Below are 57,671 nucleotides of genomic sequence, written 5' to 3' on the forward strand. Positions count from 1 at the left end.
GCCGCTGTTCTTATTAAGATGAAGATTAAGAAAGAAGAAGAGCGTAAGATTAGATTAGAAGAAGAAATCGTAACATATAAGAATAGTCTTGTTGAAGAGATGAAGAAAGCAGCTGAATATATTGAAAATAACCAGTTCAATACTATTCCGCTTGTTGACACAGGAGATAATTCTAAGGCACTTAACTTATTAGGTGATAAAGGTAACTTCCAGAAACATATTGAACATATGAGAAATATTCGTGTTGAGATAATGGCTATCGACAAGTTCTTAAGAGAGAATCAGATTTAATTAACAGAATTAAAAAATTAAATAAGAATTTACATACATATGGCAGGTTGCATAAGCACCTGCCATAGTGTGTTTTTATATAGTTTAGAAAATATATGTAAATGCTAACTGGCTTAAATATACAGCAAGCATTGAGAATACTGCAACGACAACAAGACTTTTCTCTTTATAAGCTAAGAATAATGCCACAACAGTACCACAGATAGAGCTTGCAACGGAATTAGTAGATGTGAAGATATCAGGAAATGTAAGTGCTGCTAATACTGCATATGGTACATAATATAAAAATGATTTTAAATATGTTGATTTAATCTCTTTTCTAAAAACAGCCATTGGAAGAACCCTTGGTAAATATGTTACTAAAGCCATTAATCCGACGGCAATCAGTGTTCTCGTCATTTTATCACCCTAAGTATATTACTAAATATGTGTAATATATATATCCTTTCGTTAGAAATAAAAATAATCTGTTATAATTTATACTTGTTATATATTTGATTTGCGTTAATTTATATTTGCGTTAATTTATATTTGTATTAATTCAATGATTGTATCAATTTTATATATGCATTACCTTGTATTTTCTTCGGAAACCGGAAATAAAAATGCTCCGATAGCAGAAGATATGACTGTTGCAATAATAATGCTGAAACCATAGGAAATAAAGCTGAATATAGGAATGTATCTTATAATACATACAATTGCAATTGACATTATGACAATTGTTAATACCGGTTTTGATTTCTTAGATGGTGGAATTATTATAGCGATGAACATAGCATATAATGCAATTCCCATAGCACCCTTAAGACTTGGAGGAAGAAGACTTGATGCACATGCACCTAAGAGTGTTCCTAATGTCCAGCCCCAAAATGGCCCTGTAATAAGTCCATACATATATGAAGCTGATAATGCCTTGGGCTCAGTGGCAGCAAGGGCAAAAGTCTCATCAGTTATACCAAAACTAAAAATAAGCCTATGTAATATTGAAGTTTTTTTCTCGACTTTCTGTGAAAGAGAGAGTGACATCAGGAAATATCGCAGATTAATAATAAATGTATTAAGTGTGATTTCTAATAAGGTTCCACCATGAATAATCAGGTTAGTTCCAGCAAGCTGACCTGAACTTGTGAGGTTTGTTACCGAAATCAAGACTGCTAACCAGATAGGGAGCCCTCCATTTACAGCCATAAAACCAAATGAAAAAGACACCGGTATATATCCCATGGCAATAGGAATACCTTTTTTAAAACCATATTTAAAATCTGATAGTTTATTATTGTTCATAATAATCCTCATTTCTGAGCGACTTGTTGCGAAGGGGCGGTGAGAAATTCGCGTAGGCGATTTCTCATCTGCCCCAAAAAGCTATTTGCTTTCGCTCTGAAACAAATAGCCGTGTAAAAAAATAATCGCATCAGCATTATTTTTTTACACTATCCTCATTTCTTTTGTAATATTAAACAAAACATAGAGATTATAACATTGCATTATTTAAAAATCAAATAATATTGAAAAAATATATCGAATGAAGTATTATTTAATATATTAAGTTCAAACAAAGAATAATAAAAATAATTGGAGAAAAATGTGAACGAAAAAGATATCAGATTTAAAAATATAATTATGGCATTTTGTCCACCGATAATATATTTATTTATAACAATGTTTGTTGAAGTGGTAGCAGATATAATAATATTTGTCAGACAGGCGAAAAGCACATCTAACAGTAACAGTTTTATATCATCATATAAATTTATGGATAATATAACGAATAATCTTGATAAATATTCATATCTGATTACATTTATTTCAGCAGCAATAGCAATATTTGTTTTTGGATATTATTATTTCAGACATAAAAATACTTATGAAGCTTATAAGTTATCTAAAGTATTTACAAGTCTTAAAGTAAACGATTATTTCAATCTTGTAATAATCGGAGCAATTGGAAGCGTAGGCCTTTCGAGATTCGTATCAATGCTTCCGCTTGATAATATAATAGGCAATTATGAGAATACCAGTAATGCATTATTATCAGGAAATATTATATTACAGATTGTGTCACTTGGAATTGTGGTTCCGATAGCAGAAGAATTAATCTATAGAGGACTTTTGTTTAACGGATTAACAAAGGTTATCGATGCAAAATATGCAATATTTGTAGCATCACTTGTATTTGGAGTATTCCATTATAATCTGTTGCAGGGAACATATACATTTCTATTATCGCTTATACTTATATGTGTATATATGAGATATAAATGTATTCTGGCACCGATAATTATTCATGCGTGTGCAAATATAGTTGCGGTAATATCAAGTTACTTTGGCATCTCAAGCTTTTTAAATAGAAATATATGGATATATCTGCTTATAATGGTAGTAGAATTGGTCATTGGAGTTATTAGTTTTGAAGTGATTATGAAAGAAGATTTGAAGTAAAAACAGAAAAATACAAAAAAAATAAAAAATTTAAAAAAGTTATTGACAAATATCTCTAAAATGGTTATACTATCCTAGCAAGTTCGATACAGGATAAGGCAACGGGATCTTAGCTCAGCTGGGAGAGCATCTGCCTTACAAGCAGAGGGTCACAGGTTCGAGCCCTGTAGGTCCCATCACTTTTAGAATGTATCTGACATATATGGCGGAATAGCTCAGTTGGCTAGAGCACACGGTTCATACCCGTGGTGTCATGGGTTCAAATCCCTTTTCCGCTACTGAATTTAAACCGGAACTTATTGTTCCGGTTTTTTTGTATAATATTATGTAAAAATATAAAGTAGCTTTCTTATTTATAAATTATATGATATATTATTCGATAGAAAATTACTTAAATGAAATATATAATTACATATTAAAGAAGTATAAAAGTTGCTTCAGAACGGAGGATATATGCGAGTTGGTTTAGGATATGATGTTCATAGATTAGTTGAAGATAGAAAACTTATACTTGGTGGAGTAGAGATACCTTATGAAAAAGGTCTGCTCGGACATTCAGATGCAGATGTGCTATTACATGCCATAATGGATGCGTTATTAGGTGCAGCTGCACTTGGAGACATTGGTAAGCATTTCCCTGATTCAGATGAAAAATATAAGGGAATATCAAGTATTAAATTATTAGAAGAGGTTGGAAAATTATTAGATGAGCATCTCTACGTGATAAATAATATTGATGCAACAGTTATAGCACAAAGACCAAAGGTAGGTCCTTACAGAGAACAGATGATTAAAAATATTGCAAATGCACTTAAAATTGATGAAAATCTTATAAATGTTAAGGCAACAACAGAAGAGGGACTTGGTTTTACCGGAAATGGCGAGGGAATATCATCACAGGCAATTGCATCAATAAGCCTTGCAACAGAGCAGTCTTATGGAGCACTTAACTGTGGTGGCTGTGGAAGTTGTACAGCCAGATAGACAATATAATATTGGACAATAAATTTAATAGAAAATAAATCCGGTATATGATTGATATACAAATATAAATAAAAATTGAATAAAAATTCATAAAATACAATCTGAAATTAAAAAATGCAATACACAATTAATATGAATAAGTGTGTTGCAAGGAAATAATTAATGTGATAATCTATACATTATTGTGAAATAGAGGCGAAAGGAGTTCTAATCAGAATGAAAATTTATAATACATTGACAAGACGAAAAGAAGAATTTGTACCGATAGAAGAGGGAAAAGTCAGAATGTATGTATGTGGTCCGACAGTATATAACCTTATTCATATTGGTAATGCAAGACCTATGATTGTATTTGATACAGTCAGAAGATATATGGAATATGCAGGATATCAGGTAAATTATGTAACAAACTTCACAGACGTAGATGATAAGATAATTAAAACGGCAATTGAAGAAAATGTTACTGCTGATGAGATATCTAAGAGATATATTGCTGAATGCAAAAAAGATATGAAAGCATTAAATGTTAAAGAGGCAACAAAGCATCCGCTTGCAACAGAAGAAATTCAGGGAATGATTGAGATGATAAGCAAACTTATTGAAAAAGGATATGCTTATGACTCAAACGGAACAGTCTATTACAGAACAAGAAAGTTCAAAGATTATGGTAAGCTTTCTAAGAAAAATATAGATGACCTGGAGGCAGGCCACAGAGAGATAAAAGTTGCAGGTGAAGAGAATAAGGAAGATCCGCTTGATTTTGTATTATGGAAACCTAAGAAAGATGGAGAACCATATTGGGAATCACCATGGAGCGAGGGCAGACCAGGCTGGCATATAGAGTGCTCAGTTATGTCTAAAAAATATCTTGGAGACCAGATAGATATCCATGCAGGTGGAGAAGATTTAATCTTCCCTCATCATGAAAATGAAATTGCGCAGAGTGAGGCAGCTAATGGTGTTGAATTTTCAAGATATTGGATGCATAATGGTTTCTTAAATATTGATAATAAGAAAATGTCAAAATCACTTGGTAATTTCTTCACAGTAAGAGATATAAGCAAGAAATATGATTTACAGGTATTAAGATTCTTTATGTTAAGTGCTCACTACAGAAGTCCTATTAACTTCAGTGCAGAACTTATGGAAGCTGCTAAGAACGGATTAGAAAGAATTCTTACAGCAGTAAGTAACTTAAAGCATATGGAAGAAAATCTTTCACTTGAAAGCATTACTCCTAAGGAAGAGGAAAATATCACTAAGGCAGATGAATTTACAGAGAAATTCAAAAAAGCCATGGAAGATGATTTCAATACAGCAGATGCAATTTCAGCAATATTTGAGCTTGTTAAATTTGCAAATACTACAATTAACGAGAATTCATCTAAAGAGTATGCAAAGAAATTAAAAGAATTAATTGTTACATTATCAGACGTACTGGGTATAATTGCCGAAAAAGAAGAAAGCATTGATGATGAAATAGAAAAACTTATTGAAGAACGTCAGACTGCACGTAAAGAGAAGAATTTCGCAAGAGCAGATGAGATAAGAGCATTACTTCTTGATAAAGGTATTGTGTTAGAGGATACAAGAGAAGGCGTAAAATGGAAGAGAGTTTAGAATTATTCGGTATAATTAAAAAAGGAATGGGCATAAGAGATATTGATTTAGTCGATTATTCACCTTTAGTATTAGCATATATCGGTGATTCTATCTATGAGATTATTGTAAGAACCTGTGTAGTAACTAAGGGTAATACCCAGGTTAACAAGCTTCATAAGAAGAGCAGCAGTTATGTTAATGCACATTCCCAGGCAGTGATAATTATGTCGTTAATGGATAAATTAACCGATGAAGAAATAAGGATATATAAGCGTGGAAGAAATGCAAAGTCAGTAACGATGGCTAAAAATGCAACCATATCCGATTATAAGAAAGCGACCGGTTTTGAGGCTCTTATGGGTTATCTGTATCTTAATAATGAAACAGACAGAATGTTAGAGCTTATGAAAAGCGGACTTGATTATTTAGAGAAGAATGAAAAATAGCAGGAATGGAGAAGAATGTGCCTGCAGAATGGAGAAAGTGTGAGATACGAAGAACTTACAATAGAGGGCAGAAATGCTGTAATTGAGGCTTTCAGAGCAGGAAAAACTATTGATAAAGTGTTTATACTTGACGGATGTCATGATGGCCCGATTAATACAATTACAAGAGAAGCGAGAAAACATAATACAATTATCAGTTATGTAGTAAAAGAAAGATTAGATCAGATGTCGCATACTGGCAAACATCAGGGTGTAATTGCGATAGCGGCCGCTTATGAATATGCGACAGTAGAAGATATCCTTGATAATGCCAAAGAGAAGGGCGAAGCACCATTTATATTTATTCTAGACAATATAGAAGATCCACATAATCTTGGAGCTATTATAAGAACAGCTAATTTAGCAGGAGCTCATGGCATAATTATACCTAAGAGAAGAGCAGTAGGACTTACAGCAACAGTTGCAAGAACTTCGGCAGGAGCAATTAACTACACACCTGTAGCTAAAGTTACCAACATTTCTAATACTATCGAGGAACTTAAGAAAGAAGGAATGTGGTTCGTATGTGCAGATATGGACGGAGAATTAATGTATAATCTTGACCTTAAAGGGCCGATAGGCTTAGTGATTGGCAATGAAGGTGAGGGTGTAAGTCGTCTTGTAAAGGAAAAATGTGATTTTACTGCAACAATTCCTATGAAAGGTGATATAGATTCATTAAATGCATCAGTAGCAGCAGGCGTACTTGCATATGAAATTGTAAGACAGAGAATGTTATAATTTTAATAAGTGGCAGAATGGAGACGGAAATGGATTATTCGGTTATGACGGACGAGAAACTCATAGAGTTATCAAGAGATGGTAAGGATGAGGTTATAGATTATCTTCTTGATAAATATAAAGGTCTGGTAAGACGTAAAGCCAGAACAATGTTCTTAGTCGGCGGCGATACAGATGACCTGATTCAGGAGGGAATGATAGGTCTGTATAAAGCTGTAAGAGATTATGATGTCAGAAAAGAAGCGTCATTTCTGACATTTGCCAATCTCTGCATTGACAGACAGATTTATTCAGCCATAAATGCTTCAAACCGTAAAAAGCACAGTCCGTTAAATAGTTATATTTCATTTCCGCTGTTAAATTTTTTAAATGACAATGTTACGAACGAATTATATATGGATAAACAGAATGTTAATCACAGGAATCCGGAAGATTTATATATTGACAGGGAAAATGTTCTTCATATTGAGCATATGTTAGAGAAAGAATTAAGTGCATTTGAATACGAAGTATTAAAAATGTATATAGACGGAGCAGATTATATAGAGATAGCTGAAAGAATGGATAAGAAACCGAAATCAATCGATAATGCCATACAGAGAATAAAGAAAAAGGTTAAATTTATAAAGTCGTTTTAAATATTGCTTGTTAAATAATTAATCATCTGATATAATATCAATGTTTGTAATATATATGCTGCCTTGGCTCAGTCGGTAGAGCGTCGCCTTGGTAAGGCGGAGGTCGGCGGTTCAAGTCCGCTAGGCAGCTTTTTATAATTGTGAGAATAGGGTAAGCAGAAGTTATCTGCTTACCCTAAAATTTATTTTACAGATAAATATTTATTAAAAAAGAATCTATTATGTAGATGGATATTCGTTATATAAGGAAAATTCATTATATAGATGTAAAGATTATATGCTATCCGTAATTTATGATTATGATTGCAATGTATAATTAAAAATGGTATCATAACTATATTATTTTAATGGTTTTATGGAATGATGGGCAGTAGAAAGGGTGAAATCAGATGGATAGAGATAAATCGTTAAAGAATAAAGAGTATAAACTGCTAGAAGTCGGCAGATGCGAGAATTGTGGCGGGATACTTAAAGATGCCGGAGTTGGAATATATGTGTGTTCACAATGCGGACATGAGACATTATCTCCGTTTGGCAAAGTTAAAAAATATATACAGGAAAATGGTCCTGATAATGCATATAATATTTCACAGGGAACAGGAGTACCTGTCAGCAGAATAGATAAATTCCTAAGAGAAGGCAGAATTGAGATACCTGATGGCTCTGATTGTTACATAACCTGCGAGATGTGTGGAACAGATATAAGATACGGAAGATATTGTCCAACATGTGCAACAAAGCTTAAAAAGGAGTTATCTAGTGCATTAATTGCCACAGAGATAGGAGAAGTTCCTAAGAAGAGCGGTAAAATGCGTTATATGAGTTTGGATGAAAGAAAATTATCGAATAAAGATACAAGAAAAAGATAAAGGCGAGATAGTATAGAAAGTTATGAATAAAAAACAGGAAACAAAAAGGAAAAGTGAAAATGAGTAACAAAGAAGATTATAATGATGGCAATGAGTATAAATTTGACAATATAGAGGTTGACAAAGATACTCATAAAAAGGTAAAGAAAAAAGGCGGAGCAGGTGTGAAAATATATTCTGTTCTGATAACATTACTTGCCGGTGCATTGGCAGGAACGACATTTTTTTATTACAGAAGAAGTAATAATGAGAAAAAGGAAGTTGATACATATGCAAGAATAGAAGAAAGTGGAAACAATGAAGTTAAATCAATAGTAAAAGATTATATGGAGAATGGAAAAGGAACAATGGCAATGCTTAGAGAACTTTTTCCAGAAAATATAGTTGTATATGCTTCTAATAAATATTCATTTTTACCGGTTGCCGATAACGTACCTAAAAATGATATTGACAACAAGAATATTAACAATCTTGAGAATGGTGAAATTGAGTATTTAAAGAATGATAAAGTTGTATCACATAAAGGCATAGATGTATCAAAATATCAGGGAGAAATCGACTGGGAGAAAGTTGCAGCAGATGGTGTGGAATTTGCGATGATTAGAATAGGATACCGTGGATATGGTTCAGGAGCACTTGTTTTAGATGAGACTGCACTTAATAATCTGGAAGGTGCAACTAAAGCAGGAATAAAAGTTGGTGTATATTTCTTCTCACAGGCAATATCTGTTAAGGAAGCTAAAGAAGAAGCTGAATTTGTAATGGAGAACATAAAGAAATACAAGATTACATATCCTGTAGTATTTGATACAGAAGATGTATTAAATGAAGATGTCAGAACAGAGGGACTTACATCAGAAGAACTCACACAGATAGCGATAGCGTTTTGCAATGAAATAAGTAATGGTGGCTACATTCCGGCGATTTATGCGAATTTAAGATGGTATGCACTTTCTTTAGATATGTCACAGTTAGGAGAATATGATAAGTGGTATGCTTATTATGATAAAGAATTTTATTTTCCATACAAAATTAATATATGGCAGTATACGGAGAATGGTTCTGTAGACGGAATAACAGGAAATGTTGATATGAATATCAGTTTCAAAGATTATGAGTAAAGAGGAAAGGTACGGTATGCAAATGCGCAGGGATAGAGCTCAGGCAATGGTAATAAGAAAAGACAGTATATTGATGGTAAAACATAGACTTGGAGGCAGAACTTTTTATTGCCTGCCGGGTGGAGGAGTTGAAAAAGACGAAACATATGAGCAGGCGGCTCTTAGGGAGTTAGAAGAAGAAAGTTGTGTAAAAGGTAAAATAGTCAGAAAATTGTCTGTGCAGTTTAAACCTGATAACAAAGGTGAGGTGCATACATATCTAATTGAAATTTCCGATGAGGAGGTGCCGAAGCCGGGAACTGATCCAGAATTAAGTAAAGAGGAGCAGACTATAATTGGTGTGGAATGGCTTACACTCGATAAAATAGGCGAAGTAGACAGAGCATATCTCTGGGCTTCAGGACTTAACAGGATTGATTCATTCCATAAAGAACTTCTTAAAATGGAAAATAAGATATACAAATAAAGCAAGACAAACTAATAAGCTTGTGAATTGTATAGAACAAAATAATTAATTAAATAAGATTCAGATAATTTGATATCTGAATTAAAATAAAAATGAAAGGACACTTCGGTGTAAAAGGTTAGAAAAATGCCAGAAATAATAAATTTGGTAATAACAGTTGTTATGATAGTAGTTTGTTATAACTTAGCGAAGAAGAATAATATGTCGGCAGCATTTGCATTCTTAGGACTCTTTGGAATTGTAGGTGCAGTTGCTCTTATCTTGATTATTAAATTCTCAGGAAACAATTCAAACCTTAAAGATGGTAATAATTACAATAATCCAAATGGCGGCTATAACGGAAATAATTATAACAATGTAAATAATGGATATAACAACAATAACTACAACAATACAAATGGTGGTTATAATTCAAACAATTATAACAATGGAAACAACGGTTATAATGCAAATAATTATAACAATGCGAATAATGGTTATAACAGAAATAACTACAATGCAAATAATTCATATAATGATGGTGGTTATGCAAGTCAGAATGGTGGATATTCATCTTCTGATGAGGATAAGTTTAAGAAATGTCCTAAATGTGGTGCAAAAATAGAAAAATACGCCTCATTTTGTACATACTGTGGCAAAGAACTTTAGGATATTTATAAAAATATAAGATAATAATTAAAAATTTATAGAAAATAATTTGTGGAAAATTAGAAAAAATTGTAGACTAATTTGAAGATTTGTGAGAAAATAAAAATATAGTGCGATGTGATATTACATATGATATGAATTGCACCAATGAAGATTACTTACTTGAAAGGAGTTCTATAATGATTTACACACAGGAAGTTCAAAACATGTGTCCGGTTGCCAAAGGCGCAAAACATGAACCGGCTCCAATTCCAGAAGAAGGAAAATGGGTACATTCTAAAAAAATCGAAGATATCTCAGGTTTTACACATGGTGTAGGCTGGTGTGCACCACAGCAGGGTGCTTGCAAGCTTTCATTAAATGTTAAGAAAGGTATTATCGAGGAAGCATTAATAGAGACAATTGGTTGTTCAGGAATGACACATTCAGCTGCTATGGCTGCTGAAGTTTTACAGGGTAAAACAATTCTTGAGGCATTAAATACAGACCTTGTTTGTGATGCTATTAATACAGCTATGAGAGAATTATTCTTACAGATTGTTTACGGACGTACACAGAGTGCATTCTCTGATGATGGTCTTGCAATCGGTGCCGGTCTTGAAGATTTAGGAAAAGGTCTTCGTTCACAGGTTGGTACAATGTATGCAACAAAAGAAAAAGGTGTTCGTTACCTTGAAATGGCTGAAGGTTATGTAACAGGTATTGCCCTTGATGCAGATAACGAAGTTATCGGATATCAGTTCGTTTCACTTGGAAAAATGACAGACTTTATCAAAAAAGGCGATGATCCTAACACAGCTTGGGAGAAAGCTAAAGGTCAGTATGGCCGTGTAGCTGATGCAGTTAAGATTATTGATCCAAGAAAAGAATAGGAAAGGAGACGGACAAAATGGCATTATTTGAATCATATGAAAGAAGAATTGATCAGATTAATTCTGTATTAAATAGTTATGGAATCAGCTCAATTGAAGAAGCTGAGAAAATTACAAAAGATGCTGGCTTAGATGTATATGAACAGGTTAAGAAAATTCAGCCAATCTGTTTTGAAAATGCATGTTGGGCATATACAGTAGGCGCAGCTATTGCAATTAAAAAAGGTTGCAGAAAAGCAGCAGATGCAGCAGCAGCAATCGGAGAAGGTCTTCAGGCTTTCTGTATTCCAGGTTCAGTTGCAGACCACAGAAAAGTAGGTCTTGGACATGGTAACTTAGGAAAAATGTTACTTGAAGAAGAAACAGAATGTTTCTGCTTCTTAGCAGGTCACGAATCATTTGCAGCAGCAGAGGGTGCTATCGGTATCGCTGAGAAAGCTAATAAGGTTCGTAAGCAGCCTTTAAGAGTTATCTTAAATGGTCTTGGTAAAGATGCTGCACAGATTATTTCACGTATCAACGGATTCACATATGTTGAAACAAAATATGATTATAAAGCAGCTAAATTAAATATAGTATATGAAAAAGCATACTCAGACGGACTTCGTGCTACAGTAAAATGTTATGGTGCAGATGACGTTCAGGAAGGTGTTGCAATTATGCATTACGAAAATGTTGGTGTATCTATTACAGGTAACTCAACAAACCCAACACGTTTCCAGCATCCAGTAGCAGGTACTTACAAGAAAGAATGTATCGAACAGGGTAAGAAGTACTTCTCAGTAGCATCAGGTGGTGGTACAGGTAGAACACTTCACCCAGATAATATGGCAGCAGGTCCTGCTTCATATGGTATGACAGATACATTAGGACGTATGCATTCAGATGCTCAGTTCGCTGGTTCTTCATCAGTTCCTGCTCACGTAGAAATGATGGGACTTATCGGAATGGGTAATAACCCAATGGTTGGTGCTACAGTAGCAGTTGCCGTAAGTGTTGAGGAAGCCGCAACAGCAGGAAAGTTCTAAGAAAAGATATAAAAAAGTTATTTTATCCAATATTATTTTGGGTAAAAAAGTTAATAACAAATATATATATTGTAGTATCTTGAAAATTTTATAAACCTTCAAGCGTATGTAATATAATTACAACGCTAGAAGGTTTATTTGTATAATAAGAGAAATTTAAGGTAAAACAAGATATATGTTAATAATTTAAGGAGGAAATGATATTGAAGATTATTAAGTGGGCGTATATTGTTTGTTATATAGTAATAGCCATATTAATTATCTATATGCAGCATAATGTCTGGAAACTATCAGCAAGAAAATATCTTTTTGTAATAATTGGTTATTTGTTATTTGCATTAATTGTGAGACTTTTGATCAAAAAAATAAATGGTCATCATTGATAAAATGGATATAAATATTTTAATAAATTTACATAAGTAGAATGCAAAAAAATTGTTAATAGGGCATCTAAGGTATCTACTGTTGCTGAGTATACAAGTTATGTAATTGGGATAAAGTATGTTCCGGCAGGAATATTGACAGGAATGTATGCTGGTAATATATCAGCTCAAAAAGCTTTTTTTTAACAAGCAGTAACTTTAAAGCGTGGTATTAAGATTTCATATGAGTGGGTAATCACAAATATAACATCTTGCAGTTATGCACGAAAAGGTTCGTATGTTTTTAAATAAATGTTGAAAATATACTAAGTTAAAAATAAAAATAGGTTTTATCGTTAATTTGTCTATTGAAATAATTCTTTGATGGACTAATAAGGATAGAACCTATTTTATTTATTAAAATAAGTAAGAGATATAACAGAAATGATACTTTTAAATAAAAGGATTAAGAGAAGAAATATAATATATTTTAGTATTGAAGTTAGTAATAAGTTGATATATTCATAATACCGCCTATTCCCAATATAAATACTATACAGGCAACTATAAATAAATGCTTATGATTTTTTAGATTATGTAAGTTCATTTTTATTCCTCATAAATTTGATTTTCAGTTATATATGTCGAAACTTGTTTAATGTCATTTATATTTATTTCACAGTAAATGCTATGAATATATTAACACGAAATTAGTTATACAACAATTAATATGTGCAAAATTATTAACAAACCATAAATATTATAGAGAATATTTAGATAGATATGTAAACAGATGAGAGAAATAGTTGATTTATTAACACATATTACTAATAATTATATTAATTATGTCTATAATATAAAAATATAAAATCAGACATATATATTTACAATAATAATATAAATATGGTACAGTTTTAGTAGGAGGTGAAAATATGCTAAAATCATATTTAATGGAGAATTATGGATATAATGAGCCTATTTTTTTAAATGATTTATCAGTTAAGGGAATGTCTGAAAATGCAATACGTCAAGCTGTAAAGAGACTCACGACAAATGGTTTTTTATGCCGATATGACAATGGAATTTATTATATTCCACAAAATAGTGGTGTATTAGGCAAGAGCTATCTTGATCCCTTATTGGTTATAATGCGTAAATATGTGAAAAATAATTCGGAAACTTATGGATATACTACAGGAATATTCTTTGCTAATCAGTTGGGTTTAACAACTCAGATGCCTGCTGTTATAGAGATAGTGACAAATAAGGAATCTACAAATGGACGTGTGGTTACTGTAGGAAAGCAAAAGGTAAGAATTAAGAAACCTGCAATAACTATTTCTGATTCAAATGCTGATATTCTACAATTTTTAGATGGTATTAATCAATCGGAAATATATACAGAGTTGCCTAGAAAAGAGATGATAAAAATAATGCTTGCATATGTAAGAAAAATGAATTTTACAAAGGAACAGTTAGCAGGAGTATCATCTGCTATGACAGGTACAACAGCAAAAAGATTAATTGAATGGGGTATGATATATGAATTTGCATTATAGTAAAGAAATATTTGAAGAGTTGATTGTGGCAGCATCAAATGAACTTGGAATTCCAACCAATATAATAGAAAAGGATTATTATGTGACAATTATACTTAAGGCATTGTCAGAAAAAATAAGTGATATGGTATTTAAAGGTGGAACATCACTTACAAAATGCTATCATATATTAGATTGTTTTTCAGAGGATATTGATTTGTCATATACGGCTGAATCAGGTATTCCTGGGGATAGTAGGAAAAGAAAGTTAAAGAAAGCAGTTGTGTCAACAATGAATGAATTTGATTTTAAAATTGTAAATCTTGATATGACAAGAAGTCGAAGAGATTATAATTGTTATAGGGCAATATACCCATCTATATATGGACAATCAAATATATTAAAGACTGAAGTAGTGGTTGAAACCTATGTAGCATTACTTACTTTTCCAACAATAAAATGTAAGGTGGATAATTATATTTATCGCTTTTTAGATAAAATTAATCGTATTGATTTGGCTGAAAGATATGATTTAATGCCTTTTGATATTACTATCCAGACAATCGAAAGAACATTGGTTGATAAGGTGTTTGCAATATGTGATTATTATTTACAAGTAAAAATAGAGAATCATTCAAGACATTTATATGATATTTATAAAATTTTTAATGTGTTAAATGATACAGAAATACAAGGGATAAAACAGATTGTGGAAAATGGTATATGGAATTGAGCAGATATGATAGTAGGAATTACAGAAGTACCTGAAAAGAAGAAAAAGACTAAATAATGAAGTAAATGGAATGCAGATGTTATCATCTGAATTTTTAAATTTGTTAACACAATTATTATATCTAATGTATAATAAGAGTTATTAAGTACAGTTGAATAATGAATGTATATAAAAATAAGAATTAACGGAGGCATAATCAATGAGAAGAAGTGACAGAGAAATAAAGGAATTTGATAAAATTGTTGAAGTAATGAGAAAATGTGATGTTTGCAGAGTAGCAATTAATGATGAGAAGTATCCATACATTTTACCACTTAATTTCGGTATGGATGTCATAGATGGAAAGATTACATTATATTTTCATGGAGCAAATGAAGGTAAGAAATACGAGTTACTTGAGAAGAATAATTATGTAAGTTTCGAAATGGATTGTGAGCATCAATTGATAACAGATGATGACAATCATAGCTGCACAATGGAGTATGAAAGTGTAATAGGCTATGGCAGGATTAAGATAATGAAAGAGGAAGAAAAGTACGATGCTTTAGTTAAGATAATGAGACAGTATCATAAAGAAGATTTTCCTTTTGGTAAAGAAGTTATACCTATGACTACACTTATGAAGTTAGAAGTTGATGAAGTGACAGGTAAAAGAAGAAAGAAAAATCCTCATAAATAATAATGGAGATAGGAATAGATATAACAATGAAAAACAATATTAGAAAAGACATAAAAACATATCATAGAAATATTAAAATGACTGTATCTTATGATGGAGCTAAATACAATGGCTGGCAGAAACAGGGAAATACTCATAATACTATTCAGGAGAAATTCGAAGAACTGTTAAGCAGAATATTAGAAGAGGATATCGAAGTAAACGCATCGGGCAGAACAGATGCCAGTGTTAATGCATTTGGACAGGTTATCAATTTTCATACACATAATCTGATAGAGATAAACGAACTTGTTAAAAAGATGAATCAATATCTGCCAAAGGATATAAGAGTTCTTACAGGCGAGCAGGTTAAAGAAAGATTTCACGCAAGACTTAATGCTACGGGAAAACATTATGTATACAGAATAGATAATGGTGAAGTTGCTAATATATTTGAAAGAAAATATATGTATCGGATAGACGAAAAGCTTAATGTTGATATGATGAAAAAGGCATGCAGAATATTAGAGGGAGAACACGATTTTGCAAGCTTCTGTGCTAATAAGAAGATGAAGAAATCTACAGTCAGAAATGTGTATAAGATAGTTCTTGAAGAGAAAAATGGCACAATAAATATGCATTTTTATGGAAATGGTTTTTTATATAATATGGTCAGAATTATGAGTGGGACAATAATTGAAGTGGGTCTTGGTAAGAGAGATGCTGAAAGTATCAGGGAATTATTCGAAGTGAAAGACAGAAGTAGGGCAGGTTTTTTAGCACCTGCAAATGCTTTGTTCTTAGCAGAAGTATTTTATGAACAGCAGATTTAATAGTGGTAAAGCAATATAATGATATAGATAATTGCAAATACACAGTAATAGTATTTAGTGGTGGCTGTTTTACAATTAATTAAGGGGAAATTTATCCAAAATGAATATCCTTTTTGGTTGACAAAATTTATAAATAAAGTTAAGATACAAGTGTGTTTTTATGCAAAATAGCACAAAATATTTATAAAAGGAGATACGAAAATGGACGGAGGAACCGGCAGCGGAAGTAAGCCCCGAGGGAATTATCCGTCGGTATAGATTCAATATCCAAAGAGCAGAGCTTGGATATTAAATGTGTACCGACGGCAGAAATCCGGGAATTACTTCCATGTAGCACATTAATAATGTGAAAATGTGAGAACAGATTCAAGTTGAGAGAGCAGGATAATATTATATGCCTACTCTGCCTTTTTGTGACTGTGTTTATCTTTAAATTGGTGAAAGGTAAGGTATAAGACACATGGAAGAGATGAGACTAGAGAAGAAGATAGAAGAATTGCTTGCTGAGAAGAAGTATTCTGAAATAAAAGAAGTATTCGCACAGATGAATGGTGCGGATATATCAGCATTATTTGAGGAAGTTCCGGAGAATAAGATACCCTTATTATTCAGACTTCTGCCTAAAGTATTAGCGGCAGAAACCTTTGTAGAAATGGAAGCCGATGCACAAAAGATGCTTATACAGGGCTTTAGTGATAATGAGTTAAAAGATGTATTTAATGAATTATATCTAGATGATGCAGTTGACATTGTTGAAGAGATGCCTGCGAATGTAGTAAAGAGAATTCTTGCCAATACTGATCCGGATACAAGAAAGATGATTAATGAAGTTCTTAAGTATCCAGATGACAGTGCAGGAAGTATTATGACTATCGAGTATGTCAGCTTAAGACTTAATATGACAGTTGAAGAGGCGATTAAGAGAATAAGACGTACAGGGGTAGATAAAGAGACAATATATACATGTTATGTTACGGATGAAAATAGAGTATTATTAGGAAACATTTCCATAAAGACACTTTTATTAGCAGATGAAAATGATGTTATTAAAGATATAATGGATACGAATTTCATTTCGGCACATACATTAGAGGATCAGGAAACAGTAGCAAATAAATTCAATAAATACGATTTACTTGCAATTCCTGTAGTTGATGATGAGAACAGACTTGTTGGTATCATAACATTCGATGATGCTATTGATGTAATGCAGGACGAGGCAACAGAGGACATTAAGAAGATGGCAGCTATTATTCCATCGGATAAGACATATTTTAAGACAACAGTATTTGAAACCTGGAAGGCAAGAATACCGTGGTTACTTTTATTAATGGTTTCTGCTACATTTACGGGAATGATTATTACATCATTTGAAGATGCGCTTGCAGCATATACAGTGCTGACAGCATATATTCCAATGCTTATGGATACCGGCGGTAATTCAGGTGGTCAGGCATCTGTTACTATAATTCGTGCATTATCACTTGAAGAGATTGAATTCTCAGACATTTTCAGGGTAATATGGAAAGAATCACGGGTTGCTATATTGTGTGGGCTTACACTTAGTATATGTAATTTTGTGAAATTATTATTATTTGACAGAGTTACGGTTCAGGTAGCACTTGTTGTATGTATTACACTTGCGGTAACCGTATTAATGGCTAAGATTATAGGTTGCACATTACCTATTCTCGCAAAGAAGATTGGATTTGATCCGGCAGTAATGGCAAGCCCGTTTATAACAACTATAGTAGATGCAATTTCATTAATTGTATATTTCAGGGTTGCATCTATATTTCTGGGGATATAATGCCTATAATAAAATATAATGATTGGAGCGGCTTTTATGGGTAAAGGTGAATTAATGGGAAAAATAATGGATACAAAGGAATTACAGAATTATCAGGATATTTTCTGTGAAGCCCAGAGGGTGTTTTTAGCATATTATGATAAATCAGGACAAAAGGTTACTATGTTGTCTGGCCGAAATGAAGAGATAAGAAATCTCTATGCATTTATTGGTAAAGAAGAATTATCAGAAATAATTGATAAAGCAGTAAGTGAAGCTGGAGACAGTACAGAGCCTGTCTGGAAAGATACTATATATGAGAATGTTAAAGTTGTAGGAATTGGTAATAACCTATACGGAAATAATGAGGGTACCTGGGCATTGGTTATTGTATATCGAGAAGATTTATATAATGATGAGAAGAATATACTTCCTACTAAGGGTCTTTATGATAAAGTTACATTTAATGGTGCTAATAGAACGATAAGACTGTTGCAGATATTTACGAAGTTATTTATTACGGCAGCTTATGATAATAACAGAACCATTATGAAATTAAATGAAATTACTGAAAAGGATTCCAGAATAACAGAAGAGTTAAAACATAAAGAAACTGTTACGAAGATTCTTGGAATTCTTGATAAAGATTTAGATATCGAGGGAATAATACAGGCGATAATTGATGCGATTGCGGATTATTTAGATATAAGTATGATAACTGTTTCTAAAGTTAGTGAAAATAGTTTGATTGAAGTAATAGGTAAATGGCATAGTGATGATTTCGGAGATTATGAGGATGTGGAAAAACGCATTCTGCCTGATATAATTCCTTATTATAATGGTGAAAGTATATTGATTATTGAGCCTGATACGGAAGATGAAGAACTTAAACAGATTTTACAGAATAATGGACTTAGAAGTCTTATATCAGTTCCTATAATAGTTGGAAAAGAGCCTGCTATATATGCAGTATTTGCTGAGAGCAGATATGATAGATTCTGGGATTCTAATACTGTAAGATTTCTGTTTGATGTATGCAAGATGATACAGAGTTTCTTATATAAACGTATTGCGAAAAATTCATTAATAAGTTCATATGCAGCATTAAAAGAAATACTTAATAATCTTGGAAGTGGAATATTTGTAATAAATAAGCCTGATAACCGGATACTTTTCTGTAATGATACAATGATGAAGATGGCAGGCAGAGACCTGGTTGGCGAACATTGTTACGATTATTATTATGGCTGTAAGGGTGATTGTTGTAAAGAATGTATTCCTCTTAAGAATAATACATATTATATAGAAAAATATGATGAGAAGCGCCAGCGCTGGTATGACATAAAATATAATGACATTATATGGGTGGATGGAAGTGAAGTTTCACTTTGTAATATAACTGATGTCACAGATAAGAAAACCTATCAGCAAAGGATTGAGTTTCAGGCAAATAATGATTTCTTAACAGGTCTATATAACAGAATGAGATGTGAAGAAGACCTGATCTTGCTTATAAGAGAAACGGAAAAGTCGCATAAACAAGGAATAATTCTATTCATTGATTTAGATGATTTTAAGCATATTAACGATGGCTTAGGACATCAATATGGTGATGAACTTCTAAAAATGATATCAATGTCGTTCAAACAGATAAAGGAAATATCCAACAGGTGTTATCGTGTGGGCGGTGATGAATTTATCATTATTATAGAACCAGAATTTTATGACAAACGTGATAGAATCATAAGTGAGATACAAAAGATATTTGCAAGTCCATGGTACCTGGAAAATACTGAATATTATTGCACTATGAGTATGGGAATTGTCGAATTTCCAAGTTGTGGCAAGAATGTAAATGACTTGATTAAAAAAGCGGATATTGCCATGTATGATGCTAAGAAAAATGGTAAGAACAGATACAGATATTATAGCGATGGTGAAGACGAGAATTCTTATATTAAGTTAGATATTGAGAAAAATATGCGCTCATCAGTAGCTGCAGGCTGCAAAGAATTCGAGGTCTATATTCAGCCTATTATGGATACGGCAACGGAAAAGTGTGTTGGTGGTGAGGCACTTGTACGGTGGAATAGCAATAAATTAGGTTTTATGATGCCAGGTGAATTTATTCCGCTTGCAGAACATATGGGACTAATTACACCGATTGGTGAGTATGTATTGAAAAATTCATGTATGCTTAGTAAGAAGTGGAGTGACATGGGAATTAACCTAAGGATAAATGTCAATCTGTCAGTAGTACAGTTACTTGCCAATAACATAGTTGAAGTTATTAGTGAGGTAATTGAAGAAACACAGATTAATCCTGAAAATCTGGTTCTCGAAGTAACTGAGAGTCTGGCAATTAATGATATGGAACGTATGGAGAGAATAATCAGTGAGATTAAGAAATTAGGTGTAAAGATTGCACTTGATGATTTTGGAACAGGTTATTCTTCACTTAATTATATTAAGCAAATGGACCTAGATATTATCAAAGTTGACAGAACATTTATAAAAGATATAAGTCATGATGATTATGCACAGGCATTTGTCAAGCTGATTGCAGAATTGTCGCAGAAATTAGAAGTTCAGGTCTGTGTCGAAGGCGTAGAGGAAAAGAGCCAGTTAGATACTTTGAAGAGTATGAATATCAGTATGGTTCAGGGATATTATTATGGAAAACCTATGAAGATTGAAGAATTTGAGAAGAGATTTCTGAATATATAATATATAATTAAAGTGTTAAAAGGCAATGCATTGTACGAAACAATTCGCTTAATAGCTATTATCCTTTTTAACACTTTTCTGAAATTTGCTACAGATTGGAGAAAATATGAATTTTTTTATAGCGTTATTTACGATTATGGCGTTTTTGTGCCTTGGTTATTATATTTTTGCCGCATCTTATGCAGGTGTGTCATCGGCTTTTTTGACATTTTGGCTGATAGCGGCTATCGGCTTTGTAATTCTTACAATAATATGTGTTCTTCATAAGAAGAAATCAATTCTTCTTATGATTCCAAAGTGGCTTAGAATAGCAATATGTATAATAATTATTGTGGGAATAGCCATTTTTACCACGATGGAATGTATGATTATCAGTAAGATGAACAGCAAAGCTGCTGACGATGCAGATTATATTGTAGTTCTTGGTGCCCAGGTAAGAGGCGAAAGAATAACTAAATCATTAGCTAAAAGATTAGATGCAGCCTATGACTATCTCATAGAAAATGAGGATACTAAGGTTATATGTACAGGTGGTCAGGGAACAGGCGAGGATATATCAGAAGCTTTTGCTGAAAAACGGTATCTTATGGAAAAGGGAATTGCCGAAGACAGGATTATTATGGAAGATAAATCTACTTCTACATATGAGAACCTTAAATTTACATTAGAAATAATTGGTGATAAAGATGCTAAAATTGCTATAGTTACGAATAATTTCCACGTTTATAGGGCAGTATTACTTGGTAAATATGTTGGCTTTAAGAATGTAGATGGAATTGCAGGTGATTCAGATAACAGGCTTTTACTTAATTATATGGTAAGAGAGGGACTTGCATTATTTAAAGAATTTATTGTACGCTAAAAATTGTTGACAAAATAAATTAAGGTGTTATACTAAAACTAACTTAATAAAGTAAACACATTGAAGAGACGAGTAGGTATTACAGATGGTTCAGAGAGAGACGAGAAATGCTGTGAGCGTCTTACCGGAGTAATATTGAAGACTACCTCTGAGTGACTCCAATCCAGTCCGTTGATTACGTTATAATCATAATGAGAGATATATAAAGATATTGATTAAATTTGTTATATAATGCTGAAGTTTAATTATTGAAGCATATTAGTATATAATATAATTTAGTCATATGCTTAATTTATATATAATCAGGGTGGAACCGCGATAGTATCGTCCCTTATGATTTTGAATCATAAGGGACGTTTTTGTATTACAGATTATTTTAAAACACCCTAAGATTAAAATAAATATGTAGTGCTAAGTACACATACACTTTAATCTTACTAATCTCAAAAGTACTAAAAGAATCATAAATATCAGAATGGAGGATTATCATGAAGATAACATTAAAAGATGGCTCTGTAAAAGAGTATGAAAAAGCTATGTCAGTAATTGATATAGCAAGTGACATTAGTGAGGGGCTTGCAAGAGCAGCCTGTGCAGGTGAAGTAAATGGCGAAGTTGTAGATTTAAGAACAGTTATTGATAATGATTGTGAATTGAACATTCTTACATTTAATGATGAAAAAGGTAAGGCAGCATACAGACATACAACATCACATGTACTTGCTGAAGCAGTAAAAAGAGTGTTCCCGGAAGCAAAACTTGCAATTGGTCCATCAATTGATACAGGTTTCTATTATGATTTCGAACATGAACCATTCTCAAGAGAAGACCTTGATAAAATCGAAGCAGAGATGAAGAAGGTAATTAAGGAAAATGCTGCATTAGAGAGATTCGAACTTCCAAGAGAAGAAGCTATTAAGTTAATGGAAGAAAGAAATGAACCATACAAGGTAGAACTTATTAATGATTTACCGGAAGATGCAGTTATCTCATTCTATAAACAGGGTGATTTCGTTGACTTGTGTGCAGGACCTCATCTTATGAAGACAGGTGTTATTAAAGCATTTAAGTTAATATCATCATCAGGTGCTTACTGGAGAGGTAATTCAGACAACAAGATGCTTACAAGAATTTATGGTACAGCATTTACTAAAAAGGCAGACCTTGAAGAATATCTTGCACATCTTGAAGATATTAAGAAGAGAGACCATAATAAGCTTGGCAGAGAGATGGAATTATTTACAACTGTAGATGTTATTGGTCAGGGACTTCCGCTTATTATGCCAAAAGGCGAGATAATGATCCGTACGATGCAGAGATGGATTGAGGATGAGGAAGAAAAACGTGGTTATGTAAGAACAAAGACACCTCTTATGGCAAAATCTGATTTATATAAGATTTCAGGACACTGGGATCATTATAAAGATGGAATGTTCATATTAGGTGATGAAGAAAAGGATAAGGAAGTATTTGCACTTCGTCCAATGACTTGTCCTTTCCAGTATTATGTATATAAAGCAAGTCAGAAGAGTTACAGAGATTTACCATTGAGATATGGTGAGACATCAACATTATTCAGAAATGAAGATTCTGGTGAGATGCATGGACTTACAAGAGTACGTCAGTTTACTATTTCAGAAGGACATTTAATTGTAAGACCTGACCAGATGGTTGAAGAATTTAAAGGTTGTCTTGAACTTGCCAAATATTGTCTTGAGACATTAGGTGTTGAAGAAGATGTAACATATCATTTATCAAAATGGGATCCTAATGACAGAAAGAAATATATCGGTGAGCCTGAAGTATGGGAAGAAACAGAGGGACATATAAGAAATATCTTAAATGAAATCGGTGTTGAATTTACAGAGGACGTTGGAGAGGCAGCTTTCTATGGCCCTAAAGTGGATATAAATGCTAAAAATGTATATGGTAAAGAAGATACAATGATAACAATCCAGTGGGATGCTTTACTTGCTGAACAGTTTGATATGTACTATGTTGACCAGAATGGTGAAAAAATAAGACCATATATTATTCATAGAACATCAATCGGCTGCTATGAAAGAACGCTTGCATGGTTAATCGAGAAATACGCAGGTTTATTCCCAACATGGCTTTGTCCTGAACAGGTAAGAGTATTACCTATTTCTGAAAAATATGCTGATTATGCAGCTAAAATTGAGAAAAAATTAAAAGATAATGGAATAAGATGCTCAGTTGATAACCGTTCAGAAAAGATTGGTTTCAAGATTAGAGAATCAAGACTTAACAGAGTTCCATATATGCTTGTAGTTGGACAGAAAGAAGAGGAAGAGAATAAGGTATCTGTAAGAAGCCGTTATCTTGGAGATGAGGGACAGAAAGATTTGAGTGATTTCATAGATGCAATTTCTAAGGAAATCAGAACAAAAGAGATAAGAAAGATTGAAGTAGAACAGTAAATTATAATATAATAAGTCTGCAAACCTGCGTATATGGGTTTGTAGGCTTACTTTATTAAATGTCAGAAAGAGTAGTAAAGTTTTGAAGAAAAGTGTAAGAATATTACTGATTGTCAGTTGTGTGATATTATTAGTCTGTAATGTTTCAATGCTAAAGAAATTAAAAGATGAGAAAAATAATACCAAAGCAGTAGACAACATTATTAATGATAAAAATAGTAACAGTAATAAAGGCAGTAATGGTAATAAAGACAGTAATGATAACCAGAATAATAATGACAATCAAGGCAATTCAGGAGAGATATCGAAGATGAGAATTACATTAGCCGATGGCTTTTATTATGAGCCAATATCTGATGAAATAAAACAGAGAATAACAGGTAAATCATATAAAGAAAATGATAAACTTGATTATAGTGATTTAAGATACATAAGAGTTAAATATATTGATTTCAATGGAAATGAACAGAGTGGCGAGCTGATAATGAATGTGCGTGTGGCTGATGAAATTTTAGAGATATTCAAGGAACTATATGATAACAGATATCAGATAGAGAAGATGCATCTTATAGATGATTATAATGCAGATGATGAAGCTTCAATGGCAGATAACAATACATCAGCATTTAATTACAGAACCATAGATGGCACAGATACGATTTCGGACCATGGTTACGGAATTGCCATAGATATTAATCCGCTTTACAATCCTTATGTAAGAAATGGTTTTGGTGGCAGGAATATATTGCCGGTAAATGGCGGTACATATGCTGACAGAAATAAAGATTTTGCACATAAAATAGTAAGTGGTGATATCTGCTACAATGCATTTATAAGCAGAGGCTTTAAATGGGGTGGCGAATGGGATACGACTAAGGACTATCAGCACTTTTATAAAGAGATAGAATAGTAATAAGTATTTTATAAAAAGATTTATTCTATTTCACAGAGACGATGGATAAGCGAAATGGAGACAGGCTATGAAGTTAACAACTTTATGTTATATAGAAAAAGATAATAAATATCTTATGCTACACCGGAACAAGAAAGAAAATGATTTGAGCCATAATATGTGGATAGGTGTTGGAGGACATTTCGAAGATGAGGAAACACCTGACGAGTGTCTGCTAAGGGAAGTTAAGGAAGAGACAAATCTTACGCTTACTAATTATAAATTAAGAGGAATTATTACGTTCTTAAGTAATGAGGCAGAGGGCGAGTATATGTTTCTATATACTGCTAATGAATTTAATGGCGAGTTAAAAGAATGTGATGAGGGCGAATTAGAATGGATAGATAAGAAAGATTTGTTTAAACTTAATTTCTGGACAGGTGATGAGATATTTTTAAAACTTATAAGAGACGATTATCCATTATTCTCATTGAAACTAAGATATGATGGAAAGACTCTTGTAAGTGCAAATCTGGATGGAAATGAATTAGAATTATTTGATATACTTGACGATTCAGGTAATAAGACAGGTCTTGTCAGGGAAAGAAGCATAGTCCATGAATTAGGCTATATGCACAAGACAGTCCATATATGGGCAATCCGTAAGAAGAAAGATGGTTTTGACGTATTACTCCAGAAGAGAAGCGCGAATAAGGATTCATTTCCGGGATATTATGATATATCAAGTGCAGGTCATATCCATGCAGGTGACAGTTCAATCGATTCTGCAATACGTGAATTAGAAGAAGAGTTAGGAATAACTGCCACTAAGGAAGAATTGCATTTTATAGGAATTCATAAAGGTATAGAAGATACTGAATTCTATGGTAAACCATTTCGTAATCATGAATTCAGTAAAATGTATGTATATATGGAAGATATTGACACAGATAAGCTGACACTTCAGAAAGAAGAAGTGGAATCAGTAATGTGGATTGATTACGAAGAAGGAACTAAGTTAATTAAAGAGCAGAAGATTAAGAATTGTATCTTTATGGACGAATGGATTAAATTAAAAGATATGTTTACTGTGATATGAGAAAGGAGTTGTATAGAGATTATGAAAGATAATATTGGTTTAATATTAGAAGGCGGAGGAATGCGAGGTGTATATACAGCTGGTGTGTTAGATTTCTTTCTGGATAAAGAAATTGAATTTAAGAGCTGTTATGGTGTCTCAGCAGGTTCGGTTAATGCCTGCAGTTACCTGTCTAAGCAGCGTGGCAGGGCATTTAGTATAGATGTTGATTATCTTGACGATAAGAATTATGCAAGTGCATACAATCTTATTACGACAGGTAATTTCTTTGGTACGGAAATGTGTTATCATATGATTCCTGAAAAGCTTAATCCATATGATTATGAAGCATATGAGAAATTCGATGGAAAATTCTATGCAGTAGTAACGAATTGTGAAACTGGACAGCCTGAATATTTAGAAATTAAGGATATGAAAGGTCAGATAGATTTCATAAGGGCATCATGCTCATTGCCATTGATGGCGCAGATGGTTAATATCGGTGGTAAATTATATTTAGATGGTGGAATTTCTGATTCTATTCCTGTTAGAAAATCAGTTAAAGATGGTAATACTAAGAATGTAATTATTCTTACAAGAGATATTAGTTATAGAAAGAAAGCTAACGAACTTATGCCTGTCATAAAGATTAAATATTCTAAATATCCTAAACTGGTAGATGCAATCAGAAAACGTCATAAATATTACAATATGACACTTGATTATATAGAGAAACAGGAGGAAAAAGGAAATGTATTTGTAATACGTCCATCTAAACCTGTCAAAATCGGCAGAATTGAGAAGAATAGGAAAAAACTGACCGAGTTATATCATCAGGGATACAATGATGCGAAGAATAGATACGAGAAATTAAAAAAATTTTTGGAAGATTAATATAAAATTGGACATACTAAAATACAGCAGAATAAAAAAGACACTGAAATGTGAAGTTACATCAGGAGTCCTGGAAATGGAGGAATATTATGGCAATATTACATGTAACAAGCGAGAACTTTGAAAGCGAAGTATTAAAGGCAGATGGAAAAGTGTTAGTAGATTTTTGGGCTACATGGTGTGGACCATGCCAGATGCTTACACCTATAATCGAAGAATTGGCTGAGGAATTAACAGATGTCAAAGTATGCAAAATCGATGTAGACGAGGAAAGAAGCCTTGCTCTTAAATACAAAATTATGAGTATACCTACACTTGTAGTATTTGACAGAGGTGAGATTGTAAGAAAATCAGTAGGCTTCAGTTCTAAAGAGGAAATCTTAGAATTGTTAAAATAATCTTTATTAATATAAAATGCAGTTAAATGAATGTTATGCAGTAATGTAAGTATGAAAAATGAGGTGTATATGGATAAAAAAGTATATGACATAATAATTATCGGTGCAGGTACGGCAGGGTTGTCATCTGCTATATATGGAAGAAGAGCCGGAAAAAATGTACTTGTATTAGAGGGAAAATCTTATGGTGGACAGATAATTGTATCGCCGGAGGTCGAAAATTATCCGGGAATAAAGCATACTTCCGGATTTGAATTTGCAACTAGATTATTTGAGCAGGCTAAGTCGTTAGATACAGAGATATTGATGGATGAAGCAGTCAATATAGAAGTAGATGGTAGTTATAAAAAAGTTATTACTAAAGGCAGTGAATTTATCTCGAAAGCAGTCATAATAGCTTCAGGAGTAGGAAGAAGAAAATTGCATGTTGAGAATGAGGACAGATTTACAGGAGCTGGTGTATCGTATTGTGCAACGTGTGATGGAATGTTCTATAAAGGCATGGACATTATAGTTGCAGGAGGTGGAAATACGGCATTGGAAGATGCTAAATATCTGTCAGAAATCTGTAAAACAGTGTATCTTGTTCACAGAAGAGATACATTCAGGGCAGAAGCAAGTCTTATAAAAGAGGTGGAAGCAAAAGACAATATAAAGATATTATTAAAACATAATGTTATATCATTATCAGGAGGTGATGTGTTAGAAAGTGTAAAGATAGCAGATACAGTTAATGGCAAAGTGTCAGATATTGAAGTTCAGGGACTATTTGTAGCAGTCGGACAGGAACCACAGAGAGATGTATACGAAAATGTTGTTAAAACAGATGAAAACGGCTACATTGTTGCAGGGGAAGACTGCAGAACAAATGTAGAAGGAATATATGCTGCTGGTGACTGCAGAACGAAAGAAGTCCGCCAACTTATAACTGCGGCAGCAGATGGTGCGGTTGCAGCAGTAATGGCATGTAAGAAAATGTAAATGGAGGTATGCATATGTTTAGTAAATATGATAATAAAAGATTTGCATCATTTAGAAAATTATTAGGCAAAGGTGATAATAAAAATACAATTTCTGTAAATCTTACGGAAGACATGATAGATAGATTAGATAAACTGGCTAAAAAGGCATCGGTAATTTCTGGTAATAGTATTACGAGAAATGACATTATTGAAGAGGGCGTGACTATCTATGTTGAAGAATTTGAAGATTATATAAACAGTCTGTATGAGAACTATACAGATTCTAATAAGTATATTGAAGATGGAATGAAACTGCCGAATAAAACAACTGATCCTAAACTAATTGAGTCAAAAAAAACAAAATAATATAATTTAATGTATTGTAAAAAAGGTAAAAATATTGACAAATAAAAAAAGTGATAGTAAACTAAGGTCTATGTTTAAAATATATTATATATTTGGAATGGAGGAAAAAAATATGAAGAAAAAATTTTTAGCTCTTTCCATGGCCACAGTTTTAGCAATGTCAATGTTTACAGGTTGTGGTTCAAGTGCAGAGAACAAAGGAAGTAAAGACACATTAGTTCTTGGTGGTATCGGACCTATAACTGGTGAAGCAGCTATATATGGTCAGGCAGTAAAGAACGGTGCACAATTAGCTGTTGATGAGATTAATGCTAATGGTGGTGTAAATGGCATGAAATTAAAATTTACATTCCAGGATGATGAGTGTGATAGTGAGAAAACTGTCAATGCTTATAATAAAGTTAAAGATTCAGGAGCAAAGGTTATAATCGGTGCAACTACAAGTGGCTGTTCAATAGCTGTTTCTGAAAAAACACATGAAGATAAAATGTTCCAGTTAACACCATCAGGTTCTGCTGTTGATTGTGTTAAATATGATAATGTATTCAGAGTATGTTTCAACAATCCTAACCAGGGTGTTGCTTCAGCACAGTACATATCAAAGAATAAAATTGGTCAGAAGATAGCAATTATCTATGACAGTTCAGATGTTTATTCAACAGGTATCTATGAGAAATTTATTTCAGAAGCAAAGGGCCAGAACTTAGAAGTAGTTACAGAACAGGCATTTACTAAGGACACAAACACAGATTTCTCTGTACAGATTCAGAAGATTCAGGAAAGTGGAGCTGATTTGGTATTCTTACCAATCTATTATCAGCAGGCAGCTAAGATTTTATCACAGGCTGATAAAGCAGGATTAAAAGTTAAATACTTTGGTTGTGATGGTCTTGACGGACTTATTAATCAGTTAGATACAGATGTTGCATTAGCAAACGGAGTTATGTTATTAACACCATTTGCACCTAATGCTAAAGATGATAAGACACAGTCATTTGTTAGTGCATATAAAGAAAAATATAATAATGAGACTCCTGTTCAGTTTGCAGCAGATGCATATGATGCAGTATATGCAGTAAAAGCAGCACTTGAGGAAGCAGGTGTTGATGATGGAACAATCAGTATTTCAGATCTCTGTGATAAGCTTACATCAGCAATGACTAAGATTGAAGTTGAAGGTGTTACAGGTAATATTACATGGTCAGCAGATGGTGAACCAACAAAAGAGCCTAAAGGTATGGTTATTGAAGATGGTTCATACAAAGCATTAGATTAATTTTAATAAGTATGAATTAAATATAAGCTGTTGTTGTAAGAAAGGACTTACTTATGGCAACAGCTTTTAATCTATTTATACGTTGATGCAGAAGGGAATGATTTAAAATGAATAGTTTTATATCCTATTTGATTAGTGGTATCGGGCTAGGCAGTATTTATGCTCTGATAGCTCTTGGATATACAATGGTATATGGTATAGCAAAAATGCTTAATTTCGCACATGGTGATGTTATTATGGTTGGCGGATATGCAGTATTTTTATCAATATCTTCTTTGAATTGTCCGGTATGGTTATCAATTATTATCGGAATAGTAGTTTGTACAGTATTAGGTGTGGTAATTGAAAGAGTGGCATACAAACCTTTAAGAAATGCTTCATCATTATCAGTATTAATTACAGCAATCGGTGTAAGTTATTTATTACAAAATCTTGCATTAAATATATTAGGTTCAAATGCAAGAACATTTAAGTCAGTTGTCTCACTTAAGACTATAGAAATTAATTCACAGTTGAAAATATCAGGTGAAGCAGTCGTAACAATTATAGTAACAGTTGTTATAATGGTTGCACTTACATTATTTATTAACAAGACCAAAACCGGTATGGCTATGCAGGCAGTATCAGAAGATAAAGGTGCTGCACAACTTATGGGTATAAATGTTAACAAGACAATATCAATTGTTTTTGCAATTGGTTCAGGACTTGCAGCAGTAGCAGGTATCTTACTTTGTTCAACATTTACACAGGTAAGCCCATATACTGGTTCGATGCCTGGTATAAAAGCGTTTATCGCAGCCGTATTTGGTGGTATAGGAAGTATACCAGGTGCAATGATAGGTGGTATCTTACTTGGAATCATAGAGAATTTAAGTAAGGCATACATATCAACACAGGTTGCAGATGCAATAGTTTTTGCTTCATTAATTATAGTTCTTATTCTGAAGCCAACAGGACTTCTTGGTAAGAAGATAAACGAGAAAGTGTAGGTGATTAAGTATGAATAAATCTAACAAAGTAAAGACATCTACAAAACAGTGCTTAATCACACTTACAATGGTTATAGTATTTTTCGTTATCTGTAATGTAATGGTAATGAATGGAATAATGGGAAGCCTGTTTGAAGGACTTTTAATTCCAATGTGTTATTATATAATACTTGCAATATCACTTAATCTGACAGTTGGAATTCTTGGTGAACTTAGCTTAGGCCATGCAGGATTTATGTGCGTAGGAGCTTATTCAGGTGCAATATTTTCTATATTAACTAAAGAAGTTATAAAATCAGATTTTGAAAGATATGTACTTGCACTTCTGATTGGCGGAATATGTGCAGGATTATTTGGTTTAATAATTGGTTTTTCGGTTTTAAGATTAAGAGGTGACTACCTTGCAATCGTTACATTGGCATTTGGTGAGATTACATATAAATTAATCCAGAACTGTTATCTTATTAAAGATAAGAACGGATTGCATTTTTCATTTTCTCAGCCTATAAGCCCACAGAAATATGATTTGGATAGTAAGGTTGAAATATTAAAAGGTGCAATGCCAGTGAGTGAAGTTCCAAAGACAGCTACACTTATTACTTCGGTTGTACTTGTACTTATAACTGTTGCAGTTGTGTATAATCTTATTGATTCAAGAGCAGGAAGAGCATTTAAAGCAGTTAGAGATAATAGTATTGCGGCTGAATCAATTGGTATTAATATTAATAAATATAAGTTAATAGTATTCTTTGTATCTGCATTCTTCGCAGGAATGGCAGGAACAATGTTTTCTCATTATCAGACACTTGATTCATCAAAATTCAATTTCAACGTATCAATTTTAATATTGGTATTTGTGGTATTAGGTGGATTAGGAAGCATAAGGGGTTCAATAATTGCTACAATAATTCTGTATGCATTACCTGAATTGCTTAGAGATTTCTACAGCTATAGAATGATTGCATATGCGATAATTCTTATTGCAATGATGATATTAACAAATAATGAGAAATGTGTATATATGAGAGAACGTATTGTATCAAAGTTATATAAGAAGAATAAGGTATCAAAAGATGCCTAAGGATTTTGCTGAATTCAATAATATAATAGATATAAACAGGTTGCTCAGGAATGGAGATTAGTATGAAAGATACGAATACTAAGACAGCTAATAAGGAAAATAACAATGATATACTGTTAGAGGTTAAGAATTTAAGTATAGCATTTGGTGGACTTAAAGCTGTAGATGATTTAAATTTGAATATTAAAAGAGGTCAGTTATATGGACTTATAGGACCAAATGGTGCAGGTAAAACCACAGTATTTAATATGCTTACAGGTGTATATAAACCAACATCAGGATATATTAAATTAGATGGTGAGAAAATAGATGGTTTATCACCTATGAACATAAATCGTAAAGGAATTGCAAGAACTTTCCAGAACATAAGATTGTTTGATAATATGTCCATAATTGATAATGTTAAATTAGGACTTAACAATAAGCAGAAATATACAGTTGCTGAAGGTATATTAAGACTTCCAAGATTCTTTAAAGAAGAGAAAAAAATGAATGAAAAAGCTATGGAATTGCTCAGGGTATTTGAACTGGATGAAGATATAAATACGTTAGCAAGTAATCTTCCATATGGTAAACAGAGGAAGTTAGAGATAGCTAGAGCATTAGCTACAGAACCAAAGCTCTTATTATTAGATGAGCCAGCAGCAGGTATGAACCCTAATGAAACAGCTGAATTAATGGAGACTATCCAGTTCGTTAGAAAAGAATATGGTGTTACAATTCTTCTTATTGAGCATGATATGAAACTCGTTTCAGGTATATGTGAAGAGATAATGGTACTCAATTTTGGCACAGAACTTGCACATGGTAAGCCAGAAGTTGTATTGAATAAACCAGAAGTTGTTACAGCATATTTAGGTGAATAGAGAGGTGGTGTTTCAATGTTAAAGATAGAAGACTTATATGTATCATATGGAATGATTAATGCCATTAAAGGTGTGTCATTTGAAGTCAATGAAGGTGAAGTTGTATCTCTTATAGGTGCCAATGGTGCTGGTAAAACTACAATTCTTCATACAATTACTGGATTATTAAAACCTAAGTCAGGTTCGGTAATGTTCGAGGGAAAAGAGCTTACAACCACACCTGCTCATGAAATTGTTAAATTAGGAATGGCACATGTACCGGAAGGAAGAAGGGTTTTTGCAGATTTATCAGTATATGATAATCTTATGTTAGGTGCATATACCAGAAAAGATAAAAATGAAATTGCAAAGACATTAGAGATGGTATATGAAAGATTCCCTCGTCTTGAAGAGAGAAAAAAACAGACAGCAGGAACACTTAGTGGTGGAGAACAGCAGATGCTTGCTATGGGAAGAGCTTTAATGTCAAAACCAAGAATTATTCTTATGGATGAACCATCAATGGGACTTTCACCATTGTTTGTTAACGAAGTTTTTGATATAATAAAGAAAATAAGTGCTAGTGGAACAACAGTATTATTAGTTGAGCAGAATGCTAAGAAAGCATTGTCAATATCTGACAGAGCATATGTTCTTGAAACAGGAAAGATTGCTCTTACAGGTAAGGCAAGTGACTTAATTAATGATGATAAGATTAAGAAAGCATACTTAGGTGAATAATAAGTTGTTAAAAGGCATTTAGGAATGGAGGGTTTTTCTATGGAGAAATATGTTATTACAATTGCCAGGGGATATGGTAGTGGAGGAAGAACCATGGGTAAGATGTTAGCCAAAGAGTTAGGTATTAACTTCTATGACAGAGAAATCTTAAGATTAGCATCAGATGACAGTGGAATAAATGAAGAATTATTTGCAAGAGCTGATGAAAAATTAAAGGGCAGCATTTTATACAAGGTAGCTAAGAATGTATATAAAGGTGAGTTGATACCACCTGACAGTGATAAATTTGTTTCAAATGATAATTTATTTAATTATCAGGCGAAGGTACTAAAAGAATTAGCACAGAAAGAATCTTATGTCGTAATTGGAAGATGTGCAGATTATATTCTAAAAGACCAGCCTAATATAATAAGAATCTTCGTTCATGCTCCAATGGAACATTGCATAGATGTAGTTGAAGATATGTCATCAATGTCGCGTAAAGAGATTGAACAGTTCATACTTAAGACAGATAAATATCGTTCAGATTATTATAATCATTATACCGGTAAAGACTGGAATGATGCGAGAAACTATGATTTATGTCTCAATACGAAAGAAATTTCTTTTGAAAAAGGTGTTGAAATAGTTAAGAGTTATATGAAGATAAGATTTAATTTGTAATTAAGACTTATTATAGTAGTAATAAAAATCAAATTATATATATTAAATTATCTGAAAAATAATGATTTAATCAGACAGTAAGATTTAGTCAGAAATGAATTCATTATATGCGGTTATAGTATATCAGTTAAAGTCGTATTAAAATTATACATAGAGAATATGATTAAGATTGATATATGGTAACCGCATTTTTTGATTATACAATGCATATACATTAATAAATGTTTTAGAAAATGTGGAGGATATGAAAATCATATAAGGATTTTCATGTAGTAAAAGATATGTTAGATATAAGGGGAACTAAGACCGAAGAAAATATTGAGAAGGAAATATGTGAAAAAGCGAAGTTATCTGTCAGATTAAGACTCTATGGCAGACAGGCAGAAAAAGATGGCTATAAATATATTGCAGATATTTTTAATGAAAATGCTGATAGATTAGAAGAACTTGCAATGGTCGGATATCGAATTATTAATGGAGGAGTTAACGAGACAAGAGAGAACCTAAATACCGTAGCTCAGATATTTGCGGATATGGAAGATAGAAACTGTATGTATAAAGGTTATTCTGATGATGCGGTTAATGAAGGATTAGATGAAATAGCAGATATATTTGAAAATGTCGTGAATATAGAAACGGGTATGGCAGAGAAGTTTAGTGGTCTATCAGAAAGTATGATTAACGATAGATTCTATAGGAGAGATGGCGAGGAAAAATGGGAATGTATGGTGTGTGGATATAATAAGACAGATAAGAATGCACCCAATATATGCCCTGTGTGTGGAGGCGGCAGAGGTAACTTCAGGGTTAGATGAGAATTTATCTATTTATCTTAAGAAAATCTTAAAGATTTATGTAGTTGTTTATTAATAAATTAACCTATATAATACAGTACATAAGGAAAGAGAAAAAGTAAAAAGAAAGGCTAATAAGAAAATGTACAATGTTTTGATATGTGATGATGAAATAGATATTGTGAATGCTTTAGAGATATATCTTGCTTCGGAGGATTTAAAAATTTATAAAGCTTATAACGGAAGAGAGGCGGTAGACATTGTTAAGACCGAAGATATACATATTATTTTATTGGATATTATGATGCCTGTTATGGACGGAATACAGGCAATCAATGAGATTAGAAAAATCTCGAATGCACCGGTAATCTTCCTCAGTGCCAAGAGTGAGGATACAGATAAGATATTAGGACTTAATGTTGGCGCAGATGATTATGTTACTAAGCCGTTTAATCCTGTGGAGGTTATTGCAAGAGTCAAGTCTAATTTACGAAGATATATGATGCTCGGAAGTGCAGTAAAGAATACATCAGAGATTAATGTAAATGGAATTGTAATAGATGATGATATGAAGAAAGTAGAGATAGACGGCCAGCCGGTGAAACTTACACCGATTGAATATGAGATACTTAAACTTCTTATGAGTAATCCCGGCAAAGTATTTTCTTCTAAGGAGATATATAATACAGTCTGGAAAAATCAGGTATATGACATTGATGGTACAGACGGTACGGTTGCCGTTCATATAAGACATTTAAGAGAAAAGATAGAGATAAACCCTGCGGAACCAAGACATATAAAAGTAATATGGGGACAGGGATACAAAGTCGAATGATAATGTAAAAGGCAATGCGGAATGGAGATTAATATGAAGATACTATATAATAGATTTGTTAAAGCTATAGCAATGCTTCTGCTATTAGTAACAGCGGTAATAACTATCGGTGGAATTGGTGGAATGTATTATACATATAGCAATGACAGTGTTAAGAATAAGGAAAATCCTGATTTTAATAAAACAAGACTTGCAAAATCACTTGTAGAAAACAGTTCATTCAGATTGTATAGATATATACGCGATGAAATGGACCAGTATATGGTGGGATATTATGATGACGATGGCGTTTATAGATATTATAATGAAACTGTAGATGCTACTTATTATGATGATGCGGGAAATACTGATGATGATAATTATAATAGTGAAAATGAAACCACAGCATATGATAATGAAAATACTGATGTTAGTTCGAATGCTCATAATATGACCGATGGTTCACATTCTATAGATGAAGAGTATGACAATGCAATAGAAAAAGTAAGTAAAGAGACTTCATATCTTCAGGTTGTAAATGACTTAATGAGTGATGAGTATGTTAATTACAAATATAAAATGTACTATAACGATAAAATTATTATTTCAAATGTCAATGATGATGATGATGATATAGTTAAAATAAGTACAACAACCTTAACCGTTGGAGATAGGAAATATATTACAATAGAGAATTACCTTAATAAAAATTTAGAAAAAGGAGATGTAATTTACAAAAAATATCAGGTATTTGATATAATTACCAAGAATTATAATGTAATAAAATATGCTACAATTATATCAGGTATATTAGCAGTTATTCTATGTATGTATATTATGGTAGTAGCAGGCTATAATGGACAAGGTGAATTAGAATTAAACTGGATTGACACAATTCCTTTAGAGATTATTATATTTATAGCATTTTTAGTCCAGTATATGACCGCCTTTATAATATCTGAGTCGGGAACATATGAATTAGGAAGAATGATGGATGGAATATTTTTTATCGCTATTGGAAGTGTATGGTATATATTTACAATTAATATATTCATTAGTATTCTATCAAGATTAAAGAATAGGGTATTATTTAAGAACAGTATAACCAGTAAAATAATTAAATTTATCATAAAATGTGTTAAAAATGTAGTTGTAAATCTTGATAAGAAATGGAAAGCCATAATAACCATAGGAGGATGCTTCTTCTGGGAGTGTGTATTATTTATTATAAATATCAGTGCACAGAGTATGATAATCTGGTTCATCTGGTTTATATTTAAAATCGTGGAATTCTTCCTGCTTATGTATGCATTTTCTCTTCTGTTAGAACTTAGAGACAGAATAAAGAGTGTACACGATGGTAATACGGAAAATTCAGCCTTAAATAAGCCGATGCCTGGATTATTCGGAGAAAGTAATGAATATATTACTGATATTTCAGCAGGACTTGAGAAAGCAGTGGCAGAAAAAGTAAAGAGTGAACAGTTAAAAGCAGAATTAATAACAAATGTTTCACACGATATAAAGACACCTCTTACATCTATAATTAATTATATTGATTTAATGAATAAAGAAGATATTCAGAATGAAAAGGTCAGGGAATATATAGGTGTTGCATATAAACAGTCATTAAGACTTAAGAAGCTTACAGAAGATATCGTGGAAGCCTCTAAAGCCTCAACAGGAAATATCGAGGTTAAATCAGATAAGATAAATATCTGTGAGATTATTAGTCAGTCAGTTGGTGAATATACGGACAAATTCGAACAGCTGAATATAACGGTTGTGTTCGATGAATCGGATAAAGGCTATGAAGCAATGGCTGACGGAAGATTGCTCTGGAGAGTAATTGAGAATCTGTTCACTAATATCTGCAAATATGCATTAGAGGGAACAAGATTATATATTGATGTGTCACAGGAAGAAAAATATGTTAAAATATACATTAAAAATATATCGAAATATAAATTAAATATTCCGGGAGATGAGCTTATGGAAAGATTTGTCAGAGGAGATTTATCAAGGTCTACAAGTGGCAACGGACTTGGATTATCGATTGCCAAGAGCTTAGTAGAACTTCAGAAAGGATATTTTGATATTGATATAAATGGTGATTTATTTACAGCAATAATAACATTGCCGAGAGAATAATTTTATTTTAAACAAATTATGTAAATGAAAATCACTTAGAGAGTAATGTAAATGAAAATCACGAATAATGTGATGCAAAGGAAAATTACGAAGAAAATAATTGAAAGGAAAATCACAAGGAATGTGATGGAAAGAGAAAATGATTGAAGTAAAAAATTTGAAAAAAACTTACAAACCCAAAAAGGGCGCAGCAGTTCAGGCTCTAAAGGGAATTAACCTTAAGTTTGAAGAAAAAGGACTTGTATTTATACTAGGTAAATCAGGAAGTGGTAAATCAACACTTTTAAATATGTTAGGTGGATTAGATAAATTCGATGATGGTGAAATTATAATTAAAGGAAAGTCATCTAAGCAGTTTACACAGTCTGATTTCGATTCATACAGAAATACATTTATTGGATTCATTTTTCAGGAATATAATATCTTAAATGATTTCACTGTAGGCGCTAATATTGCCCTTGCAATGGAATTGCAGGGAAGAAAGCCGACTAAAGAAGAACTTAATAAGATATTAGATGAAGTAGACTTAACAGGCTTCGCCTCAAGAAAGCCAAATGAATTATCAGGTGGACAGAAGCAGAGAGTTGCAATTGCAAGAGCATTAATTAAGAATCCTGAAATTATTATGGCTGATGAACCTACAGGAGCATTAGATTCTAACACAGGTAAACAGGTATTTGATACACTTAAGAAGTTATCTAAAGACAAGTTAGTTATTGTAGTCTCACATGACAGAGATTTTGCCGAACAGTATGGCGACAGGGTCATTGAATTAGCCGATGGAGAAATTATAAGTGATATTAAGAAATACATTTCTAAACCTAACGAAGTATCTAGTGGAATAAGTATAATAGAAGATAAGATTATTCATATTAAATCAGGATATGAGCTGACTAATAAAGATTTAGAGATGATTAATGAATATCTTAAAAATAATAAGGACGCAGATTCATTTATCTCGGTTGACGGTAAAACTAATAAAGAGATAAAGAAAGCAGTACGAATAGATGATGATGGGAACAGAGAAGGTTTTGAAGAAACAAGTGATAAGAACTTGTGGGTTGAAGAATATGATGCTTCAAAGTTCAAATTAATCCGTTCTAAACTACCTCTTAAGAATTCACTAAAGATGGCATTTGGAAGTCTTAAGAAGAAACCAATCAGATTGTTAGTGACGATATTTTTATCAATGGTAGCATTTACTTTGTTCGGTTTATCTAACACAATGTCGTCATATGATAAGATAAAAGCAGGAACAGATTCGATAATTGACAGTAATGTTAATTATGCTTCATTTGGATTTGAAAGAAAGATAAGTAACAGTGTATACAGTTATTATGCTGGAGATAAGTTATCAGATGAAGACGTGGAAAATATAAAAAATCATTTTAAAGATTATAGCTTTAATGAGATAGTAAAACCTAATGATTCATACATTTCAATACAGAATATATATGATACTGACAAGGTAAATATTAATGGAGAACTATCGTTTTATTCACTTGATTTCTATGGAATATCAAAAATATCACAGGATATGATTGATAGAATGGGCTACACCTTAGAGGGCGCACTTCCTGTTAATGATGATGAGGTTGTTATTACAGATTATATGGCACAGTCATTTATAATTGGTAAGTACACAATGAATTATGGACCTGATAATTCAACTGATATAAAGAAAACTACTGATATGATTGGCAAGGTATTAGAATTAGATATTAATGGCAATAAGAAATATACAGTTACAGGTATTCTTGATACTAAATTTGAAAGCAGCAGATATGATAAATACAAAGAAGAAATAAAGGGTAATACGGGAATTTTAGATTATTCTATGATGAGTGAATTAGCTAACATAAGAACTTATAGTAATCATGCAATACTCTTTACATCAGACAATGTATTTAACAGTGTTGTGGAGAATAATATCGGTGTGCAGGCATTTTCACAGGACTATAATATAAACTTCATAACTAATACTAACGAATATGGTTATTATGAAGTCAACAGAATATGTGAAATCGGTAAAATCAATGATGCAGTTAAAAATAATATTGTTATGATTAATAATCAGGCTAAGTTAAATGATAATGAAATGATTCTTCCATTGTCAGCACTTGAGACATATATTGATCTTGATTATGAAGAGGGCAATATTGAAAGTATAAAGAAGAGTATACTTGCAAATGCAAATGAAATAAGTAAATTACCAATGATTATGCAGGTTTCAAATGAAGGCTCAGACTGGCTTAACAGTGATAAGAATATGAGAGTCGTAGGCATCTATATAGATAATGAATTTAACAAAGGTATGGCAATACTTCCGAATGGAATCTGCAATGCATATTCAGTATATTCAAAAGGTAAATATGATGCACTTGTTACAGCGATGCCCGATAAGAGAAGTGAAATTGAAGAATTAGTAAAATATTCATTTAATAATGGTATAAGTGGTGTTAAATATACTTTGCAGAATAATACAACAGAATTACTTACAACAGCAACAGAGATATTTACAACACTTAAGAAAGTTTTACTTTATGTCGGAATATTCTTTGCAATATTTGCATCGATTATGCTTATGAATTTCATTGCAACAAGTATTTTACAGAAGAAAAGAGAAATTGGTATCTTACGTGCAGTCGGTGCAAGAGGTGCAGATGTATTTATGATATTCTTTAACGAAAGTACTATAATTGCAATAATTAACTGGATAGTTTCGGTAATAGCAACAGGATCGCTTATTTCTATTATTAATAAATCATTCAGAAAAGAGTATCATTTAGTAATAACAATGTTGCATTTCGGAATAATCCAGGTGGTATTAATGTTCGTATTATGTCTTATAGTAGCATTCGTGGCAAGCTTTATCCCGGTGTTTAAGGAATCTAGGAAGAAACCTATCGAGGCTATAAGAAAAGGCTGATAAAAATAAAAATATTTTCAAAATGTTGTTAACATTTGACGAAAATTGTAGTAGAATACATCTTATAAGTATGCTTATTGATGGAGGTTGGCAAATGAACAGATATTTTGAACTTGGTGTTTATGAAAAAGAAAAGTCAGATGGGACAGGTGTTTTAGGACGTTATTCCAGCTTTAATGAAGCTAAGGAAGCAATCAACAGCTTTAATAAAGAGGATAATCAGATTTTTATTATTGATGAATTAGAAGAACAGGACGATAATTCAGTTCGTCAGTTAGGTGAATGGTTATACAGATAACCAGAAGTTATGAAAAGACCGTATTATACGGTCTTTTTGTATACTCATACAGACTTAATTAAATGGAGGCGGATATTTATGCGTGTAATAGAATTTAAGATGGAAAGACCGGGACTGTTAAATGTCGGAGATGAAATAGATGTGGAGGAATCACAGCTTCAGACACTTCAGGGCATCGTATATTATTATACAATATATCCGGCATTAGCAATGTCTAATAACATTCCGGCAAGAAATAAACTCAAAAATTTCCATGGAAAAGTAGTAGATATCAAGGCTACAGAAAGTGCAGCATTTGTATACGGAGAGTTTGAGGAATAATAAGATGTTCGTTTATGACACATTAAAGTGATAAAATATTTTGTCATTTTACGTCAATGGAATACTTGACAAAATGCTTTATTGTGCTATGATTAATAAAAAAAATAAGGAGCGTATTCTATGAAGAAAATGGTTTTATCGATACTAGTTGAGAATACAGCTGGTGTACTAAGTAGAATATCAGGACTTTTTGCAAGAAGAGGATATAATATCGACAGTTTGACTGTTAGCGAAACAGAAAGTAATGAATATTCGCGTATGACTATTGTATGTAGTGGCGAAGATGAAGTTTTAGAACAGATTCGAAAACAGTTATCAAAGCTTGTTGACGTTAAGGATATTATTGAATTAAAAGATGGTGCTTCTGTATGCAGAGAATTAATTCTTTGTAAGGTTGCAGTAGATGCGGCACAGAGACAGCAGGTTATAGCAGTTGCTGATATATTCAGAGCAAAGATAGTTGATGTTGCAGAAGATTCAATGATGATTGAATTAACAGGTAATCAGCAGAAGCTAGATGCTTTTGTAGGTTTACTTAATGGTTTTGAAATTAAGGAATTAGTAAGAACTGGTATTACAGGTCTTACAAGAGGCCATGCAGATATGCTTGCTGGCGAGCTTGAATAGAATATGTAATAAATGTAAGTATGAAATACATATTTATTATTAAAATGATTATTAATAGTCATCGGATTTAACATAAGATGACATTAACAATATAAAATTTATATGGAGGCTAGAAATATGGCAAATAAAATTTATTATCAAAAAGATTGTAACTTATCATTATTGGAAGGCAAGACAATAGCCATTATCGGATACGGTAGTCAGGGCCATGCTCATGCACTTAATGCTAAAGATTCTGGTTGCAATGTAATCATTGGTTTATATGAAGGAAGTAAATCATGGGCTAAAGCAGAGGCTCAGGGATTTAAAGTTTATACAACAGCAGAAGCAGCTAAAAAAGCTGATATTATTATGATTCTTATCAACGATGAGAAACAGGCAGATATGTACAAGAAAGATATCGAGCCAAACCTTGAAGAAGGTAATATGTTAATGTTCGCTCATGGTTTCAACATTCATTTTGGTTGTATCAAACCACCAGCAAACGTTGACGTAACAATGATAGCTCCAAAAGGACCAGGTCATACAGTACGTTCAGAATACCAGGCAGGAAAAGGTGTTCCTTGTTTAGTAGCTGTTGAACAGGACGCAACAGGTAAGGCATTAGATATCGCACTTGCATACTCATTAGCAATCGGTGGAGCAAGAGCAGGTGTACTTGAGACAACATTCAGAACAGAAACAGAAACAGACCTCTTCGGTGAGCAGGCAGTTCTTTGCGGTGGTGTTTGTGCATTAATGCAGGCTGGTTTTGAAACATTAGTTGAAGCTGGTTATGATCCACGTAATGCTTATTTTGAATGTATTCATGAAATGAAATTAATTGTTGACCTTATTTACCAGTCAGGTTTCGCAGGAATGAGATATTCTATCTCTAATACAGCAGAATATGGTGATTATGTAACAGGACCAAAGATTATTACAGAAGATACTAAGAAAGCTATGAAGAAAATTTTATCAGACATTCAGGATGGTACATTTGCTAAAGAGTTCTTATTAGATATGTCGCCAGCAGGACGTCAGGTACACTTCCAGGCTATGAGAAAATTAGCTTCTGAGCATCCATCAGAAAAAGTTGGTGAAGAAATCAGAAAACTTTATAGCTGGAATAATGAGGACGAGAAGCTCATCAATAACTAATATAGAATTATCGCTTGTATCAATGCCTGATTAGATGGCAAAGGAGGGGTATTATGTTGTTCGGAAAGACTAAAAAAGTGTTAGAAGATAAAGAGGACGAGATAAAGTTGAATTTATCAAATAACTATAAAGATTCAGCATATAAAGGATACCTTGAATATATACAGTTAGTAAACGATTTTAAAGATAAAGGAAAAATCGGAGATAAAGATTTTGAAAAATTAAATTATAAAATCGAAGATTATAAAAGAATGTTTGCTAATTACATAAAGCGATAGAACAAAGAATTTTCAAACCGGATACGAAAGTATCCGGTTTTTATTTTACTTACCAGGAAATTTCGTTGAAATTGTCCTGGTAAGTAAAAAAAGCTCCGTGAGGATCGTACTGCGGCGGAGCAGAAAATGTTGCTATAGCAACCCGCTGCAGGCGGAGAATGTCACAAGCGACATTCTTTATTCTAGACAACTTTAAAATATTTGCTATATAAATCAATAACTTTATAATTTAAATTTTTTTAAAAATTTATGCAACAATTTCGTCTTAATATTACACATATAGATATAAGATAAAATTTATATGTCAGGCGAAAGGAATGATAGTTATGAAAAAAAGTAAAAAGATAATTAGTATTATAATGGCAGTAGTTATGATGACGCTTTCGGTTATTGTTGTATCAAAGACATTATTTAATAATACTCCTGGAAATGGTAATGAAGAAGATAAGAATATACAGGGCAGGGAACAGGGAGTTAATCCTGTAGATGATAAGATTATCCAGTCTATAGATGGTAAAGAAGAGTTGGGCAGGTATGTAAAGGAATATGTTAAAAATAATGCATTGGCATTTGAAAAAGAAATTAATAGTCTTGAAGAAGCTTATGTAGAGAAAACTGATTCTAAATCAGATAGTACAGGTATTGCTACCGGGACTGATACGGATTATTATAAGAATAATGAACAGACAAATGGTGTTACAGAGGGAGATATAACTATAACAGATGGTAAATATATCTATATATATTCAGATAATAAGAAAAATATAAGAATAATAGAGGCTGATAATGATAAATTGAATGAAGTCGGTATAATCGATATATTAGATAACTTAGAAGAAAATACGTATACATATAATGGAAAAATATATGTATATGGTGATAAATTAGTATGCTTAATGAATACAGAAAGAATGAACTCTCCATATATTAACGGATATGAAAATTTTATAGTTAATGATTGTGCATATTTTGATAACTGCAGAGACACGATAATTGTTTTATATGATATTTCTGAAAGAGATAAGCCAGTATTTATTAATAAAATAACTGTTGACAATGAATATGTACAGTCAAGAATGGTTGGTAATCATTTATATGTAATGACTCAGAAGAGTTTCTATGATGTTTTATATGGATATATGGAAGAATATGGGGATAATGAAGAGAATAAAGAGAAAATTGAAGATATCTCATATGAAGAACTTGCAGGTAAAGTCATAACTAAGATAAATGGTAAAGAAGTATCAACAGATAATATATATTGCCCTGATAATGAACAGAGTGGTGAGCCATCGACCTGTACGGTTATTGCATTAGACATTAATAATGATTTGAATGTTACTGATAATTGCACTATAATTGGAAGTATTGATGATGTATATGTAAGTGAACAATTTATATATTTATTTAACAGGGTAAGTAAGAATGATGATGAAAGCAGAACTAGTACTTATAAGGAATTAACAGATGTAATAAAGTTTAAATATGGTGATGGTAATGTTGAGCCTTATGCAAAGGGAAATATAGATGGTACAGTTAATAATCAGTTTTCGGCAGATGAGTATGATGGTTATCTCAGAGTTGTTACGACTGAGTATGAATATAATATGATATATGAACCATCTGATATTGAAGAGTTTCAGGATAAATATAGAAATAACGTATATGTATTAGATGATAAATTAAATGTATATGGAAGAATAGAGGGACTTGCTGAAGACGAGAGAATTTATTCAGCGAGATTTATGAAAGATAAAGGATATTTTGTAACATTTAGAAATACAGACCCATTATTTGTAGTAGATTTCTCGAAGCCTGATAATCCTAAAATATTAAGTGAGTTAAAAGTAACAGGCTTTTCATCATATCTTCATATGTGGAATGATAACTTATTACTTGGAATAGGTATGGAAGCAAATGAAAGTGGCATTACAAGTGGTGTTAAGTTATCAATGTTTGATATATCAGACCTTAATAATACAAAAGAAATTGCAAAATATGTAGAAGAAGACACAGAAGCATACGAAGCACTTAATAATTATAAAGAAATTTTAGTTGATGAGAATAAGAATCTCATTGGTTTAGAGATGAGTAAAGATAACAATAATAGAATTGAAGAAAGTACCAGTACAGAGAGTAATAGTACATCATATAATAGTGATAAAAGCAGTAACTATGAGAAATTTATAGGTTACAGTCAATATTATGTTTTATACAGATATGATAATAATTCATTTACAGAATTACTAAAGTATGATTATAATAAGTTTAATAATTTAAAATTTACAGAATTTGATTATGAGAAAATGTATTGTGATTATAGAGGACTATATATAGGGAATTATTTATATATAATTACTATGGATAAGGGAGTTCAGGCAATTAATTTAAGTGATTTATCATATGGAGATAATCTTATATTTAATTAGTCCGAAGATAGGAAAGGACGTGTAATATTTGACAATTGATGAAGAACTAGTAGCTTTGGCAAAGCTAGGAGAAGATGATGCTTTTTCAAAGCTATATGCATCGGTATATAAAGATATGTATAAATATGCATATTATATGCTTGGAGATGCTTATGATGCAGAAGATGTAGTGAGTGAAACGGTTTTAGAAATGTATTCGGGTATAAAAAGTCTTAGACAGAATAGTTTATTCGGTGCATGGACATTTAAGATATTATCTAACAAATGTAAAAGAAGGCGAAAACAGTATTTGAAGAAAACGATTTCACTTGATGATGAAGATCAGAATATTGAATTGTATGAAAGTCAGTGTGACTTAGAATTAAAACACGATTTAGAGCTAGCATTAGATATATTATCACTAGAAGAAAGAGAGATAGTATCCTTATCGGTATTTTGCGGCTATAACAGTAATGAAATAGGCGAAATTCTTCAAATAAAGCCGGCAACGGCAAGGTCGAAGCTTAGCAGAGCCTTAGCTAAAATGCAAAGGAAGATGAAAGTTCAGTTTTAACATATTGCGAAATGGAGGTTTCTATAATGAATAAAGAGAATCCTGACGAGATAGTGAAAAGAATCAGAGAGAAATTACCGGATGATGAAATTCCAGAGTCATTATTACCTGAAAATGTGATGCAGAAGATAAAAGCCGGACAAAATATAAATATACAACAAAATCTAAATATAGATGTTAATTCATATAGAGATAAAATAAGAAGCCATAGAATGAGAATGTTAAAGATATCCGGCTTAGCTGCTTCCATAGCAGTGGCAATGTTATGCATAACATTTGCACTTGGTACAAATTCAGGAAAGCTGCTTGATACAGATAAAACAGGAATTAATAAGGAAAGTAGTAAATGGCAGGATAGCCAATATACAGGTTCGACGGCTTCTGGTATAGAAAATAATGAATATAGTGGCAGTGTATATGAAGATGCAGAAATTGCAGAAACTGCTACGGAAAGCTATGATGAAGTTAACGATAGTTATATGAGTAAGGATTTAGTTAGCAATAGTGAACAATTCCAAGATGATAATGCAGGCAATAATGAGTATTGTGAGAATATATATAGCAATAATATAAGTGGCAGCTCTGATTTAAAATATGGTATCTTTTATCTGTATGACAATGATAAAGTGATATCAGAGATTTATTATCTTAAAAACATTGCCATATCAGATAGATTTATGGTTAGATATATGGGATATAAAGTTGTCGATAATAAACTCACTATTTGTCTGGTATATGATAATTTCAGAAAAAGCTATACAGATGCTGGAGATGTAGAAAATAAGAATGTAGAAAGTAATAATGTATATGATAATATAATTAACTTAGAATATGATATTACAGACCTTACTAAACCAAAGCTTATGGATTAGCAATAAAATGCATAAATAAATAATATGAATGAATAATTAGTAATTGCATTATGTCGAAAAAAATGATAAGATTTTATTCAGAGAAATTTTTTAGGAGGAATGTTATCATGGGAATGACAATGACACAGAAGATTTTAGCAGCTCATGCAGGACTTGAAAGCGTTACAGCAGGTCAGTTAATAGAGGCTAATCTCGATTTGGTATTAGGAAATGATGTTACATCTCCGGTTGCCATTGGTGAAATGAAGAAAATGAAAGTTGATGGTGTATTTGATAAAGACAAGATTGCAATTGTTCTAGACCATTTTACCCCTAATAAGGATATAAAGTCAGCAGAATTATGTAAATGTGCTAAGGAATTTGCTTGTGCTAATGATATAACTAATTTCTTTGAGACAGGAGAAGTTGGTATAGAGCATGCATTATTACCTGAAAAAGGTCTTGTAGTAGCAGGTGATGTTGTTATCGGTGCAGATTCACATACTTGTACATATGGTGCATTAGGTGCATTCTCTACAGGTGTAGGTAGTACAGATATGGCAGCAGGTATGGCTACAGGTAAAGCATGGTTTAAAGTTCCATCTGCAATTAAGTTTAACTTAGTTGGTAAACCATCTAAATGGGTTAGTGGTAAAGATGTAATTCTTCATATTATCGGTTTAATTGGTGTAGACGGCGCATTATATAAATCAATGGAATTTGTTGGCGATGGTATTAAATATTTATCAATGGACGATAGATTCGCAATGACTAATATGGCAATTGAAGCAGGCGGAAAGAATGGTATCTTCCCTGTAGATGAACTTGCAATTGAATATATGAAAGAGCATTCTAAAAAGGAATATAGAGTATTTGAGGCTGATGCTGATGCCGAATATGATGAAGAGTATACAATTGATTTAAGCACACTTAAGTCAACAGTTGCATATCCTCATTTACCAGAGAATACAAAGACAATTGATGAGATTAAGGCAGAACCTGATGTAAAAATTGACCAGGTTGTAATCGGTTCTTGTACAAACGGACGAATTGAGGACTTAAGAGTTGCTGCAGAAGTTATGAAAGGCAGAAAAGTCGCTAAAGGAGTAAGAACTATTGTAATTCCAGCAACACAGGCTATATATCTTCAGGCTTTGGAAGAGGGATTACTTACCATATTTATTAAGGCAGGAGCAGCAGTAAGTACACCAACTTGTGGACCATGTCTTGGTGGTCATATGGGAATTCTTGCTAAGGGAGAAAGAGCAGTTGCCACAACTAACAGAAATTTTGTTGGACGTATGGGAGATCCTGAATCAGAAGTATATCTTGCAAGTCCTGCAGTAGCAGCAGCAAGTGCCATAACAGGTAAGATTTCCGGACCTGAAGAATTAGGATTATAGAGAGAAAGGCAAGGTATTTATATGAAAGCAATTGGTAAAGTACATAAATTTGGTGACAATGTCGATACAGACGTAATTATTCCTGCAAGATATCTGAATGTTCCTGATCCAGCAGAACTTGCAAAACACTGTATGGAAGATATAGATGTTGATTTCGCTAAAAAAGTAAATAAAGGCGATATCATTGTAGCTAACAAGAACTTCGGTTGCGGTTCTTCAAGAGAACATGCACCTATAGCAATCAAGGCATCAGGAGTAAGTTGTGTAATTGCTGAAACATTTGCGAGAATATTCTATAGAAATGCAATTAATATCGGACTTCCTATTATTGAATGTCCTGAAGCAGCTAAAGGTATCGATGAAGGCGACGAAGTTGAGATAGATTTCGATAGCGGTAAGATAATCGATAAGACTAAGAATGAAGAATATCAGGGACAGGCATTCCCTGAATTTATGCAGAAGATTATAAAAGCAGAGGGCTTAATTAATTATATAAACAACAGATAATATAGTCATTGATTATATTGCATAGGAATATACGAATTGTGTAAAAATAAGAGCATTGTATGATATTTAGTGGATATTTACAGTATTTAATCTGTAATTAACCAGTATCGGTAAATATCAATTTAACAATGCTCTTATTTTTTTTGATATTTTAATAGTTGAATGAATGGAAGCATATTGTATAGGTGAGAGTGCCTCAATGTAATTGGTCTGATATGTATTAATTATTCCGGCATCTTTAAGAAGATGGCATACCTTGTTATATGCGATAGCCGCTTCGTGTTCGGTCTTATATTTACCAATAATGTAATCACCATTAATATGTACCTTTGCAATATATAAAGGCATACCATCTTTTACAGTCATTGTAACACCGTTATATCTGTTAATTATCTTAATATTTTTATAACGGAAGTCGGTAGGGTCGCCATTAAGAAAGATATAATCCTTGCCGGCAACTGCATAATTCTTGATACCATATCTGGATAAAATATTGACCTGCATACCGAAATCAGCGACAAACAGATGACCATTACGTTTCATTATCTTGTGTGTCGAATAATAGAATAAATCATCTACATCAAACTTATATTCTGTATTTGAGTCATAATAATAGATGAAGTATTTACTCATAAGATATATTGGTGTCTTAAAATATATCTTATTATCGCGAAAATTCACCAGGCAAACCCATTTTTCGAAAGAAATTGTATGAGTTTCTTCTATATTAATGTAGTCAGAAATAGATAAAGTCGAATTAAGCAAATTTAAGGCTTCAAGATAACATAAATGTGCTTCATCCTCCGTAGGAAAACTGCCAAGACTTATGTGTTTATTTTGATATGTAAGGGATGAACGGTAATAAATTGTCCCGTCTTTCTTAGTGGCAATATATACGCCTTTTTTAAGGTTCATACTAATCCTCTTTTCTAAACGATATGTCATAAAGAGACATTGAGAAATTCGCTTAGGTTATTTCATAACAGTAATAAAAACTATTTGTTTTCGTGCAGAAACAAGCTATCTCGATTCTATAGACATTTACGTATAAAGATATTTAATAATATTATATCATATATGCTATGAAAGGCAAAATATAAAATAGTGTATAAATTATAATGATAGTTTACATAATATTAAATGCAAAATATTTTTGTAATAATTCGTAAAAAATAGTTAATAAATATTAATATGGTGGGACAAAATATAACTATGAAATATTAATAAAAATAGTATAGTATATTCAAGAAATTTGTGCATAAATAACTAATGTTTACAAAAAATGCCAAAATAAAATCAGTAATTGTCCCAAAAGTGCCAGATTTGTATTGACAGTTTTGTAAGTCAAAAATATAATGACACCTATGTTTTAGCGACGCATGTCGCAAAAAAAAGAGAAAAGAGGCGTAACAATGCTTAATATTTGCTCATTATTTCAGAAATTTGTTGGATTTATCAAAAGCATACAGAAGAAAACATACAGAACATGTATGGTAATAGTATCAGGCATAATGCTTGTGTCTGTTATATGTCTTACTGCAAAGGACTTTGGTGGTTCAGGAAAAAATAAGACTATGGGAAATGCTGAAAGTAAAGTATCAACGTTATCCGAGTCAGATACTGAAGATGATGATACAGATGCTAATGCAATGGTACAAAATTTATTATTTAGCTACGGAAATACTGGTGATGATGAAAATAGTAAAGAGCTTTTAGATTATAATTGTATTTTGCAGATAGTAAATAAAGGCGATAATAAGCTTGAAAAATTACCGACTGCATCAATTGTACCGGTCAGTACAGAACTGCTCGGAAAAGAACAGGAGAGTCAAAATGAGACTACAAAAGCTTTGGAAACTGAGAATCTGAATGAAGCTGAGAAGGAGACAGAAGCTGTAGAAGAAACAACTGTAACAGAAACACAGTCAGAGCAACAGGCAGTGGTGGTCACAGAGACAGAACCAGAGACTGCTGAACAGGTTATAAATACACCGATTGATATTAAGCTTTCAGATTCAGATTACTACTGGCTTATCAGAATAGTTGAAGCCGAGGCAGGGGATCAGGATGAACTAGGAAGAATAATGGTGGCTAATGTTATATTTAATAGGGTTAAAAGTGGGAAGTTTCCATCTACGGTTAAATCAGTTATATTTCAGAATAACGGAAGAACATATCAGTTTGAGCCGGTTAAAAATGAAAGAATCTATGATGTTATTCCATCAGATACAACAATTAATTGTGTAGACAGAGCGATTAATGGAGAAGATTATTCACAGGGGGCATTGTTTTTTACAATGAAAACATCATCAAGAAGCTGGTTTAATACTTCGTTAACATTGCTATTTGTATATGGGGATCATTATTTCTACACATATTAAGTGGAATATTACTTGTTTATTGATGGCACATATGATATAATTCTTTGAAAAAGATTATACAGAAAGAGGGATACCATGGAAATATTGTATAAAAGTACAAGAAGTGATAATGTAACGATAACAGCTTCGCAGGCGATATTAAAAGGTCTTGCAAGTGACGGAGGATTATTTGTTCCTACACAGTTACCTAAATTAAATGTTTCATTAGAAGAATTATCAAAGATGTCATATAAAGAAACAGCATACGCAGTAATGAAAGAGTTTTTAACAGACTTTACTGAGGAAGAATTAAAGAGCTGTATAGATAAGGCATATGATTCTAAGTTTGATACAGAAGAGATAGCTCCTTTGGTTAAAGCAGAGGGCGCATATTATTTAGAGTTATTCCATGGTGCTACAATTGCATTTAAGGATATGGCTTTATCAATATTACCACATCTTTTAACTACATCAGCTAAGAAGAACAATGTTAAGAATGAAATAGTTATTCTTACAGCTACTTCAGGCGATACAGGAAAAGCAGCATTAGCAGGTTTTGCAGATGTACCTGGTACAAGGATTGTTGTATTCTATCCGAAGGGAGGAGTTAGTCCTATTCAGGAGAAACAGATGGTTACACAGAAAGGTGATAATACATTTGTAGTAGGCATCAAAGGAAACTTCGATCAGGCACAGAGTGGTGTTAAAGCTATATTTGGTAATAAGGAATTAGAAGCAGAGATGGACAAGGCAGGTTTCCAGTTTTCATCTGCTAATTCAATTAATATCGGACGTCTTGTTCCACAGGTAGTATATTATGTATATGCATATGCTAAATTACTTGCTAATGGTGAGATAACAGATGGTGAGAAGATTAATGTTGTAGTTCCTACAGGTAATTTTGGTAATATACTTGCAGCTTATTATGCTAAGAATATGGGATTGCCAATTGATAAATTAATTTGTGCATCAAATGACAATAAAGTATTATATGATTTCTTTACAACAGGAATATATGATAAGAATAGAGAGTTCATATTAACAACATCTCCATCAATGGATATTCTTATATCAAGTAACCTTGAGAGACTTATCTACAAGATTGCTGGAAATGATGCTGCAAAGAATAAAGAGTTAATGACATCTCTTACAACAACAGGTAAATATGATATTACAGATGATATGAGAGCTGAACTTAAGGATTTCTATGGTAACTATGCAACAGAGAAAGAGACAGCAGAAATAATTAAAGATATCTATGAGAAGACAGGATATATAATTGATACACATACAGCTGTAGCAGCAGTTGTTTCAAGAAAATATTTAAGAGATACAAATGACACAAATAAACTTGTAATTGCTTCAACAGCAAGCCCATTTAAGTTTACAAGAAGTGTTATGAATGCAATTAACAGCAAGTATGATTCAATGGGTGATTTTGAATTAGTTGATGAATTAAGCAAAATCGGAAATGTTAAAGTTCCAAATGCCATTGAAGAAATCAGAAATGCAAAAGTTCTTCATAATACAGTTTGTGAAGTAGATGAAATGACAGACGTAGTTAAGAAATTTTTAAATATATAATAGATTTAAAATATTATATATATCCCATATATTCAATAAATAAGAGCAGGGTGTCAAAAGCCCCGCTCTTATTTATACTTATTTATAAATAAGTATAAAAAACGAGCTGACAGATGGAATATTTATCAACTCGTTTTGTACTATAAAATTATAAACCGATTGAAATTCTTATTGTTCCAAATGGATACTGGAATGGAAGAATTAATGAATGTTCTATATCATTAGGTGTTAATCCGGATAATGGTGTAGGTGGAGTTAATGTTAATTCAATCTGCTGATTGTTAGAAACATTAACAGTGAATAATCCGTTATGTAAGTTAAGGAAATCCTGACCTGATGCTTCAACATATTCATTTAATTCATTGATTTCCTCACCTGAATATCTGCTTGCAAATTCAATAAATGTTGTCTCATCTGCAAAAATCTTTGTATCTGTTGTAAATGCACCATTTATTTCTTGAGAACTTGCCTTGAATGAAGTAGAATTAATACTATATTCAGGCTGCAATGGTGTAAAATCATCACCAACAAATCTGATAAGATTATTCATTAATAAAGCAACAAATTCCTGATATAAAGCAGGATTGCTTGTCTTACTGAAATCACATAATGAAAGTATTAAATTGTCTACTTTTGAATTTTCATTAGAAGATATATCCTCATCTGTTAAAGAATATTTCTTTTTATATGACTTTATAGCATTTTCAAAAACCTCATTAGTCATATACCCTTTGTCTACTAATGCTTGTCCAAGTAAGAGGTATCCAAGTGGCTGTGCATGTAATAACTCCATAACCTGATCTTCTGTCATATAACCAAGTTCAACAGCGATATCACCAATACGTTTATCCATCTTACTTTGCAATTCATGAACACGTTCTACCTGACTTGCAGTCATATATCCTGCGTTGATAGCTAAAACACCAAGTTTCATTCTTGTGTTCTGCTTTTCTTGAAGTGCATCAACAAGTTGCTCAGGAGTTACTAACTTCTGATTTAATAGATAATTTCCGAAAAATTGTGTAAACATTTAGTTCCCTCCTTCACAATATGTAGATATAAGCTTTTTAACCTGTTCAGGATCAAGTGGTTTCTGAAGAAAGTCTGTGGCACCAGCTTTGATAGCATCTTTTAAGTATGACTGTGTACCAACAGAAGATGCCATAATAACCTTTGCTGAAGGATTTATTTCTAAAATACCCTTTAAAGCTTCAATACCATCTTTTTTAGGCATTACAATATCCATAAATATAATATCAGGTTTATTAACTTCGTATTGAGCTATAGCCTCCTCACCATCTGCTGCCTCAAATACTTCTGTACAACCGAGTGAAATTATACAGTCTTTTAGCTTCTTGCGTGCTAAAATTGAATCATCACATACAAGAATCTTTAGTTCGCTAATATTCATTGACTAAAACTCCTTTCTGAATTATAATTTCCATTGGAATATGTTAATATTGTACAATATTTTACGGAAAAATACAATAATAATAGTGAATATATTAAAATTTATTCAGAAAAGCATAAAATTATATTCACGCAATTGTCACATTGACTTAGTATTATCTGATTATCACATAGACACTTGTGAAATATAGGATATTTGATAGATAGCTTAGGTATTACAGATATCTGCTTATAATTTTATAGAAAAGGAGGTTAAAGATGTATAGTTTACTGGTCGTAGATGATGAAGAGAAGATAAGAACCATAATCCGTAAATATGGCGAATTTGAAGGATATAAATTACAGAGATATCAAATGGAATAGAAGCTATTGAAGTATGTAAGAAACAGGATTTTGATTTAATTATTCTAGATATTATGATGCTGCCAGAGGAATGAAGCAGGATGCTAATAGTAACGAAGAAAGACATGCAGATATAGAAAATACTGATAAATATGACAAGTTACCTAATATGCCAAATGAAAATGAGAGTGAAAGTATTATTAAAGTCAGAGTAGTTGAAACGCAGTCAGGCGAAACATATGTAATATTCTTAAATTCAGTAATTACGCCAGTTGGTGCGACCGTACACACATTAAGAGTACAGCTTATATACATAAGTGGAATAATGATTCTGCTAAAGAACTTGCAAAAGGTAATTTTGAAGTGGAATTTGACGGCAAAGATTATAGGGAGATTACGGAGCTTTCAGATACTCTTAATTATACGGCAAAAGAATTATCTAAAAGTGATGTGCTTCAGAAAGAATTACTTGCAAATGTCTCACACGATTTAAGAACACCACTTACAATGATAACAGCATATTCAGAGGTAATGAGAGATTTGCCGGGGGAAAACACACCTGAAAATGTACAGGTAATTATTGACGAGACAAAGAGACTTACATTTTTTGTGAATGATTTGCTTGATATGTCGAAGATTCAGGTTATTGACAGCGAAGAGGACATTGGAAGTACATTCTGGTTTGAACTGCCTGTCACTTCAGAAGTGAATATTGCAGTGAAATATACTATTTAAAGAAAGGAGTTGAAAGCAGAATGGCAATAGAAGTATTTAACAGGATTGAGAAAAAATATCTTATTACCGAAGATGTATATGGAAAATTTTTTGATAAAATAATTCCATATATGGAAATGGATGCGTTTTGTAAAGATGGAAAATTCTATTCAATTAATAATATTTATTTTGATACAGAGAATAATGATTTAATCAGAACTTCAATAGATAAGCCTGCATATAAAGAGAAGTTAAGACTTAGAAGTTATGGTGTTCCAGAGTTTAACGACATTGTATTTTTAGAAATCAAAAAGAAATATAATGGTATAGTCAATAAAAGAAGAACCCTTTTGAAACTCAATCAGGCATATGATTTCTTATTCGATGGAATTATGCCATCTGAGGGAGATTATCTCAATGCACAAGTCCTAAAAGAGTTAAAATTCTTTATGGAGTTCTATAATCCGGTTGCAAAACTTTTTTTAGCATATGACAGGGTTGCAATGTTTGGTAAAGATGATGAAAACCTAAGAATTACAGCTGACAGGAACATAAGAACTAGAAGAGACGATTTGAGATTAGAAGATGGAGATTATGGTGATAAGTTGTTGCAGGACGGACAAGTTCTGATAGAGATTAAGACAGCAAGCAGCTTTCCGGTATGGCTTGTAGATATTCTTACCGAATTAGATATGAAAGGGACATCATTTTCTAAATATGGTACGGAATACAGACAATTTATGGATAACACATTACAGAAAAGAGGAGCAATATGTTAGAGACAATTTTAGAGACAACATCAACAGAAGGATTAAGGACAAAAGAGGCATTAATATGTATAGGAGTCGCACTTGCGCTTGGATTAATTATAAGTATTATTTATATTTTTAGTGACAGAAAGAGGAGATTTTCAACGAACTTTGCAATTACATTAGTCATATTACCAGCGATTGTTACTATAGTTATTATGCTTGTTGGAAGTAATGTCGCAAGAGCATTTTCTATGGCAGGAGCATTTGCACTTGTAAGATTTCGTAGTGTTCCGGGTGATTCTAAAGATATTGCAAGTGTATTTTTTGCGATGGCAGTTGGTCTTGCAACAGGACTTGGCTACATAAGTTTTGCGGTAATATTTACAGGAGTTATCGGTGGTGCATATCTGCTTTTAATGCTTACAGGATATGGCATTGTTAAGAATCTTCCTAAGACGCTTAGAATTACCATTCCAGAGAATCTTAATTTTAATGGAACATTTGATGAAGTATTTAATGAATACACAACAGATGTAACACTAGAAAAGGTTAGAACAACTAATTTAGGTTCAATGTATGAACTAACATATAATATAAGCCTAAAAAAAGATGCTGACCAAAAGAAATTTATAGATGATCTGAGATGCAGAAATGGTAATCTTAATATTACATTGTGCAACGCAGAAACAAAAGAATTATTATAGATTGCCTAGTTAAAGTAAAAATGTTATAATTGTACAGATATGTATTGTGCAATTATAACATTTTTTTGAATATGGTGAAATTATGAATATAGAAAAAGAATTATTTGGTAAAAATGAAGATGGTAAAGAGATATATAAATATAATGTAAAGGGCGAAAATATCAGTGCCACATTTTGTGAGACAGGCGCAGCTATTATGTCAATATTTATAAAGGATAAGGATGATGAAGTTAAAGATGTAGTATTAGGACTTGAGACCTATGAACAATATAGAAAGAACTGGCTATCATTTGGCGCGGTTATCGGCAGATGTGCTAATAGAATAAGTGGAGCAAAATTCACACTTAATAATACAACATATAAGTTAAAGAAGAATATAACGGGTGGTTGTT

General features: G+C 32.3%; 57 protein-coding genes, 3 tRNA genes and 1 pseudogene (2 of these 61 cut by a window edge). 56 read left to right on the forward strand and 5 right to left on the reverse strand.

Going from position 1 to position 57,671, the window contains the following annotated elements; translation table 11 throughout:
* Positions 1-291, forward strand: the final stretch of a protein-coding gene (locus OCV48_RS02315) for a hypothetical protein (RefSeq protein ID WP_147591052.1). The gene continues 369 nt to the left of window position 1, outside the view; only the last 291 of its 660 coding nucleotides appear in the window; its start codon lies off the left edge, out of view; it ends in the stop codon at positions 289-291.
* 84 nt (positions 292-375) lie between these two features.
* Here the strand turns inward: OCV48_RS02315 and OCV48_RS02320 are convergent, their stop codons facing one another.
* Both OCV48_RS02320 and OCV48_RS02325 read right to left on the reverse strand, forming a co-directional pair.
* Entirely contained in the window at positions 376-690 is a 315-nt protein-coding gene (locus OCV48_RS02320; protein ID WP_021981779.1) for an AzlD domain-containing protein, read from the reverse strand.
* A 171-nt stretch (positions 691-861) separates the two neighbouring features.
* On the reverse strand, positions 862-1,578 hold the full coding sequence (locus tag OCV48_RS02325) for an AzlC family ABC transporter permease (RefSeq protein ID WP_021981778.1): 717 nt from the start codon (positions 1,576-1,578) through the stop codon (positions 862-864).
* A 303-nt stretch (positions 1,579-1,881) separates the two neighbouring features.
* On the opposite strand from OCV48_RS02325, the gene OCV48_RS02330 reads away from it, so the two are divergent.
* From OCV48_RS02330 to leuD, 49 genes are all read left to right on the forward strand, one after another.
* On the forward strand, positions 1,882-2,736 hold the full coding sequence (locus OCV48_RS02330; RefSeq protein WP_147591053.1) for a CPBP family intramembrane glutamic endopeptidase: 855 nt from the start codon (positions 1,882-1,884) through the stop codon (positions 2,734-2,736).
* 103 nt (positions 2,737-2,839) lie between these two features.
* Positions 2,840-2,912, forward strand: a tRNA-Val gene (locus OCV48_RS02335).
* A 28-nt stretch (positions 2,913-2,940) separates the two neighbouring features.
* Positions 2,941-3,014: transfer RNA gene (locus tag OCV48_RS02340), tRNA-Met, on the forward strand.
* A gap of 175 nt (positions 3,015-3,189) precedes the next feature.
* Positions 3,190-3,720: a 2-C-methyl-D-erythritol 2,4-cyclodiphosphate synthase gene (gene ispF / locus OCV48_RS02345; RefSeq protein ID WP_021981776.1), complete on the forward strand. Its 531-nt coding sequence runs from the start codon at positions 3,190-3,192 to the stop codon at positions 3,718-3,720.
* A 216-nt stretch (positions 3,721-3,936) separates the two neighbouring features.
* Positions 3,937-5,340: a cysteine--tRNA ligase gene (cysS, locus tag OCV48_RS02350; protein ID WP_021981775.1), complete on the forward strand. Its 1,404-nt coding sequence runs from the start codon at positions 3,937-3,939 to the stop codon at positions 5,338-5,340.
* Positions 5,325-5,768, forward strand: a complete 444-nt coding sequence (locus OCV48_RS02355; protein ID WP_021981774.1) for a Mini-ribonuclease 3 — start codon at positions 5,325-5,327, stop codon at positions 5,766-5,768. The genes cysS and OCV48_RS02355 overlap by 16 nt, the downstream gene beginning before the upstream one ends.
* 39 nt (positions 5,769-5,807) lie before the next feature.
* On the forward strand, positions 5,808-6,548 hold the full coding sequence (gene rlmB / locus OCV48_RS02360) for a 23S rRNA (guanosine(2251)-2'-O)-methyltransferase RlmB (RefSeq protein ID WP_147591054.1): 741 nt from the start codon (positions 5,808-5,810) through the stop codon (positions 6,546-6,548).
* 29 nt (positions 6,549-6,577) lie between these two features.
* Entirely contained in the window at positions 6,578-7,186 is a 609-nt protein-coding gene (gene sigH / locus OCV48_RS02365; protein ID WP_021981772.1) for an RNA polymerase sporulation sigma factor SigH, read from the forward strand.
* A gap of 57 nt (positions 7,187-7,243) precedes the next feature.
* Positions 7,244-7,316 (forward strand) — tRNA-Thr (locus OCV48_RS02370).
* A 259-nt stretch (positions 7,317-7,575) separates the two neighbouring features.
* Positions 7,576-8,055 carry a hypothetical protein gene (locus tag OCV48_RS02375; RefSeq protein ID WP_021981771.1) on the forward strand — a complete coding sequence of 160 codons (480 nt, stop codon included), beginning with the start codon at positions 7,576-7,578 and terminating at the stop codon, positions 8,053-8,055.
* 59 nt (positions 8,056-8,114) lie between these two features.
* Positions 8,115-9,176 (forward strand): glycoside hydrolase family 25 protein, encoded by a 1,062-nt coding sequence (locus OCV48_RS02380; RefSeq protein ID WP_147591055.1) that lies wholly within the window; start codon positions 8,115-8,117, stop codon positions 9,174-9,176.
* 22 nt (positions 9,177-9,198) lie between these two features.
* Entirely contained in the window at positions 9,199-9,642 is a 444-nt protein-coding gene (locus tag OCV48_RS02385; protein ID WP_262558686.1) for an NUDIX domain-containing protein, read from the forward strand.
* A 126-nt stretch (positions 9,643-9,768) separates the two neighbouring features.
* Positions 9,769-10,290 (forward strand): zinc ribbon domain-containing protein, encoded by a 522-nt coding sequence (locus OCV48_RS02390; RefSeq protein WP_147591057.1) that lies wholly within the window; start codon positions 9,769-9,771, stop codon positions 10,288-10,290.
* Positions 10,291-10,469: 179 nt separating this feature from the next.
* Entirely contained in the window at positions 10,470-11,162 is a 693-nt protein-coding gene (locus OCV48_RS02395) for an iron-sulfur cluster assembly scaffold protein (protein ID WP_147591058.1), read from the forward strand.
* 17 nt (positions 11,163-11,179) lie between these two features.
* Positions 11,180-12,190: a GGGtGRT protein gene (locus tag OCV48_RS02400; protein ID WP_147591059.1), complete on the forward strand. Its 1,011-nt coding sequence runs from the start codon at positions 11,180-11,182 to the stop codon at positions 12,188-12,190.
* 1,294 nt (positions 12,191-13,484) lie between these two features.
* Positions 13,485-14,111: a DUF6088 family protein gene (locus tag OCV48_RS02405; RefSeq protein ID WP_147591060.1), complete on the forward strand. Its 627-nt coding sequence runs from the start codon at positions 13,485-13,487 to the stop codon at positions 14,109-14,111.
* Complete coding sequence (locus OCV48_RS02410) at positions 14,095-14,823, forward strand: nucleotidyl transferase AbiEii/AbiGii toxin family protein (protein ID WP_147591061.1); 729 nt, start codon at positions 14,095-14,097, stop codon at positions 14,821-14,823. Before OCV48_RS02405 ends, OCV48_RS02410 begins: the two co-directional genes overlap by 17 nt.
* Before the next feature lie 199 nt (positions 14,824-15,022).
* Positions 15,023-15,502 (forward strand): pyridoxamine 5'-phosphate oxidase family protein, encoded by a 480-nt coding sequence (locus OCV48_RS02415; protein WP_147591062.1) that lies wholly within the window; start codon positions 15,023-15,025, stop codon positions 15,500-15,502.
* Positions 15,503-15,528: 26 nt separating this feature from the next.
* Positions 15,529-16,314: a tRNA pseudouridine(38-40) synthase TruA gene (gene truA / locus OCV48_RS02420; RefSeq protein ID WP_021981760.1), complete on the forward strand. Its 786-nt coding sequence runs from the start codon at positions 15,529-15,531 to the stop codon at positions 16,312-16,314.
* Positions 16,315-16,774: 460 nt separating this feature from the next.
* Positions 16,775-18,124 (forward strand): magnesium transporter, encoded by a 1,350-nt coding sequence (gene mgtE / locus OCV48_RS02425; RefSeq protein ID WP_021983002.1) that lies wholly within the window; start codon positions 16,775-16,777, stop codon positions 18,122-18,124.
* A gap of 36 nt (positions 18,125-18,160) precedes the next feature.
* Positions 18,161-20,830 carry an EAL domain-containing protein gene (locus OCV48_RS02430; protein ID WP_262558690.1) on the forward strand — a complete coding sequence of 890 codons (2,670 nt, stop codon included), beginning with the start codon at positions 18,161-18,163 and terminating at the stop codon, positions 20,828-20,830.
* 106 nt (positions 20,831-20,936) lie between these two features.
* Positions 20,937-21,692: a YdcF family protein gene (locus OCV48_RS02435; protein ID WP_147591064.1), complete on the forward strand. Its 756-nt coding sequence runs from the start codon at positions 20,937-20,939 to the stop codon at positions 21,690-21,692.
* Between the two features lie 485 nt (positions 21,693-22,177).
* Positions 22,178-24,133: a threonine--tRNA ligase gene (thrS, locus tag OCV48_RS02440; protein ID WP_394803225.1), complete on the forward strand. Its 1,956-nt coding sequence runs from the start codon at positions 22,178-22,180 to the stop codon at positions 24,131-24,133.
* Positions 24,134-24,215: 82 nt separating this feature from the next.
* On the forward strand, positions 24,216-25,043 hold the full coding sequence (locus tag OCV48_RS02445; protein WP_021983006.1) for a M15 family metallopeptidase: 828 nt from the start codon (positions 24,216-24,218) through the stop codon (positions 25,041-25,043).
* A gap of 70 nt (positions 25,044-25,113) precedes the next feature.
* Positions 25,114-26,124: an NUDIX domain-containing protein gene (locus OCV48_RS02450; RefSeq protein ID WP_147591066.1), complete on the forward strand. Its 1,011-nt coding sequence runs from the start codon at positions 25,114-25,116 to the stop codon at positions 26,122-26,124.
* 21 nt (positions 26,125-26,145) lie between these two features.
* Positions 26,146-26,997 carry a patatin-like phospholipase family protein gene (locus OCV48_RS02455; protein WP_147591067.1) on the forward strand — a complete coding sequence of 284 codons (852 nt, stop codon included), beginning with the start codon at positions 26,146-26,148 and terminating at the stop codon, positions 26,995-26,997.
* An 89-nt stretch (positions 26,998-27,086) separates the two neighbouring features.
* A complete protein-coding gene (gene trxA, locus OCV48_RS02460; protein ID WP_021983009.1) occupies positions 27,087-27,395 on the forward strand; it encodes a thioredoxin in 309 nt (102 codons plus the stop codon).
* Between the two features lie 69 nt (positions 27,396-27,464).
* Positions 27,465-28,376, forward strand: coding sequence for a thioredoxin-disulfide reductase (gene trxB, locus OCV48_RS02465; protein ID WP_021983010.1), 912 nt, complete (start codon positions 27,465-27,467; stop codon positions 28,374-28,376).
* 14 nt (positions 28,377-28,390) lie between these two features.
* The gene (locus tag OCV48_RS02470; protein ID WP_147591069.1) at positions 28,391-28,723 is read left to right on the forward strand and encodes a ribbon-helix-helix domain-containing protein; all 333 of its coding nucleotides are present in this window, start codon (positions 28,391-28,393) and stop codon (positions 28,721-28,723) included.
* 112 nt (positions 28,724-28,835) lie between these two features.
* A complete protein-coding gene (locus tag OCV48_RS02475) occupies positions 28,836-29,999 on the forward strand; it encodes an ABC transporter substrate-binding protein (RefSeq protein ID WP_147591070.1) in 1,164 nt (387 codons plus the stop codon).
* Between the two features lie 107 nt (positions 30,000-30,106).
* Entirely contained in the window at positions 30,107-30,988 is an 882-nt protein-coding gene (locus OCV48_RS02480; protein WP_021983013.1) for a branched-chain amino acid ABC transporter permease, read from the forward strand.
* Positions 30,989-30,998: 10 nt separating this feature from the next.
* The gene (locus OCV48_RS02485; protein WP_021983014.1) at positions 30,999-32,069 is read left to right on the forward strand and encodes a branched-chain amino acid ABC transporter permease; all 1,071 of its coding nucleotides are present in this window, start codon (positions 30,999-31,001) and stop codon (positions 32,067-32,069) included.
* Positions 32,070-32,131: 62 nt separating this feature from the next.
* On the forward strand, positions 32,132-32,935 hold the full coding sequence (locus OCV48_RS02490; RefSeq protein WP_021983015.1) for an ABC transporter ATP-binding protein: 804 nt from the start codon (positions 32,132-32,134) through the stop codon (positions 32,933-32,935).
* A gap of 15 nt (positions 32,936-32,950) precedes the next feature.
* Positions 32,951-33,655 carry an ABC transporter ATP-binding protein gene (locus tag OCV48_RS02495; protein ID WP_021983016.1) on the forward strand — a complete coding sequence of 235 codons (705 nt, stop codon included), beginning with the start codon at positions 32,951-32,953 and terminating at the stop codon, positions 33,653-33,655.
* Positions 33,656-33,694: 39 nt separating this feature from the next.
* On the forward strand, positions 33,695-34,318 hold the full coding sequence (locus tag OCV48_RS02500; RefSeq protein ID WP_021983017.1) for a cytidylate kinase-like family protein: 624 nt from the start codon (positions 33,695-33,697) through the stop codon (positions 34,316-34,318).
* 281 nt (positions 34,319-34,599) lie between these two features.
* Complete coding sequence (locus OCV48_RS02505) at positions 34,600-35,133, forward strand: rubrerythrin family protein (protein ID WP_147591071.1); 534 nt, start codon at positions 34,600-34,602, stop codon at positions 35,131-35,133.
* A gap of 121 nt (positions 35,134-35,254) precedes the next feature.
* Positions 35,255-35,947 (forward strand): response regulator transcription factor, encoded by a 693-nt coding sequence (locus OCV48_RS02510; protein WP_021983019.1) that lies wholly within the window; start codon positions 35,255-35,257, stop codon positions 35,945-35,947.
* Positions 35,948-35,980: 33 nt separating this feature from the next.
* Positions 35,981-38,077, forward strand: coding sequence for a sensor histidine kinase (locus OCV48_RS02515; protein WP_262558695.1), 2,097 nt, complete (start codon positions 35,981-35,983; stop codon positions 38,075-38,077).
* 139 nt (positions 38,078-38,216) lie between these two features.
* Positions 38,217-41,006 carry an ABC transporter ATP-binding protein/permease gene (locus OCV48_RS02520; RefSeq protein WP_021983021.1) on the forward strand — a complete coding sequence of 930 codons (2,790 nt, stop codon included), beginning with the start codon at positions 38,217-38,219 and terminating at the stop codon, positions 41,004-41,006.
* Positions 41,007-41,100: 94 nt separating this feature from the next.
* The gene (locus OCV48_RS02525; protein WP_021983022.1) at positions 41,101-41,304 is read left to right on the forward strand and encodes a hypothetical protein; all 204 of its coding nucleotides are present in this window, start codon (positions 41,101-41,103) and stop codon (positions 41,302-41,304) included.
* Positions 41,305-41,382: 78 nt separating this feature from the next.
* Positions 41,383-41,625, forward strand: a complete 243-nt coding sequence (locus OCV48_RS02530; RefSeq protein ID WP_021983023.1) for a hypothetical protein — start codon at positions 41,383-41,385, stop codon at positions 41,623-41,625.
* A gap of 120 nt (positions 41,626-41,745) precedes the next feature.
* Positions 41,746-42,252 carry an acetolactate synthase small subunit gene (ilvN, locus tag OCV48_RS02535; protein ID WP_021983024.1) on the forward strand — a complete coding sequence of 169 codons (507 nt, stop codon included), beginning with the start codon at positions 41,746-41,748 and terminating at the stop codon, positions 42,250-42,252.
* Between the two features lie 117 nt (positions 42,253-42,369).
* Complete coding sequence (gene ilvC, locus OCV48_RS02540) at positions 42,370-43,392, forward strand: ketol-acid reductoisomerase (protein ID WP_147591073.1); 1,023 nt, start codon at positions 42,370-42,372, stop codon at positions 43,390-43,392.
* Positions 43,393-43,445: 53 nt separating this feature from the next.
* On the forward strand, positions 43,446-43,670 hold the full coding sequence (locus OCV48_RS02545) for a hypothetical protein (RefSeq protein WP_021983026.1): 225 nt from the start codon (positions 43,446-43,448) through the stop codon (positions 43,668-43,670).
* 326 nt (positions 43,671-43,996) lie between these two features.
* On the forward strand, positions 43,997-46,099 hold the full coding sequence (locus OCV48_RS02550) for a beta-propeller domain-containing protein (protein WP_262558699.1): 2,103 nt from the start codon (positions 43,997-43,999) through the stop codon (positions 46,097-46,099).
* Between the two features lie 28 nt (positions 46,100-46,127).
* Entirely contained in the window at positions 46,128-46,652 is a 525-nt protein-coding gene (locus OCV48_RS02555) for an RNA polymerase sigma factor (protein ID WP_262558701.1), read from the forward strand.
* Positions 46,653-46,678: 26 nt separating this feature from the next.
* Positions 46,679-47,524 (forward strand): hypothetical protein, encoded by an 846-nt coding sequence (locus tag OCV48_RS02560; protein WP_147591075.1) that lies wholly within the window; start codon positions 46,679-46,681, stop codon positions 47,522-47,524.
* 107 nt (positions 47,525-47,631) lie between these two features.
* Entirely contained in the window at positions 47,632-48,906 is a 1,275-nt protein-coding gene (gene leuC, locus OCV48_RS02565) for a 3-isopropylmalate dehydratase large subunit (protein WP_021983030.1), read from the forward strand.
* 21 nt (positions 48,907-48,927) lie between these two features.
* Positions 48,928-49,413 (forward strand): 3-isopropylmalate dehydratase small subunit, encoded by a 486-nt coding sequence (gene leuD / locus OCV48_RS02570; RefSeq protein ID WP_147591076.1) that lies wholly within the window; start codon positions 48,928-48,930, stop codon positions 49,411-49,413.
* Positions 49,414-49,530: 117 nt separating this feature from the next.
* Here leuD and OCV48_RS02575 read toward each other — a convergent pair whose 3' ends face one another.
* Positions 49,531-50,328 carry a hypothetical protein gene (locus OCV48_RS02575; protein ID WP_147591077.1) on the reverse strand — a complete coding sequence of 266 codons (798 nt, stop codon included), beginning with the start codon at positions 50,326-50,328 and terminating at the stop codon, positions 49,531-49,533.
* 497 nt (positions 50,329-50,825) lie between these two features.
* Here OCV48_RS02575 and OCV48_RS02580 point away from each other — a divergent pair, with 497 nt between their 5' ends.
* Both OCV48_RS02580 and thrC read left to right on the forward strand, forming a co-directional pair.
* The gene (locus OCV48_RS02580) at positions 50,826-51,794 is read left to right on the forward strand and encodes a cell wall hydrolase (protein WP_262558703.1); all 969 of its coding nucleotides are present in this window, start codon (positions 50,826-50,828) and stop codon (positions 51,792-51,794) included.
* Positions 51,795-51,869: 75 nt separating this feature from the next.
* Positions 51,870-53,357, forward strand: a complete 1,488-nt coding sequence (thrC, locus tag OCV48_RS02585; protein ID WP_147591079.1) for a threonine synthase — start codon at positions 51,870-51,872, stop codon at positions 53,355-53,357.
* 148 nt (positions 53,358-53,505) lie between these two features.
* Here the strand turns inward: thrC and OCV48_RS02590 are convergent, their stop codons facing one another.
* Positions 53,506-54,387: a chemotaxis protein CheX gene (locus tag OCV48_RS02590; RefSeq protein ID WP_147591080.1), complete on the reverse strand. Its 882-nt coding sequence runs from the start codon at positions 54,385-54,387 to the stop codon at positions 53,506-53,508.
* Positions 54,388-54,768 (reverse strand): response regulator, encoded by a 381-nt coding sequence (locus OCV48_RS02595; protein ID WP_021983036.1) that lies wholly within the window; start codon positions 54,766-54,768, stop codon positions 54,388-54,390.
* Between the two features lie 665 nt (positions 54,769-55,433).
* On the opposite strand from OCV48_RS02595, the pseudogene OCV48_RS13950 reads away from it, so the two are divergent.
* From OCV48_RS13950 to OCV48_RS02620, 4 genes and pseudogenes are all read left to right on the forward strand, one after another.
* Positions 55,434-55,751: pseudogene (locus OCV48_RS13950) on the forward strand (histidine kinase dimerization/phospho-acceptor domain-containing protein); the annotation flags it as partial.
* 113 nt (positions 55,752-55,864) lie between these two features.
* Positions 55,865-56,602 (forward strand): polyphosphate polymerase domain-containing protein, encoded by a 738-nt coding sequence (locus OCV48_RS02610; RefSeq protein ID WP_021983039.1) that lies wholly within the window; start codon positions 55,865-55,867, stop codon positions 56,600-56,602.
* On the forward strand, positions 56,596-57,279 hold the full coding sequence (locus OCV48_RS02615; RefSeq protein ID WP_147591081.1) for a DUF4956 domain-containing protein: 684 nt from the start codon (positions 56,596-56,598) through the stop codon (positions 57,277-57,279). The genes OCV48_RS02610 and OCV48_RS02615 overlap by 7 nt, the downstream gene beginning before the upstream one ends.
* An 82-nt stretch (positions 57,280-57,361) precedes the next feature.
* Positions 57,362-57,671, forward strand: partial view of an aldose epimerase family protein gene (locus tag OCV48_RS02620; protein ID WP_147591082.1) — the 5' portion only. 758 nt of this gene lie beyond the right edge of the window; the window shows 310 of its 1,068 coding nt (coding positions 1-310); it begins with the start codon at positions 57,362-57,364; the stop codon falls past the right edge of the window.

The organism is Bovifimicola ammoniilytica, from assembly GCF_025567085.1.
Lineage (GTDB): Bacteria > Bacillota > Clostridia > Lachnospirales > Lachnospiraceae > Bovifimicola > Bovifimicola ammoniilytica.

Coding starts and splice junctions, on each gene's coding strand:
- OCV48_RS02470 (WP_147591069.1), top strand. CDS start 28,391: ATGTTTAGTAAATATGATAATAAAAGATTTGCATCATTTAGAAAATTA.
- OCV48_RS02530 (WP_021983023.1), top strand. CDS start 41,383: ATGCGTGTAATAGAATTTAAGATGGAAAGACCGGGACTGTTAAATGTC.
- truA (WP_021981760.1), top strand. CDS start 15,529: ATGAAAAACAATATTAGAAAAGACATAAAAACATATCATAGAAATATT.
- ilvC (WP_147591073.1), top strand. CDS start 42,370: ATGGCAAATAAAATTTATTATCAAAAAGATTGTAACTTATCATTATTG.
- OCV48_RS02475 (WP_147591070.1), top strand. CDS start 28,836: ATGAAGAAAAAATTTTTAGCTCTTTCCATGGCCACAGTTTTAGCAATG.
- OCV48_RS02455 (WP_147591067.1), top strand. CDS start 26,146: ATGAAAGATAATATTGGTTTAATATTAGAAGGCGGAGGAATGCGAGGT.
- OCV48_RS02325 (WP_021981778.1), bottom strand. CDS start 1,578: ATGAACAATAATAAACTATCAGATTTTAAATATGGTTTTAAAAAAGGT.
- OCV48_RS02400 (WP_147591059.1), top strand. CDS start 11,180: ATGGCATTATTTGAATCATATGAAAGAAGAATTGATCAGATTAATTCT.
- ilvN (WP_021983024.1), top strand. CDS start 41,746: ATGAAGAAAATGGTTTTATCGATACTAGTTGAGAATACAGCTGGTGTA.
- OCV48_RS02515 (WP_262558695.1), top strand. CDS start 35,981: ATGAAGATACTATATAATAGATTTGTTAAAGCTATAGCAATGCTTCTG.
- OCV48_RS02590 (WP_147591080.1), bottom strand. CDS start 54,387: ATGTTTACACAATTTTTCGGAAATTATCTATTAAATCAGAAGTTAGTA.
- OCV48_RS02490 (WP_021983015.1), top strand. CDS start 32,132: ATGAAAGATACGAATACTAAGACAGCTAATAAGGAAAATAACAATGAT.
- OCV48_RS02595 (WP_021983036.1), bottom strand. CDS start 54,768: ATGAATATTAGCGAACTAAAGATTCTTGTATGTGATGATTCAATTTTA.
- mgtE (WP_021983002.1), top strand. CDS start 16,775: ATGGAAGAGATGAGACTAGAGAAGAAGATAGAAGAATTGCTTGCTGAG.
- OCV48_RS02525 (WP_021983022.1), top strand. CDS start 41,101: ATGAACAGATATTTTGAACTTGGTGTTTATGAAAAAGAAAAGTCAGAT.
- leuD (WP_147591076.1), top strand. CDS start 48,928: ATGAAAGCAATTGGTAAAGTACATAAATTTGGTGACAATGTCGATACA.
- OCV48_RS02480 (WP_021983013.1), top strand. CDS start 30,107: ATGAATAGTTTTATATCCTATTTGATTAGTGGTATCGGGCTAGGCAGT.
- OCV48_RS02485 (WP_021983014.1), top strand. CDS start 30,999: ATGAATAAATCTAACAAAGTAAAGACATCTACAAAACAGTGCTTAATC.
- OCV48_RS02500 (WP_021983017.1), top strand. CDS start 33,695: ATGGAGAAATATGTTATTACAATTGCCAGGGGATATGGTAGTGGAGGA.
- ispF (WP_021981776.1), top strand. CDS start 3,190: ATGCGAGTTGGTTTAGGATATGATGTTCATAGATTAGTTGAAGATAGA.
- cysS (WP_021981775.1), top strand. CDS start 3,937: ATGAAAATTTATAATACATTGACAAGACGAAAAGAAGAATTTGTACCG.
- OCV48_RS02405 (WP_147591060.1), top strand. CDS start 13,485: ATGCTAAAATCATATTTAATGGAGAATTATGGATATAATGAGCCTATT.
- sigH (WP_021981772.1), top strand. CDS start 6,578: ATGGATTATTCGGTTATGACGGACGAGAAACTCATAGAGTTATCAAGA.
- OCV48_RS02410 (WP_147591061.1), top strand. CDS start 14,095: ATGAATTTGCATTATAGTAAAGAAATATTTGAAGAGTTGATTGTGGCA.
- OCV48_RS02430 (WP_262558690.1), top strand. CDS start 18,161: ATGGGTAAAGGTGAATTAATGGGAAAAATAATGGATACAAAGGAATTA.
- thrC (WP_147591079.1), top strand. CDS start 51,870: ATGGAAATATTGTATAAAAGTACAAGAAGTGATAATGTAACGATAACA.
- OCV48_RS02575 (WP_147591077.1), bottom strand. CDS start 50,328: ATGAACCTTAAAAAAGGCGTATATATTGCCACTAAGAAAGACGGGACA.
- OCV48_RS02520 (WP_021983021.1), top strand. CDS start 38,217: ATGATTGAAGTAAAAAATTTGAAAAAAACTTACAAACCCAAAAAGGGC.
- OCV48_RS02510 (WP_021983019.1), top strand. CDS start 35,255: ATGTACAATGTTTTGATATGTGATGATGAAATAGATATTGTGAATGCT.
- OCV48_RS02435 (WP_147591064.1), top strand. CDS start 20,937: ATGAATTTTTTTATAGCGTTATTTACGATTATGGCGTTTTTGTGCCTT.
- OCV48_RS02550 (WP_262558699.1), top strand. CDS start 43,997: ATGAAAAAAAGTAAAAAGATAATTAGTATTATAATGGCAGTAGTTATG.
- leuC (WP_021983030.1), top strand. CDS start 47,632: ATGGGAATGACAATGACACAGAAGATTTTAGCAGCTCATGCAGGACTT.
- OCV48_RS02545 (WP_021983026.1), top strand. CDS start 43,446: ATGTTGTTCGGAAAGACTAAAAAAGTGTTAGAAGATAAAGAGGACGAG.
- OCV48_RS02505 (WP_147591071.1), top strand. CDS start 34,600: ATGTTAGATATAAGGGGAACTAAGACCGAAGAAAATATTGAGAAGGAA.
- OCV48_RS02560 (WP_147591075.1), top strand. CDS start 46,679: ATGAATAAAGAGAATCCTGACGAGATAGTGAAAAGAATCAGAGAGAAA.
- OCV48_RS02610 (WP_021983039.1), top strand. CDS start 55,865: ATGGCAATAGAAGTATTTAACAGGATTGAGAAAAAATATCTTATTACC.
- OCV48_RS02495 (WP_021983016.1), top strand. CDS start 32,951: ATGTTAAAGATAGAAGACTTATATGTATCATATGGAATGATTAATGCC.
- trxA (WP_021983009.1), top strand. CDS start 27,087: ATGGCAATATTACATGTAACAAGCGAGAACTTTGAAAGCGAAGTATTA.
- OCV48_RS02320 (WP_021981779.1), bottom strand. CDS start 690: ATGACGAGAACACTGATTGCCGTCGGATTAATGGCTTTAGTAACATAT.
- OCV48_RS02380 (WP_147591055.1), top strand. CDS start 8,115: ATGAGTAACAAAGAAGATTATAATGATGGCAATGAGTATAAATTTGAC.
- OCV48_RS02580 (WP_262558703.1), top strand. CDS start 50,826: ATGCTTAATATTTGCTCATTATTTCAGAAATTTGTTGGATTTATCAAA.
- OCV48_RS02615 (WP_147591081.1), top strand. CDS start 56,596: ATGTTAGAGACAATTTTAGAGACAACATCAACAGAAGGATTAAGGACA.
- trxB (WP_021983010.1), top strand. CDS start 27,465: ATGGATAAAAAAGTATATGACATAATAATTATCGGTGCAGGTACGGCA.
- OCV48_RS02450 (WP_147591066.1), top strand. CDS start 25,114: ATGAAGTTAACAACTTTATGTTATATAGAAAAAGATAATAAATATCTT.
- OCV48_RS02385 (WP_262558686.1), top strand. CDS start 9,199: ATGCGCAGGGATAGAGCTCAGGCAATGGTAATAAGAAAAGACAGTATA.
- OCV48_RS02355 (WP_021981774.1), top strand. CDS start 5,325: ATGGAAGAGAGTTTAGAATTATTCGGTATAATTAAAAAAGGAATGGGC.
- OCV48_RS02390 (WP_147591057.1), top strand. CDS start 9,769: ATGCCAGAAATAATAAATTTGGTAATAACAGTTGTTATGATAGTAGTT.
- OCV48_RS02375 (WP_021981771.1), top strand. CDS start 7,576: ATGGATAGAGATAAATCGTTAAAGAATAAAGAGTATAAACTGCTAGAA.
- OCV48_RS02395 (WP_147591058.1), top strand. CDS start 10,470: ATGATTTACACACAGGAAGTTCAAAACATGTGTCCGGTTGCCAAAGGC.
- OCV48_RS02415 (WP_147591062.1), top strand. CDS start 15,023: ATGAGAAGAAGTGACAGAGAAATAAAGGAATTTGATAAAATTGTTGAA.